Source organism: Mesorhizobium sp. CO1-1-8, from assembly GCF_020164875.1.
In the GTDB taxonomy this organism is placed as follows: Bacteria; Pseudomonadota; Alphaproteobacteria; order Rhizobiales; family Rhizobiaceae; genus Mesorhizobium.
On record NZ_JAIUGZ010000008.1, the window covers coordinates 54,664 to 111,366 of the forward strand.

The 56,703-nt window shown below is 62.1% G+C and carries 55 protein-coding genes, 1 tRNA gene and 1 pseudogene (2 of these 57 cut by a window edge); 36 read left to right on the plus strand and 21 right to left on the minus strand.

Features of this window, described 5'->3' with window-relative positions; all coding sequences use genetic code 11:
* The 6 genes and pseudogenes from LB558_RS17365 to LB558_RS17390 all read left to right on the plus strand — a co-directional run.
* Nucleotides 1-179, plus strand: the 3' end of a protein-coding gene (locus LB558_RS17365; protein ID WP_224698703.1) for a VOC family protein. Its footprint begins 229 nt before the window's first position; the window shows 179 of its 408 coding nt (coding positions 230-408); its start codon lies off the left edge, out of view; it ends in the stop codon at nt 177-179.
* 90 nt (nt 180-269) lie between these two features.
* Nucleotides 270-344 (plus strand) — tRNA-Glu (locus LB558_RS17370).
* 247 nt (nt 345-591) lie between these two features.
* On the plus strand, nt 592-768 hold the full coding sequence (locus tag LB558_RS17375) for a Flp family type IVb pilin (RefSeq protein ID WP_224698704.1): 177 nt from the start codon (nt 592-594) through the stop codon (nt 766-768).
* A gap of 272 nt (nt 769-1,040) precedes the next feature.
* Nucleotides 1,041-1,622 (plus strand): VOC family protein, encoded by a 582-nt coding sequence (locus LB558_RS17380; protein WP_224698705.1) that lies wholly within the window; start codon nt 1,041-1,043, stop codon nt 1,620-1,622.
* Between the two features lie 25 nt (nt 1,623-1,647).
* A complete protein-coding gene (locus LB558_RS17385) occupies nt 1,648-2,505 on the plus strand; it encodes a glutathione S-transferase family protein (protein ID WP_224698706.1) in 858 nt (285 codons plus the stop codon).
* 367 nt (nt 2,506-2,872) lie between these two features.
* A pseudogene (locus tag LB558_RS17390) lies at nt 2,873-3,240 on the plus strand (hypothetical protein).
* 14 nt (nt 3,241-3,254) lie between these two features.
* Here LB558_RS17390 and LB558_RS17395 read toward each other — a convergent pair.
* Nucleotides 3,255-3,467: a hypothetical protein gene (locus tag LB558_RS17395; RefSeq protein WP_127260450.1), complete on the minus strand. Its 213-nt coding sequence runs from the start codon at nt 3,465-3,467 to the stop codon at nt 3,255-3,257.
* Between the two features lie 299 nt (nt 3,468-3,766).
* Here LB558_RS17395 and LB558_RS17400 point away from each other — a divergent pair, with 299 nt between their 5' ends.
* Complete coding sequence (locus LB558_RS17400) at nt 3,767-4,681, plus strand: DUF2865 domain-containing protein (protein ID WP_224698707.1); 915 nt, start codon at nt 3,767-3,769, stop codon at nt 4,679-4,681.
* Nucleotides 4,682-4,804: 123 nt separating this feature from the next.
* Complete coding sequence (locus LB558_RS17405) at nt 4,805-5,041, plus strand: hypothetical protein (protein ID WP_013529265.1); 237 nt, start codon at nt 4,805-4,807, stop codon at nt 5,039-5,041.
* Between the two features lie 88 nt (nt 5,042-5,129).
* Here LB558_RS17405 and LB558_RS17410 read toward each other — a convergent pair whose 3' ends face one another.
* Nucleotides 5,130-5,480: a hypothetical protein gene (locus LB558_RS17410; RefSeq protein ID WP_224698708.1), complete on the minus strand. Its 351-nt coding sequence runs from the start codon at nt 5,478-5,480 to the stop codon at nt 5,130-5,132.
* A gap of 190 nt (nt 5,481-5,670) precedes the next feature.
* Here LB558_RS17410 and LB558_RS17415 point away from each other — a divergent pair, with 190 nt between their 5' ends.
* From LB558_RS17415 to phoB, 7 genes are all read left to right on the plus strand, one after another.
* Complete coding sequence (locus LB558_RS17415; protein ID WP_224698709.1) at nt 5,671-10,227, plus strand: PAS domain-containing protein; 4,557 nt, start codon at nt 5,671-5,673, stop codon at nt 10,225-10,227.
* Between the two features lie 509 nt (nt 10,228-10,736).
* A complete protein-coding gene (locus tag LB558_RS17420) occupies nt 10,737-11,765 on the plus strand; it encodes a PstS family phosphate ABC transporter substrate-binding protein (RefSeq protein WP_224698710.1) in 1,029 nt (342 codons plus the stop codon).
* Between the two features lie 94 nt (nt 11,766-11,859).
* Nucleotides 11,860-13,326, plus strand: a complete 1,467-nt coding sequence (pstC, locus tag LB558_RS17425) for a phosphate ABC transporter permease subunit PstC (RefSeq protein WP_224698711.1) — start codon at nt 11,860-11,862, stop codon at nt 13,324-13,326.
* The gene (pstA, locus tag LB558_RS17430; RefSeq protein ID WP_224698712.1) at nt 13,323-14,639 is read left to right on the plus strand and encodes a phosphate ABC transporter permease PstA; all 1,317 of its coding nucleotides are present in this window, start codon (nt 13,323-13,325) and stop codon (nt 14,637-14,639) included. The genes pstC and pstA overlap by 4 nt, the downstream gene beginning before the upstream one ends.
* 17 nt (nt 14,640-14,656) lie before the next feature.
* Nucleotides 14,657-15,475, plus strand: a complete 819-nt coding sequence (pstB, locus tag LB558_RS17435; protein ID WP_224698713.1) for a phosphate ABC transporter ATP-binding protein PstB — start codon at nt 14,657-14,659, stop codon at nt 15,473-15,475.
* 26 nt (nt 15,476-15,501) lie between these two features.
* Nucleotides 15,502-16,209, plus strand: a complete 708-nt coding sequence (gene phoU, locus LB558_RS17440) for a phosphate signaling complex protein PhoU (RefSeq protein ID WP_224698714.1) — start codon at nt 15,502-15,504, stop codon at nt 16,207-16,209.
* Between the two features lie 16 nt (nt 16,210-16,225).
* The gene (gene phoB / locus LB558_RS17445; protein WP_010911896.1) at nt 16,226-16,915 is read left to right on the plus strand and encodes a phosphate regulon transcriptional regulator PhoB; all 690 of its coding nucleotides are present in this window, start codon (nt 16,226-16,228) and stop codon (nt 16,913-16,915) included.
* 234 nt (nt 16,916-17,149) lie between these two features.
* On the opposite strand, the gene LB558_RS17450 is transcribed toward phoB, so the two are convergent.
* The 3 genes from LB558_RS17450 to LB558_RS17460 all read right to left on the minus strand — a co-directional run bounded on the left by LB558_RS17450 (nt 17,150) and on the right by LB558_RS17460 (nt 21,042).
* Entirely contained in the window at nt 17,150-17,824 is a 675-nt protein-coding gene (locus LB558_RS17450; protein ID WP_224698715.1) for an outer membrane protein, read from the minus strand.
* 552 nt (nt 17,825-18,376) lie between these two features.
* Nucleotides 18,377-19,429 (minus strand): AraC family transcriptional regulator, encoded by a 1,053-nt coding sequence (locus tag LB558_RS17455; protein ID WP_224698716.1) that lies wholly within the window; start codon nt 19,427-19,429, stop codon nt 18,377-18,379.
* Nucleotides 19,430-19,797: 368 nt separating this feature from the next.
* On the minus strand, nt 19,798-21,042 hold the full coding sequence (locus LB558_RS17460) for an ROK family protein (protein ID WP_224698717.1): 1,245 nt from the start codon (nt 21,040-21,042) through the stop codon (nt 19,798-19,800).
* A gap of 269 nt (nt 21,043-21,311) precedes the next feature.
* On the opposite strand from LB558_RS17460, the gene xylF reads away from it, so the two are divergent.
* The 4 genes from xylF (at nt 21,312) to LB558_RS17480 (ending at nt 26,415) form a co-directional block, all read left to right on the plus strand.
* Nucleotides 21,312-22,352, plus strand: a complete 1,041-nt coding sequence (gene xylF / locus LB558_RS17465; RefSeq protein ID WP_013529274.1) for a D-xylose ABC transporter substrate-binding protein — start codon at nt 21,312-21,314, stop codon at nt 22,350-22,352.
* Nucleotides 22,353-22,494: 142 nt separating this feature from the next.
* Nucleotides 22,495-23,847: a sugar ABC transporter permease gene (locus LB558_RS17470; protein ID WP_224698718.1), complete on the plus strand. Its 1,353-nt coding sequence runs from the start codon at nt 22,495-22,497 to the stop codon at nt 23,845-23,847.
* Between the two features lie 11 nt (nt 23,848-23,858).
* Nucleotides 23,859-24,659 carry an ATP-binding cassette domain-containing protein gene (locus LB558_RS17475; RefSeq protein WP_224698719.1) on the plus strand — a complete coding sequence of 267 codons (801 nt, stop codon included), beginning with the start codon at nt 23,859-23,861 and terminating at the stop codon, nt 24,657-24,659.
* Nucleotides 24,660-24,786: 127 nt separating this feature from the next.
* Nucleotides 24,787-26,415, plus strand: coding sequence for a CHASE domain-containing protein (locus tag LB558_RS17480; protein WP_224698720.1), 1,629 nt, complete (start codon nt 24,787-24,789; stop codon nt 26,413-26,415).
* 96 nt (nt 26,416-26,511) lie between these two features.
* Here LB558_RS17480 and LB558_RS17485 read toward each other — a convergent pair whose 3' ends face one another.
* From LB558_RS17485 to LB558_RS17510, 6 genes are all read right to left on the minus strand, one after another.
* Complete coding sequence (locus LB558_RS17485; RefSeq protein ID WP_027037064.1) at nt 26,512-26,757, minus strand: YMGG-like glycine zipper-containing protein; 246 nt, start codon at nt 26,755-26,757, stop codon at nt 26,512-26,514.
* An 85-nt stretch (nt 26,758-26,842) separates the two neighbouring features.
* Nucleotides 26,843-27,169, minus strand: a complete 327-nt coding sequence (locus LB558_RS17490; RefSeq protein ID WP_224698721.1) for a hypothetical protein — start codon at nt 27,167-27,169, stop codon at nt 26,843-26,845.
* A 113-nt stretch (nt 27,170-27,282) separates the two neighbouring features.
* On the minus strand, nt 27,283-27,462 hold the full coding sequence (locus LB558_RS17495) for a hypothetical protein (RefSeq protein WP_224698722.1): 180 nt from the start codon (nt 27,460-27,462) through the stop codon (nt 27,283-27,285).
* Between the two features lie 122 nt (nt 27,463-27,584).
* Nucleotides 27,585-28,616 carry a sensor histidine kinase gene (locus LB558_RS17500; protein WP_224698723.1) on the minus strand — a complete coding sequence of 344 codons (1,032 nt, stop codon included), beginning with the start codon at nt 28,614-28,616 and terminating at the stop codon, nt 27,585-27,587.
* Between the two features lie 179 nt (nt 28,617-28,795).
* The gene (locus LB558_RS17505; RefSeq protein ID WP_091578592.1) at nt 28,796-28,963 is read right to left on the minus strand and encodes a DUF1328 domain-containing protein; all 168 of its coding nucleotides are present in this window, start codon (nt 28,961-28,963) and stop codon (nt 28,796-28,798) included.
* Between the two features lie 235 nt (nt 28,964-29,198).
* Nucleotides 29,199-29,993, minus strand: coding sequence for a response regulator (locus LB558_RS17510; protein WP_023810997.1), 795 nt, complete (start codon nt 29,991-29,993; stop codon nt 29,199-29,201).
* Between the two features lie 212 nt (nt 29,994-30,205).
* Here LB558_RS17510 and LB558_RS17515 point away from each other — a divergent pair, with 212 nt between their 5' ends.
* Both LB558_RS17515 and LB558_RS17520 read left to right on the plus strand, forming a co-directional pair.
* A complete protein-coding gene (locus LB558_RS17515; protein ID WP_224698879.1) occupies nt 30,206-30,409 on the plus strand; it encodes a NepR family anti-sigma factor in 204 nt (67 codons plus the stop codon).
* Nucleotides 30,410-30,412: 3 nt separating this feature from the next.
* The gene (locus tag LB558_RS17520) at nt 30,413-30,964 is read left to right on the plus strand and encodes a sigma-70 family RNA polymerase sigma factor (protein ID WP_027037058.1); all 552 of its coding nucleotides are present in this window, start codon (nt 30,413-30,415) and stop codon (nt 30,962-30,964) included.
* A gap of 11 nt (nt 30,965-30,975) precedes the next feature.
* On the opposite strand, the gene LB558_RS17525 is transcribed toward LB558_RS17520, so the two are convergent.
* Nucleotides 30,976-31,287, minus strand: a complete 312-nt coding sequence (locus LB558_RS17525) for a response regulator (protein ID WP_164754445.1) — start codon at nt 31,285-31,287, stop codon at nt 30,976-30,978.
* A gap of 208 nt (nt 31,288-31,495) precedes the next feature.
* On the opposite strand from LB558_RS17525, the gene LB558_RS17530 reads away from it, so the two are divergent.
* From LB558_RS17530 to LB558_RS17540, 3 genes are all read left to right on the plus strand, one after another.
* Nucleotides 31,496-32,257, plus strand: a complete 762-nt coding sequence (locus tag LB558_RS17530; protein ID WP_224698725.1) for a Crp/Fnr family transcriptional regulator — start codon at nt 31,496-31,498, stop codon at nt 32,255-32,257.
* Nucleotides 32,258-32,386: 129 nt separating this feature from the next.
* Nucleotides 32,387-32,713, plus strand: coding sequence for a DUF883 family protein (locus LB558_RS17535; RefSeq protein ID WP_013529287.1), 327 nt, complete (start codon nt 32,387-32,389; stop codon nt 32,711-32,713).
* A 10-nt stretch (nt 32,714-32,723) separates the two neighbouring features.
* Nucleotides 32,724-33,182, plus strand: a complete 459-nt coding sequence (locus tag LB558_RS17540) for a hypothetical protein (RefSeq protein ID WP_224698726.1) — start codon at nt 32,724-32,726, stop codon at nt 33,180-33,182.
* Between the two features lie 13 nt (nt 33,183-33,195).
* On the opposite strand, the gene LB558_RS17545 is transcribed toward LB558_RS17540, so the two are convergent.
* Complete coding sequence (locus tag LB558_RS17545; RefSeq protein WP_224698727.1) at nt 33,196-34,728, minus strand: sensor histidine kinase; 1,533 nt, start codon at nt 34,726-34,728, stop codon at nt 33,196-33,198.
* A gap of 149 nt (nt 34,729-34,877) precedes the next feature.
* On the opposite strand from LB558_RS17545, the gene LB558_RS17550 reads away from it, so the two are divergent.
* The gene (locus tag LB558_RS17550) at nt 34,878-35,078 is read left to right on the plus strand and encodes a hypothetical protein (RefSeq protein WP_224698728.1); all 201 of its coding nucleotides are present in this window, start codon (nt 34,878-34,880) and stop codon (nt 35,076-35,078) included.
* Nucleotides 35,079-35,107: 29 nt separating this feature from the next.
* Here LB558_RS17550 and LB558_RS17555 read toward each other — a convergent pair whose 3' ends face one another.
* The gene (locus LB558_RS17555; protein WP_224698729.1) at nt 35,108-36,028 is read right to left on the minus strand and encodes a diacylglycerol/lipid kinase family protein; all 921 of its coding nucleotides are present in this window, start codon (nt 36,026-36,028) and stop codon (nt 35,108-35,110) included.
* Between the two features lie 223 nt (nt 36,029-36,251).
* Here LB558_RS17555 and LB558_RS17560 point away from each other — a divergent pair, with 223 nt between their 5' ends.
* Nucleotides 36,252-37,583, plus strand: coding sequence for a PRC-barrel domain-containing protein (locus tag LB558_RS17560; RefSeq protein ID WP_224698730.1), 1,332 nt, complete (start codon nt 36,252-36,254; stop codon nt 37,581-37,583).
* Between the two features lie 48 nt (nt 37,584-37,631).
* On the opposite strand, the gene LB558_RS17565 is transcribed toward LB558_RS17560, so the two are convergent.
* Nucleotides 37,632-39,206, minus strand: coding sequence for an alkaline phosphatase family protein (locus LB558_RS17565; RefSeq protein ID WP_224698731.1), 1,575 nt, complete (start codon nt 39,204-39,206; stop codon nt 37,632-37,634).
* A 225-nt stretch (nt 39,207-39,431) separates the two neighbouring features.
* On the opposite strand from LB558_RS17565, the gene LB558_RS17570 reads away from it, so the two are divergent.
* The 6 genes from LB558_RS17570 (at nt 39,432) to LB558_RS17595 (ending at nt 44,521) form a co-directional block, all read left to right on the plus strand.
* A complete protein-coding gene (locus LB558_RS17570; RefSeq protein ID WP_224698732.1) occupies nt 39,432-40,364 on the plus strand; it encodes a VOC family protein in 933 nt (310 codons plus the stop codon).
* A 4-nt stretch (nt 40,365-40,368) separates the two neighbouring features.
* On the plus strand, nt 40,369-40,989 hold the full coding sequence (locus tag LB558_RS17575) for an alpha/beta hydrolase (RefSeq protein WP_224698733.1): 621 nt from the start codon (nt 40,369-40,371) through the stop codon (nt 40,987-40,989).
* A 2-nt stretch (nt 40,990-40,991) separates the two neighbouring features.
* Complete coding sequence (locus LB558_RS17580) at nt 40,992-41,291, plus strand: GNAT family N-acetyltransferase (RefSeq protein ID WP_023811010.1); 300 nt, start codon at nt 40,992-40,994, stop codon at nt 41,289-41,291.
* Nucleotides 41,292-41,433: 142 nt separating this feature from the next.
* Entirely contained in the window at nt 41,434-42,492 is a 1,059-nt protein-coding gene (locus LB558_RS17585) for a dipeptidase (protein ID WP_224698734.1), read from the plus strand.
* A 98-nt stretch (nt 42,493-42,590) separates the two neighbouring features.
* Nucleotides 42,591-43,901 (plus strand): flavin monoamine oxidase family protein, encoded by a 1,311-nt coding sequence (locus LB558_RS17590; protein ID WP_224698735.1) that lies wholly within the window; start codon nt 42,591-42,593, stop codon nt 43,899-43,901.
* Nucleotides 43,902-44,110: 209 nt separating this feature from the next.
* Entirely contained in the window at nt 44,111-44,521 is a 411-nt protein-coding gene (locus LB558_RS17595; RefSeq protein ID WP_224698736.1) for a hypothetical protein, read from the plus strand.
* A 112-nt stretch (nt 44,522-44,633) separates the two neighbouring features.
* Here the strand turns inward: LB558_RS17595 and LB558_RS17600 are convergent, their stop codons facing one another.
* Together LB558_RS17600 and LB558_RS17605 are read right to left on the minus strand one after the other, a co-directional pair.
* Nucleotides 44,634-46,721, minus strand: coding sequence for an ATP-binding protein (locus LB558_RS17600; RefSeq protein WP_224698737.1), 2,088 nt, complete (start codon nt 46,719-46,721; stop codon nt 44,634-44,636).
* A gap of 79 nt (nt 46,722-46,800) precedes the next feature.
* Entirely contained in the window at nt 46,801-47,574 is a 774-nt protein-coding gene (locus LB558_RS17605) for a response regulator (RefSeq protein ID WP_224698880.1), read from the minus strand.
* A gap of 46 nt (nt 47,575-47,620) precedes the next feature.
* Between LB558_RS17605 and LB558_RS17610 the strand changes: the two genes are divergently transcribed.
* Nucleotides 47,621-48,322 (plus strand): response regulator transcription factor, encoded by a 702-nt coding sequence (locus LB558_RS17610; protein WP_224698738.1) that lies wholly within the window; start codon nt 47,621-47,623, stop codon nt 48,320-48,322.
* Between the two features lie 72 nt (nt 48,323-48,394).
* Here the strand turns inward: LB558_RS17610 and LB558_RS17615 are convergent, their stop codons facing one another.
* Nucleotides 48,395-48,562, minus strand: a complete 168-nt coding sequence (locus LB558_RS17615) for a hypothetical protein (RefSeq protein ID WP_023811016.1) — start codon at nt 48,560-48,562, stop codon at nt 48,395-48,397.
* Between the two features lie 55 nt (nt 48,563-48,617).
* On the minus strand, nt 48,618-49,073 hold the full coding sequence (locus LB558_RS17620; RefSeq protein WP_224698739.1) for a hypothetical protein: 456 nt from the start codon (nt 49,071-49,073) through the stop codon (nt 48,618-48,620).
* Between the two features lie 229 nt (nt 49,074-49,302).
* Between LB558_RS17620 and LB558_RS17625 the strand changes: the two genes are divergently transcribed.
* Nucleotides 49,303-49,764 (plus strand): L,D-transpeptidase, encoded by a 462-nt coding sequence (locus LB558_RS17625; protein WP_023811018.1) that lies wholly within the window; start codon nt 49,303-49,305, stop codon nt 49,762-49,764.
* A gap of 246 nt (nt 49,765-50,010) precedes the next feature.
* On the opposite strand, the gene LB558_RS17630 is transcribed toward LB558_RS17625, so the two are convergent.
* On the minus strand, nt 50,011-53,094 hold the full coding sequence (locus tag LB558_RS17630; RefSeq protein WP_224698740.1) for an efflux RND transporter permease subunit: 3,084 nt from the start codon (nt 53,092-53,094) through the stop codon (nt 50,011-50,013).
* Nucleotides 53,091-54,419, minus strand: a complete 1,329-nt coding sequence (locus LB558_RS17635) for an efflux RND transporter periplasmic adaptor subunit (protein WP_224698741.1) — start codon at nt 54,417-54,419, stop codon at nt 53,091-53,093. Before LB558_RS17635 ends, LB558_RS17630 begins: the two co-directional genes overlap by 4 nt.
* A 145-nt stretch (nt 54,420-54,564) precedes the next feature.
* On the opposite strand from LB558_RS17635, the gene LB558_RS17640 reads away from it, so the two are divergent.
* Nucleotides 54,565-55,098 (plus strand): TetR/AcrR family transcriptional regulator, encoded by a 534-nt coding sequence (locus LB558_RS17640; protein ID WP_224698742.1) that lies wholly within the window; start codon nt 54,565-54,567, stop codon nt 55,096-55,098.
* 125 nt (nt 55,099-55,223) lie between these two features.
* Nucleotides 55,224-56,703: the 5' portion of an inorganic phosphate transporter gene (locus LB558_RS17645; protein WP_224698743.1), read on the plus strand. The gene runs 122 nt beyond the window's last position; 1,480 of the gene's 1,602 nt are visible here — the first part of the coding sequence; the start codon lies at nt 55,224-55,226; the stop codon falls past the right edge of the window.

Below are 56,703 nucleotides of genomic sequence, written 5' to 3' on the forward strand. Positions count from 1 at the left end.
AGACCGGCGGGCGTGTCTTCCTGTTCCTGGAAACCGACGACTTTGCCCGCGACCACGCGGCGATGCTGGAGAAGGGCGTCGAATTCCGCGAAGCACCGCGCTTCGAGCCCTACGGCACGGTGGCAATTTTCGCCGACCTGCATGGCAATCTCTGGGATCTGATCGAACCGAAGCGATAGGTTGACGGCCGGCTTTTCCCTGGCAAGGGAAAGCGGCCTAACCCCAGTTGCTTTTTCCCAGCGCTCAGCCTATATCGCCGGTTCTTGAACGCGCCCATCGTCTAGCGGTCAGGACACCGCCCTCTCACGGCGGGAACAGGGGTTCGATTCCCCTTGGGCGTACCAGATTTTTCGACAAATTACAGGATGCCGTCGATTTCATTTCTGAAGTCGACGACCTTCGATACTGCGGCGTTCGGGAAACCCGCTCTGCACGGTAGCCGCAACCTTGAAGATTCCAGTGGCACCAACGACTCCGGCCTTCATTGCATTCGTCTGGCAAATGTTAACGGAGCCGAAACCGAGAACTTTAACGTCCCCGCAACTCACGGCGATATATTAGTTATCACTTTAGTAGCTGCGGGAGGTTGAAATGCAGAAAATAGCCTATCGTTTCGCTTGGGACGAGTCTGGCGCAACCGCGATCGAGTATGGCTTGATCGCGGCTCTTATCGCGCTGGCGATCATCACTGGCGCCGGGGCGCTGGGCAATTCGCTCAACGGGATGTTTACGAACGTCGGCACTACGATCAACAGCAGCGGCTCGTAAGTCGGTACATCAATTCGGTCGGCCATCGACCGGACTCGTCGACCTCAGCCTCCGAGAGCGTAGCGTGTACGTCCTTCCGATGCCGGGCATCGGAAGGACGTACGGCGCACTCTCAATCAGTCAGCTTTATCCGTTGCGTCGGCGCGTTCGTCTGGCGCCGCGGGGCCGTTTGCATTAGCATCACGTCACGGATCCTGAGGTACGGCTCCAGCGGCGCGCAGAACGCCGCGCTGTCCGGACGGCCAGTTTTGATGCCGTGGGGAGGAAGGCCAATGCAGAAGCTGCAATCGCAGGGGGTCCATCACATCACGCTGGTCGGCGCCGGGCGCCAGACCTCTATCGATTTCTGGGAAGGCGTGCTCGGCATGCCGTTCATCTTCGAGCAGCCCAATCTCGACAAGCCGAGGGAAAGCCACCTCTATTTCGATCCCGGTGACGGCCGGCTGATCACCATCTTTACCGACGAGAGCCGCACACCGGAGAGACGGCGCACGCCGACCGATCCGGGCTGTGTCCACCACATCGCCTTTTCGGTGTCGCGCGTCACCTTCCTGCAGGCGGTCCCCCGGCTCGACGAGCGCGGCATCAAGCACAGCGGCGTGAAGGATCGCGGTTTCATGGATTCGATCTATTTCGAGGATCCGCTCGGCCTGCTGATCGAGTTGGCGTCCTACCGCTTCGAGCCGCCGGCGGGCTTAACCCATGCCGATGTGCTGATGGAAGCGCACAAGATCCGGGTCGCGCGCGGCGACTACAACATCGCCGAAGTGCATCTCGCCGATGCGATCCAGGCGCTCGTCGAGCGTTCCCGCGCCACCTTGTCGGATGATCGGGCAGCGAAGAACCCATACTGAACACGCCAGAGGGAGGAACAACAAGATGGCCAAGACAGCGACGAAGACGGGCGCGAAATCCGCGGCCAAAGCTGCCGCCAAGCCGGCGGCGAAAGCCGCGGCAAAACCAAAAGCCAAGGCAGCCGCCAAGCCTGCGGCGACGGCGACGGCAAAAGCCGCGCCCAGGGCCAAGGCCAAGCCGGCCAAGAAGCCGGCGCTAAAGCTCAGCATGCTGAAGCCCAGCGTCAACAACATGACCGTGCGGGTGTTTGCACGCGCGGCCGGTTTCGACCATGCCGAGACCGATGCCTGGGGCCACACCCGTTCGCCGGAATTCATGGCGCGAAATCCCGCCCATTTGACACCGATGATCGAGGACAAGGGCCTCCCCAGAGGCGTGTTGTGGGAAAGCTGCGCCATCATGCAGTATCTCGCCAACAAGCACGGGCTGGAGAAATTCTATCCAAAGGCGCCGGCCAAGCGGGCGATGGTCGACAGTGCCATGTTCTACCTGATCGGTACGCTCTACCCCTATGTTGCGCGCGCCACCTATCCGGCGCTCGGCTTCCCGCACTATGCCGGCGAGGTCGGCCACAGCGACGCCCACCCCGACAAGAAGTCCGAAGCCCAGAAGGCGGCGATGGCGGCGATCGCCGAGCCGCTGGAGGTCTTCCATAGCTTCTTCAGGGACGGCAAGCCGTTCATCGGCGGCAAGAACCCGTCGATCGCCGATATCCGCCTGGCGGCCACGCTCGAATTCCTGGCCGTCATCGACTATGCCTTGCCCAAATGGGCTGATGACTATCTGGCGGCGATCGAGAAGAAGCTCGGCAAGGCCTATAGCGAGCCGGCCGGCGACGTGCGCGGCTACATCGCCCATGTGAAATCGCAGGCCAAGGCCTGAGGTTAGGGATTCGTTAACCAAAGCCCTGTCTACTGCAGGCAATTCGCTTTCGGCCCGCGACCACGGATGTACTGGCGCAGAACGTCGTAGCGATAGGAAAGGTCGGCGCAATGCCGGCCTTTTTGCTTTTCGAACGCCGTCTCTTTGTTCGACGCAGTTCCATGCGCTTTTCTCGGAAAACCGTTTCACACTTTCCATTACTCTATCGCCGGGCGTGATCGAGCAGCGATCAGGTCACGCAAGCCTCGGCCGCTGTCGCTTTTTTTGGCGTCAACTTTTGCGGAGAGATATTGTCATCGCCGGCGTTGGCCCTACCATCCATTTCGGCAGTCCGGCATGGATTGTCGGGGCGCGATGAGGGCTGGCGATGAAAAGCGTTGCGAGGCGGGTTGCGGTTGCGGGCGCGATGCTGGCGAGCGCCGTTCATCCTTCAAATGCGGCTGAACTGAACACCATGGACGACGTCGGGACCGCCATTCAGGCATGCTGGACACCGCCGGCGGATGCCGGAACCGCCAGCGTCACCTTGAGCTTCAGCTTCAAGCGGGACGGCACGCTGATCGGCCCACCGAGGCCGACAGCCATCAAGGTGGATGGCGATGCCAAAGCGAAAAAGTCATTTGTCGATACCGCAACAACGGCCTTGCAGAATTGCCTCCCCTGACGTTCTCGGCGAAGCTGGCGCAAGGGATCGCCGGCAACGTGTTCACGTTGCAATTCGCTTCTCCCAAGTAAGCCTCATCGTCGGCTCAGTGGTGACTGCGCCTTGCCTCGGCATGCCGGGCAAGATCGGGTGTCTCGAAGACGTAGTCGCTCCAGGCTGATTCCGGAACCTGGCCGGCCAGATAGCATTCCAGCAACAGGCTTTGCTCGGGATCGAGAGGCCTAGGCGCGCGCTGGTCCAGCCCCAGCGAGTGAAACAGGTTTCTTGTCAGGTCCGAGACGGTGAAGTGGATCGACATCTGCGTTCTCCCTTTGGTTCTTCAACGCGGAAGGCCGGGCAAAGGTTTCGCACGCCTGGCGATAATGGCGCATCGATCTCGGTCCGCTACGTTGCAGGCTTGCGCTTTCTTTCGAGGTTCGTCTCAATCTTGAAATAAAAATGTAATATCGAATTTACACGAGGTGACATAATACAATAGACAAAAGGTTATTCAGGTTGAAGCCCTTGAGATCATTAGAATTTACTCATGTAGCTGAAGCTTGGTGAATTGATGGACTGTAATTCCAGGTTCTCCGCAAAAAGGACCGAGTTGTCCCGATGATCCGTTTCTGGCCTTCCATGATGGTCGCATTGATTTCGCTGGCGTCGGTTTTGTTCGGTACGCTTTCGTCCTATGCGGACAGCTGCGGCGCGATCAGAAGCCAGTTGCTTTCGGCTGGCCGCAGCAACGGGGCGAGCCCGGAGCTTGCTCAACTGCGCCGGCAACTTGCAGCCATCCAGACTATCGAGAGACAGCGCCAGTGCACGGCGAAAAGTTCTCTTGGTGGTCTCTTCAACGCTTGCGCCGATCTCGCCAGGAGCCGCTCGGATGTGCAGCGCCGGATCGCTGCCGCCGGGAATCCAGGCCGCGACACAGCGGGCCTGCAGGCGCGCCTCGTGGCGCTTGGCTGCGCGCCTTCGGCAAAGCAACGGCCTGTGCGTGCCGCGCCCGGCACCCAATCGGCGAGCACCACGTTCGCCGGCAATGCGATGCTGTTTTGCGTGCGTCTGTCGGACGGGTATTTCTTCCCGGCGCCAAGGTCGCAATTCGCCGCCAGCGGCGATCTGAAGGAGACGGCCGATCAATGCCGTTACATCTGCGATGACCCCAGCGTCGACCTCTACACGTTGAGCGACGCCAGCCTCGAAACCGACCAGATGATCGCGCTCGACACGCGCAAACCCTATACCGAGCTGCCGGCAGCCTTCAGGTATCGCGATGATGCGAATTTCAAGGCATGCGACGTCAAGCGGTACTACCAGCGGGTCACCGAACTGCGAGCCAGGACCGTGACGCCCGCCAACATGCGCAATGCCATTATTCCGCTGCCGACGGCAAAGCCGGATCTCGGTACGGTTGCAGCTGTTCCTGGGATCGATGTCGAAGCCCCAGGTGCCGCCCAGCATCTTTCGATCGGGGCCGGCGAGCGGTCGGTGCGCGTGGTCGGCCCGGCGTTTTTCCCAGCCGAATAATCGCCGGCCTTGCTCGGTGGCGATCATCGGTTGCGGCGTGCCTGCTGCGGTGCGGTTGCGTGATCCGTCTGGAACAGAGGGGCGCTCACGGCGTTGTGATCGACATCAGCCGGGAGAAACGCCGTGGCTACGTTCAGGGAAATGCGGGTGCTGGAGATCGTCGAAGACGACTCGCTGACCACCGAACAGAAAATCGCCGAACTGCGCGAGATAGAATCCGAGGCGCGTGGGCTGCAGCGGGCTGCCTCGGAGGGTCCGATGGACGACGATGATGGCTGGCAGGAAGATCTGCGTCAGGTTCGTCTCGCACTCGACAAGCTCGGTGCGAAGGAGCCGAAAAAGGGCGCTGCTTCACTGTGATGGCAGGTTCACCGAGCTATCCGCGGATCGCGTCTTGTTCGATCGAATCCATCCTAAAAGCGGGTCCCGCTTAGGACCAAGCTTCAATCTAATCGCAGACCATGCGAGCTCTCTTGCCAGGCTCGCTGACGTTCCTGCAGGTCAGCGGTTTCGCCGGCGCCGATAGGGACGCAGATGCAGGCAACCTCGTCTGTTGCCGTCTCGGCGCGGCATGGCTGAGCTTGCGCTCGGAAAAACGCCGGGGTGGCTGCGGCGCCACCGGAAAGGCACCGTTTTCGACCTCGGCTTGCCCATAGTCGACATTCGCTGGCGGCCGGTCCCAGAAGCGCCGGACATCGAGCGGTCTCGGGATGACGACCGTGCCGTCATAACTGCGCGAGCAACCGCCGCCGAAAAGTAGCGCCAGCCCCATGAAAAAAGGCACAATCCGTCCAAGCATCAGCAATACCCCTGCCGTTGCTTATATAGCGGGTTCGACCCCGCCGACAACCGGCGGAATGAAGCAGACCGCGCCGCGCAATCGTGGCTAACCGACCGTTAAGGTTAGCGGATCCTTAATGCTTCTCGGGCACATTCCGCCGACGAACCGCGGAGGAGGGTTCGGCCTTGGTTTTCGGGGTGGGGACGGCATGGCGGAAGCGGACGAAACAATCGGCGCGCGCGGCAAGCGCGGGCCTCGCAGGTCCACAGCGCGTGGCGACGATGCATCATCGTCCGCCTCTTGCATGGATTCGAACGATGCGCTTCGCCAACTCGTCGAAGCCGGTTCCGACTGGGTCTGGGAGACGGACGCCGAACTGCGCTTCTCCTGGCTTTCGCAAAATTACCGGGCAGCCACCGGCATCGATCCGGCAAATGTGCTTGGCCGGTTCCGCTTCGACTTCCTCAACCAGGTCCTGAACAGTGGCGCCCCGCATCTGGAGGATCTGCAGGCGCACCGGCCTTTTCGCGACTTCGTCTACGAACTCAAGGGCGGCAACGCCGACTGCCGCTGGGTCTTGACGTCTGGCTTTCCAAAGTTCGACGACGAAGGAAGATTTGCCGGTTATCGCGGCATCGGCCGCAACGTCACGGCATTGGCCGGCGCCTTCAAAGGTCCGGGGCCGGAACCATCGGCCGACGGCGAGCCCGACCAGCATCTGGCCGACCTCGAGCGGACGATGGACGCCATGCATATGGGCGTCGTGCTTCTCGATGCCAGGCTCGACACCCTGATCGTCAACAAGGCCTATCGCGACCTCTCGAGAATTCCGGATGGCGCTGTTAGCGTCGGCGCTCCGTTCAGCCTGTTGATGGAGCTCAACCGCCGCAACGGCATCTATGGCGACATCGACGAACAGCAATGGCAGCGCTACCTCGCCACTCGCCTCGACGAGATTCGCGCCGGATCCGTCGCGCCGCGCGAATTTGTCCATGCCAACGGCAGGACGATGATGTTCTCGGTGACGGCGTTGTCCGGGGGCAAGCGGCTGCTGACCTATTATGAGGTCACCGAGATCAAGCAGCGCGATGCGGAGATCAAAAGCGCCAATGCCAAGATCGCAGAGACCTTCGTCAGTCTCCGCACTATGGTCGACCAGATGCCGATCGGTGTCCTCGTCCTCGACGCCGATATGCGCGCCGAGATCATCAACCGTGCTTTCTATGATTTCTGGCAGATCGACGCCCGACGCGCCGAGATTGGCTGCAGCTTCCGCGATCTGATGGACGCCAGCCGCGACATCGATCCGTTTGGTGCCGACGATGCGTCATGGCAGCGGCATGTCGCCGAGCGCGAGGCGGAAATCAGGGCCGGGATCGCCGCGGCGCGGCAGTTCCCGCGCAATGACGGCCGCACGCTGATATCGTCGATGGCGCCGCTGGCCGGCGGCAAGCGGCTGATCTCTTATGTCGACGTCACCGAAATGAAGGACCGGGAGGCCGAACTTGCCGACGCGCTGGAGAAAGCGCGGCTGGCGGAAGCGGTGATCAACGCCGTCAAGGATCCGATCTTCGTCAAGGACGACCATCTGCGTTTCGTCTTCGTCAACGAGGCGTTCGCGGCTCTGTTTGGCCAGACGCCGCAAGCCATGCTCGGCAAGCCCGGCGGCGATTTCCTTACCACAAAGGACACCGCGCTTTTCGAGCAGAGCGAACGTGACGTCCTTGCCACCGGGCGGCCGTACGAAGTGGAAGAGAATTTCGAGGCCGATGGCGCCAGCCGCTCGCGCATCGTCAGGAAGAGCCGCGTCGGCATGGCCAGCGGCCGCAACTACGTTGCCGGTTTCCTGTTCGACATTTCCGACATGAAGCGCCGCGAGATCGAGGCCGAGGACGCGCGCAAGCATCTCGCCAGCGTGCTGGAATCCTTGCCGGCCGCCGTGATCATCTACGATCGCGACGACAGGTTCGTGTTCGCCAACCGCAAGATCCAGGATACGCTGCCGGCCTTGAAGCCGGCATGGCAGCCCGGCTGTACATTCCGCGAAGCGCTCGTGCTGGGCCATGCGAACGGCTATTTCCGCAACAGCGGCGATCCGCAAATCGATCAGCTCTACGACAGCGATCATGACCGCTGGCTTGACGCGATCCTCGCCCGCTACCGCTTGCCCAATTCCTGCTACGAGCGTCATAACCCCGACGGCCGCTGGTACCAGGTCTACGACATGCGGACCGATGACGGCACCTTCATCGGTGTTCGCGTCGACATCTCCGAGATCAAGAGCCGCGAGGCGGCATTGCGCGATTCCATGCGCCAGATCGACCTGTTCCGGCACGTGATGGACGAGTTGCCGGTGGCCGCCTTCATCAAGGCGCAGGATCTGAGCATCGAATTCGTCAACAAGGCCTGGTGCGCGATCACCGGCTTGGCCAAGGAGGATGTCATCGGCCGCACCGACCGGCAGTTGTTCGGTACGCAGGACGCCGATGGCTACAGCCATGACGACACACAAGTCGCCGTGACGGGGATCGTCAAGGAGGTCGAGGAACCCGTCACCCATCGCGACGGCACGGTTCGGCAATTGATGACCCGCAAGAGCCGCCTGGTGGCATTGGACGGCTCGGTGCATCTGGTCGGTTCGAGCACCGACATCACCGACGTCAAGGCGCGCGAGCGTGCGCTGGAAGAAAGCATGCGCGAGAACGAGGTGTTCCGCAGCCTGATCGATAACGTGCCGGTATCGATCTACGCCAAGCGCTCCGATCTCAGGCAGTTCTATGTCAACAAGGGCTGGTGCGATCTCACCGGCTTCAGCAAGGAAGAGGCTATCGGCAAGACCGACATCGAGATTTTCGGGCCGGATGGCGAGGCCTTCGTCAATGGCGATCTCGCCGTGCTGCGCACCGGCGAAACCCAGGAGGTCGAGGAGACGGTGACGCTGGCCGACGGCAGCGTCAGGCATCAATTCGCCCGCAAGGGGGCGATGATCGCCTCCGACGGTTCGCTCTACCTGATTGGCTCGACCACCGACATCACCGAGCTGAAGATGCGAGAGGCCGAACTGCGTGAGGCGCGTCAGCGCGCCGTGCTCGCCGACCGCGCCAAGTCGGAATTCCTCGCCAATATGAGCCATGAGATACGCACGCCGATGAACGGCGTGCTCGGCATGGCCGAACTGCTGGCCAAATCGGACCTCGACCCGAAACAGAAGACGTTTACCGACATCATCGTGAAGTCGGGCAATGCGCTGCTCACCATCATCAACGACATACTGGACTTCTCAAAGATCGATGCCGGTCAGCTGGTGCTGGATCCGGCGCCCTTCAATCTTGCCGAGGCAATCGAGGACGTGGCGACGCTGGTGTCGACGCGCGCCAAGGAGAAGGACCTCGAGCTCATCGTGCGCGTCGAGCCTCGTCTCGAGAGCCTGTTCATAGGCGATGTCGGCCGTATCAGGCAGATCGTCACCAACCTGCTCGGCAACGCGGTGAAATTCACCGATGAAGGCCATGTGCTGGTCGACGTCACCGGCGAGAGGGTTCCAACCGGGACGAAGCTGACGATCTCGGTCACCGATACCGGTATTGGTATCCCCGAGGAGAAACTGAAACTGGTGTTCGAGAAATTCAGCCAGGTCGACACCTCGTCGACGCGGCGGCATGAGGGAACCGGCCTCGGTCTTGCCATCACCTCGCGGCTCGTCGAGCTGATGGGCGGGGACATCGGGGTCGAAAGCGCCGAAGGCAAGGGTTCGACGTTCTGGTTCTCGGTGACGCTGCCGAGAGCCGGACAGCAGAACGGACAACGCATCATGCCAATCGACGTGACCGGCGCGCGTGTGCTGATCGTCGACGACAATGCCGTCAACCGGGCGATCCTGACCGAGCAGATGACATCGTGGACGTTCGATTCCTGCGCGGCCGAAAGCGGCGCCGAAGGCCTCAAGGTGCTGATCGCCGCCGCCGCCTATGGCGTGCCGGTCGACTGCGTCGTGCTCGACTACCAGATGCCCGAAATGAGCGGGGCCGAAATGGCGCGGATCGTGCGCAACACAGCCGGTCTTGCCGGCACGCCGATCATCATGCTGACCTCGGTCGACCAGTCGCTCGCCAACACCAGCTATCGCGATCTTGGCATCGATGCACAGCTGATCAAGCCGGCGCGCTCTTCGGTGCTGCTGGAAACGCTGGTCGCCACCATCCAGCGGCATCGCCACAACGCTGGCGGCAGCGACGCGCAGCCGCTCGCTGCCGACACCGCTCCAGGCAAGTTTGCGCGGCCGCAGCCCTCGGCACCGTCCGAACAGCGTGCGCTGCTGCAGCCGCCTTCGATTCGCCCCCGGCCACCGGTGGCGGCTGGCGGCGACAGGCTGGACATCCTGGTGGCCGAGGACAATGAGGTGAACCAGATGGTGTTCACCCAGATCCTCGGCGAGACCGGTTATGGTTTCGAGATCGTCGGTAATGGCCGCAAGGCGCTCGACGCCTTCGGCCGGCTCAACCCGTGCATGATCCTGATGGATGTCTCGATGCCGGAGATGAACGGTCTCGAAGCGACCGCCGCCATTCGCCGGCTGGAGGAAGAAACCGGCACGCATGTGCCGATCGTAGGCGTCACCGCGCATGCGCTGAAGGGCGACCGCGAGCGCTGCCTGGAGGCAGGCATGGACGACTATCTGCCCAAGCCGATCAGCCCCCGGGCGTTGCTCGAGAAGGTCGAGCGCTGGGTCGGCGCCAGCCGGCAGGCTCAGCGCAACGCCGGGTAAGGCCGATTCTGCCCGAGTGCGGGAACGCGGCGAAGATTCGCGCCCCCCGCCAGCGCCAAGACTATGGCGCGATCGCACCATATCAAAGGCGGCATCCAGCCGAGACAATGGCCACATTCGAATTCCGCTCTTCCCAGTTACGGGCGGGAGCAGCGACCGCCGGCATGAGACAGCGTCAACCTACCCCAACGGACCTGTTTTCGGCGATGGCCCGGCCACGACATCGTCTTGGCTGAGAGCAACGCGCTCCCGTCCGGCTTTTCTTCATAGAGGCCGGCTGATCCCAAAATCGCCGGCCAGCCTCGGCCGAATCAAGCAAGTCCCTGATTCCGGTGACAAAGCCGGGCTGCGTCGGGAGTGCCGGCCATGCGGCATTCCGCTCATCCCGATGACGCGTTACCGGGGTGACATCAAACTGTCATGCGACTGTTATAATCGAAGGCTATTGGCCTCAGCGGGCGCCGACTGACGAGCGCCGAGAGACCATCTTCCGAACAGGAGCAGGCCACATGAAAAAATTCCTCTATACGGCGTCGGCCGCTGCGCTTGCGCTCGCCGCGTCGTCCGGCTTCGCCGCCGCGCGCGACCAAATCCAGGTCGCCGGATCATCGACCGTGTTACCTTATGCCAAGATCGTTGCCGAGCAGTTCGGCGAAACATTCACCAACTTCAAGACCCCAGTCGTCGAATCCGGCGGCAGCGGCGCCGGCATCAAGGAATTCTGCAAGGGCGTCGGCGAAGACACGATTGACATCGCCAACTCGTCGCGTCCGATCAAGGCGGACGAACTCAAGTCCTGCGCCGACGCCGGCGTGAAGGAAGTCCAGGAAGTCCGGATCGGTTATGACGGCATCGTCTTCGCCACCGACATCAAGGGCCCGGACTGGGCGCTGGTTCCCGCCGACATCTACAGGGCGCTCGCGGCCAAACTGGTCGTCGACGGCAAGCTGGTCGACAATCCGAACACCAAGTGGAGCCAGGTCAATCCGAAGCTGCCCGACTGGGACATCGCCGCCTACATTCCGGGCGAAAAGCACGGCACGCGCGAAGTGTTCGAGACCAAGCTCCTCGATGCCGGCTGTGACAAGGCTGCTCTCAAGGCCGCCGGCATTGCCGACGACAAGGAAATCGGCAAAACCTGTATCGCCATCCGCAAGGACGGTAAGGCCGTCGACATCGATGGCGACTATACCGAGACGCTCGCCCGCATCGACTCCAACAAGACCGGCGTCGGCGTGTTCGGCCTCGCCTTCTATGAGAACAATGCCGACAAGCTGAAGGTCGCCACCGTGGAAGGCATCGTGCCTTCGACCGAGACGATTGCCAGCGGCAAGTATCCCGTCTCGCGCCCGCTGTTCTTCTACGTCAAGAAGGCGCATCTGGGCGTCGTTCCCGGCCTTAAGGAATACGTCGAGTTCTTCCTCGACGACCAGATGGTTGGCCCGGAAAGCCCGCTCGCCGAATACGGCCTCGTTGCTGCCCCGGATGCCGAGCGTCAGGCCCAGCGTGACGCTTTCGCGACCGGAAAGTCGATGTAATCAAGTTGCCGAACCGGGGTGCGGGCCAATCCGCGCCCCGGTTTCACCGCAGGCCGCAATGGCGCTGCGTTAGAATTTCTCTTGGGGTGGGTCCATGTCGTCCTTGCTCGTACTGGCCATCGTCGTTGCCGTCGGCCTGGTTGCCTTTTTCATCGGCCGGCAGCGTGCCGCGGCCCAGGACAATGGCAAGGTCAAGCCGCATTCGCGCGCTCACTATCATGGCTGGTGGGCCTTCCTGCTCGCCGTCCTGCCTGCTCTTTTGCTGCTTGCCGTCTGGGCCGTCGGTTCTTCGGTCTATCTTGACCGACACATCCACACTGCGTTGCCCGAGCGCACCGTCGACAGCAAGGTTGCCAGCGAGGCACTGGATGTCAGCCTGGTAAAGAGCCTCGCCAAGGGCTTGCGCAAACTCGATGCGGGCACACTGGCCGCAATGCCTGCCAGCTTTGCCGAGTTGCAGCCGCTGCTCGCCGCCAAGGGCGTGGCACTGGCGAGCGACACACAGGATTACATGATCCCGATCGCCGTCGAGGCAAACAAGGTCCAGGACCGGCTCGGCCTGTTCGGCGCTATTGTCATTCTCGCTTGCTCGCTCGCCGGCGCCTTCTATGCACTCAGGCAGATAGCGCCGCGCGCCAGGGCGCGCAACAATGTCGAGAGGTTGATGCTGTGGGGGCTGCTTGCCGCCTCCACCATCGCCATCCTGACCACCGTCGGCATCGTGCTTTCGATGCTGTTCCAGACGATCACCTTCTTCGAGAGCGTCTCGCCGATGAGTTTCTTCTTCGGCACCGTCTGGGATCCGCGTTTCGCCGCTGCCGGTTCGGGCGGCAGCCAGGGCCAGTTCGGCCTGATTCCGCTTCTTTCCGGCACACTCTACATTGCCGCCGTCGCACTGCTGGTTGCGGTGCCGGTCGGGCTGATGTCGGCTGTCTACATGGCCGAATACGCAACGCCCAGGGTGCGCTCGGTGGTCAAGCCGGCGCTTGAACTGCTGGCCGGCATACCGACCATCGTCTACGGCATCTTCGCCGTCGTCACGCTTGGGCCGTTCCTGCGCGACCTGTCCGCGGCGCTGACCGGCGGCTCGCCCTTCATCCAGGGCCAGAGCATCTTCACCGCCGGCCTGGTGATGGGCGTCATGCTGATCCCTGTCGTGTCCTCTCTCTCAGATGACATCATAACCGCAGTGCCGCGCGCCATGCGCGATGGGTCGCTCGGCCTCGGCGCGACCCGCTCCGAGACGATCAAGCGGGTGATCCTGCCGGCTGCACTGCCCGGCATCGTCGGCGCCATCCTGCTGACTGCCTCGCGCGCCATCGGCGAAACGATGATTGTCGTGCTGGCGGCGGGCGTCGCCGCCAACCTGACCATCAACCCATTCGAGGCGATGACGACCATCACCGTCAAGATCGTCAACCAGCTCACCGGCGACCTCGAGTTCAATTCGCCGCAGACGCTGGTCGCTTTCGCGCTCGGCCTGACGCTGTTCGCGCTGACGCTGGTGATGAATATCGTCGCACTCTACATCGTGCGCAAATATCGGGAGCAGTACGAATGACCGACATTCCCATGGATACGATGGTCAGGGCGGCGGCCCATCCGCGCCGCGACATCGGCCTGAAGGCCCGTTACGCCGCCGAACGCCGTTTCCGCATCTATGGCGTCGTGGCGGTTTCCGTAGGCCTGGCGTTCCTGGCAATCATGCTGATCACCATCGTCTCGAAAGGCTACACCGCCTTCTGGCAGACGACAATATCACTGCCGATCTCGTTCGACGAGAAGGTGATCGATCCTTCCGGCAAACGCGCAACCGATCCGAGCGTCCTGATCAAGGCAAATTATCCCAAGCTCGCCGAAAACGCGCTGGTGGCCAAGCTCGGCATCTCTCCCGATGACAAGCCGGCGATCAAGCAGCTCAAGGGCTTCCTGTCGGAAGGCGCCCGCGTCCAGTTGCGCGACATCGTTGCCGCCGATCCGTCGGTCATCGGCACGACACGCAACGTCAACATCCTCGCCGCCGCCAATCTCGACTCGGCTTTCAAGGGCCAGATCGACCTCAGTGTCGAGGAAGCGCGACGCAAGGTCTCGGACCAGCAGATCACCTGGATGAACAAGCTCAAGGCCGAGGGCGCGATGGCCGAGCACTTCAACAGCGGCCTGTTCACCTACGGCGCCTCCAGCCGCCCGGAAACCTCGGGCATGGGCGTGGCGATCATCGGCTCGTTTTACATGATGGTGATCGTGTTGCTCCTGGCGCTGCCGATCGGCGTCGCCGCCTCCATCTATCTGGAGGAGTTCGCCAAGAAGAACCGGTTCACCGACCTTATCGAGGTCAACATCAACAATCTGGCCGCAGTGCCGTCAATCGTCTTCGGCTTGCTCGGCCTCGCGGTGTTCATCAATTTCCTGGGCATGCCGCGCTCCGCCGCTTTCGTCGGCGGCCTGGTGCTGACGCTGATGACGCTGCCGACGATCATCATCGCGACGCGCGCCGCGCTTGCCGCGGTGCCGCCGTCAATACGCTCGGCAGCCCTCGGTCTCGGCGCGTCCAAGATGCAGATGGTGTTCCAGCACATCCTGCCGCTTGCCGCGCCCGGCATCCTCACCGGCACCATCATCGGTCTTGCGCGTGCGCTCGGTGAAACCGCGCCTCTGCTGCTGATCGGCATGGTCGCCTTCGTCGCCGATCCACCGACGACGCCTTTCGATCCGGCCACCGCGCTGCCCGTGCAGATCTATATGTGGGCGAACGAGGCCGAACGCGCTTTCGTCGAGCGCATGTCGGGCGCCATCATCATCCTGCTCGTCTTCCTCATGGCCATGAACATCACCGCGATCGTGCTTCGGCGTCGGTTCGAGCGGCGCTGGTAGAAAAAAGGCATCTTGGTATGAACATCATGACCGAACAGTCTCTTGAAAACGCAGTGGGCGACAAGATGAAGTCGAACGAAGTGATCAAAATGCGCGGCGACAAGGTCGGCGTGTTCTACGGCGAGAAGCAGGCGCTGTTCGATGTCAATCTCGACGTCCGCCTGAATCAGGTGACGGCGCTGATCGGCCCCTCCGGCTGCGGCAAGTCCACCTTCCTGCGCTGCCTCAACCGCATGAACGACACCATCGATTCGGCACGGGTAACCGGCAAGATAACCCTCGACGAAGAAGACATCTACGACAAGAACATCGATGTCGTCGAACTCAGGGCGCGCGTCGGCATGGTGTTCCAGAAACCCAATCCGTTCCCAAAGTCGATCTACGAGAACGTCGCCTATGGTCCGCGCATCCATGGATTGGCCAAGCGCAAAGCCGACATGGATCAGATCGTCGAGTCGAGCTTGAAGAAGGCGGCAATCTGGAACGAGGTCAAGGACCGTTTGCAGGAACCTGGCACGGGTCTTTCCGGTGGCCAGCAGCAGCGTCTGTGCATTGCACGCGCCATCGCCGTGTCACCCGAGGTGATCCTGATGGACGAACCGTGTTCGGCACTCGACCCGATCGCCACCGCTCGCGTTGAGGAACTGATCGACGAACTGCGTCAGAACTATACGATCGTCATCGTCACCCATTCGATGCAGCAGGCGGCGCGCGTGTCGCAGCGCACCGCGATGTTCCATCTAGGCTATCTGGTCGAGGAGGGCGCCACCGACAAGATGTTCACCACCCCCGACGACAAACGCACCCAGGACTACATCACCGGCCGGTTCGGCTGAGCTCAGGCATATGAGGGACGAAGATCATGGGTGAACATACCGTCGCATCTTTCGATGAGGATCTGGAGCAGATTAGCCAGCTGATCCGCGACATGGGCGATCTCGCCCGCTCGATGGTCAGTGGCTCGACCAGGGCTTTGCTCAATTCGGACAATGCGCTGGCGCAGCGGGTGGTTTCCGACGACGCCATCATGGATGCACGCCAGCGCGAGCTGGACGATCGCGCCATCACGCTGATCGCCAAGCGCCAGCCAATGGCCAACGACCTGCGTGCGGTGGTCGGTTCGATCCGCATGGCCGGCGACCTCGAACGCATCGGTGATCTTGCCAAGAACATCGCCAAGCGAGTCGGCACTGTCGGGCTGAGCGTCACGCCGCACGACCTGTCGCATTCGATCGACGGGATGGCGCAGCTGGTGCTGATCCAGGTGCAGGGGGTCGTCGACGAGTATGCCGCCGCTGACCCGGCAGCGCTTGCCACGCTCAGAAACAATGACGAACGCATCGACGTCAAATACACCTCGGTGTTCCGCGAGCTGTTGACCTACATGATGGAAGATCCCCGCAATATCACGGCGTGCACGCACCTGTTGTTCTGCGCCAAGAACCTCGAGCGGATAGGCGATCACGTGACCAACATCGCCGAGAATGCCTATTATGTTTTGACCGGCACGCAGTTGCCAGCCAATCGTCCGAAGCAGGACGAGACGGCAATGTCCTCGCCAGCGGCATGACAGGGGTGACCAGCCGATGATCGCACCACGCATCATGGTGGTGGAGGATGAGGAGCCGCTAGGCGTGCTGCTCCGCTACAATCTTGAATCCGAAGGTTACCAGGTCGAGGTGGTGACGCGCGGCGACGAGGCCGAAATCCGGCTGCAGGAGAACGTTCCCGACCTTCTGGTGCTCGACTGGATGGTGCCGGCGGTTTCCGGCATCGAACTCTGCCGGCGCCTGCGAATGCGTCCCGAGACCGAGCGGCTGCCGATCATCATGCTGACCGCGCGAGGCGAGGAAAGCGACCGCGTGCGCGGCCTGTCGACCGGTGCCGACGATTATCTGGTCAAGCCTTTCTCGACGCCGGAATTCATGGCCAGGGTCAAGGCGCTGCTGCGCCGGGCCAAGCCGGAAGTGCTGTCCAGCGTGCTCAAGGTCGGCGACATCGTGCTCGATCGCGAGTCGCATCGTGTCTATCGCAAGAAGAGCGAGATCCGGCTCGGGCCGACGGAATTCCGCCTGCTTGAATTCATGATGCGCCATCCAGGCCGCGTGTTCTCGCGCAGCCAGCTGCTCGACAATGTCTGGGGCGAGACGATCTACATCGACGAGCGCACAGTCGATGTGCATGTCGGCCGGCTGCGCAAGGCGGTCAACAATGGCCGCATGCCGGACGTCATCCGCACGATCCGTGGGGCCGGATACGCGATCCGCGAGGATTAGAGCTAATTCCGCCCCGACATCATCGGGACCAGGTGAGAACTCCTTTGTGAAGGGTTCTCACCTGAGCGTTTCATCATCGTTTCACGGAAACGCAGAGCCGCCCTATCTCTTTGTTTTGATGCAACTCCGGAGGGAAAGCCGTTTCTCGCTTTTCCTAGAATTGCTCTGGGCAACAGCTCACGGTCAGGTCCTGCGATGGCCGGGAAGCCCAACGCAACTTCGGACAGGTGCCGATCAGAATTTGTAGGCGATGCCGATGCGAACCTCATGGGTCTTGAGTTCGATGTCCAATGGAGGTGCATCCTGCAGGTCGAATGTCTTGGATCCAAAATCGGCATGGCGGTACTCAGCCCGGAGGATCATGTTGTCGGTAAAGGCGTATTCCGTGCCGACGCCGAGCGTCCAGCCGGTATAAGTCGTGTCGAAATCGTCATCGGCTCCGACGAGCCTTTGATTTACGTCGGCGAAGGCGACACCACCGGCAATATAGGGCAGCCACCGGTCGGTTGCGTATCCGAGGCGCGCGCGGATCGCACCAGTCCGACTTATCTCCTGGACTACGGGGTAGTCGGCAGGCCAGGGAACCCCCGCCGAATTGTATACGAGAGCATCATCGTCAGCCCCACTCCAGGCTATGTCGGCATCGATGCCCAAGACGACGTTGTTGCCGAATTGGTGGTTCGCACCGACATACAAACCTCCCATGAGACCGGCAGGCTTGGGATTGGCATGATCGTCATCCCCGGTGAAGCGGCCGTCTCCCCAAGCATATCCTGCCAGGACGCCACCATATCCGCCTGTCCAGTTGAAACCGATCGGGGGAGCCGCCGGCATATCCGGAGAGGCTGCATGGGCGGGCCAGAACCCCGCTGATAGGACCAAGCCCGCCGAGATTGCAAAGATGCGCATAAGAAGTACCCGCCCGGCCAGCGCCACTAGCTATTGTTATGCCTCTTGGCATCCGTGCCTTTCCAGCCGCCGAGCATGTCGAATGCTTCCAGGCCGTCTGGCCGTGGGGTACGACGCGATGGTAAGCCGGTTAATGTAAGGCGCGCCCATGCCTTGCTGATTGCCCGTCCCAGATGCGATGAATTCGGGTGGCCCGGCTTGTCCGCTTCACCAATCTGCTGCATCTGAATTGCCTCGCCTGACATGTTGGGTGCCCTTTGCGGTGTGCGCTCCATTGCGCATTACTGGAAGCATGTCTGGCCGGCCTTCGTGGCCGGCAGTGCTTCAGCTCACACCTTGAAATATCTGTCCGCGAAGTCGATTGTGCTGTCACTGTCCCGGGCGAGGTTGGCGGGCACATTGGGACGCTCGGTCACCAAGATGAGACGCACAATCAAGGTGCGGGATCACCTTCGCTTCTTCTTGTTTCGAGGTCGGCTTCGCAGCTCACCGCCAGCCATAGCCAGAACCAATCCTTGCTGATTGCCGAGCGGAACGCCCTGCGCAACGGACTCAGGCGCGGACGGAGGCGAGCCAGCCTTCGACGACCGCTCCTCCGTTTCCGTTGCCCTGTTTCAGCAAGGTCTCATACGTTGCCATCCGCATTGAATCCTTGGCGAGAGCGCGGACAGAACTCGGGCTGATCTGATATCGCTTCTGGAAGGCGCGGCTGAAGTGCGCCTCGCTGCGAAACCCGTGGTTACGGGCAATGGCCGCTATCTTGTGATCTGGCGCTGATCGTAGAATGCTCTGCAAGCTCACTCTTAGCCGTTCAGCGAGCATCCAGCGTTGTACGCCACCATGCGGCTCGAACAAACGGAACAGGTTCGATCGGGAAACTCCCAGGACCGCCGCCAGCTCATTCGGGCCGAAGTCGGGATCGGACAGTTTTTGTCGTGCGGTCGACGATGCACGTTGGAAGAGGAAACGCTTGTCACGTCGCTGTCGCGTTGTGGGGGCGCCAAAGGCGGCGACGGCAAAGCGCAGGATGCCGTCGACTGTCACCTGACTCTGGTGAATGCTGAGGCCCTCGATATGCTTCACGAGTGCCTTGATCTGGGCTCCCAGCATGGCACCGGCGTCCTCGCTCGCCGTCAGCACAAGGCCGTGAGCGTTGTTCTGCAGCCCGGCCGGCGCACTGGCCTTGTCGAAAGTCAGCGCGATCCCTTCATAGCCCGAGGTCTGGCTTTCATAGGGCAACGAATAGTCGACGGCGACGATGTCGCCGGGAACATGCTCCTGGATCAATCCGTCGTAGTTGCTCGTGACCTGCCCTTCCAAGACCATATAGAGCACCATGTGCTGGGTCGGTCGGTCGTCGATGACCTGTTGCGTCCGCGACATCGCCATCGCCGATCCGCCGTTCACATGCACAAACGCACCCGGGAGTTGCCAACTGCAACCATGAAAGTCAAAAAGCGAGGGGTCGGCGTTCTCGGGTATGGAACAGTCGACCAGGAGAGAAAGCGCGCTTTTCCACGCAGCAAAACATTCTACGCCTCGCGGAAATGGCCATTCAACCCGCTGTGCCGTTGCCGTATCGAACGTGCTGTCGGGCTTGCGCATCCTGAACCGTGTTGAACTTCCGCTGCCCCTATGCATCGGCACTGCCCGATCGCACGACATGAGGGTCCATGATTATCGAAGTAGTCAATAGTTTGGGACGCTCGGTCAAGCAGTTGCGACGCTCGGTCATGGTGTCCGGCCCGAGAGGCGCACGCTACCAGGAGAGACGGGCCTCGGCTCCAAAATCAGGCAACACGGCAAGGCTGAAGAGCCGATGGAGCGCAAGGTCCGTCCGGAAAGGTCCAGATTGGGTTCTGAACCAGACTTCGACGGACAGCCGGCCGCGCCCAAAGCGAAGCGGCAGGGCGCACCCACGTTCGGACTGGTCAACCTCCGTCATTTCGGGATGACTGGGTTGACCCTGGTCCTCAGGCAACGTGCTTTCCGGCGCTTCCTCTCGCCTGCGCGCCGGGTGCGAAAATCTCCTGGTCGACGAAGGTCAGTGCGCGCATGGCGCAGCCTTCGCGGATCAGTGGCAGTTCGTTCGGCTCTGTGTCGAAGGAAATCGATTTTGAGTGCTGGCCGCCGGCGGTCTGGACAATCGCCTCGCGCAGTGCCGGCTCGATCAGGTCGAAGGCGGCCGCGCTGACGCCGACCATGGCAACGGGCGCCGGATCGATCAGCGCGAACAGGCTGCCGAGACCGTAGCCGAGCGCTTCGCCGGCCTTGCGATAGGCTTCCCGTTCGGGGCCATCCCTTTCGCGGGCCGCGGTCGCCAGCGCGCGCATGTCGGCGTCGCTGACATCGGCCACAGGTTCAGCGTCTTCGCCCAACTGCCTTGCATTGCGCCAGATAGCATAGTTGCCGGCGTAGGCCTCGACGCAGCCGCGCCGTCCGCAGCGGCAGAGGGCGCCGTTCGGCCGATGGATCATGTGGCCGAACTCGCCGCCCGAGGAATGGGTGCCGGTGAACAATTCGCCCTTCAGCACCAGGCCCATGCCGATGCCGTGCGACAAAAGGATGGCGATGAAGTCGTCGCGGTAGCGCTGCGGATCGCGCCAGCGCAACGCCACCGCCATCATGTTGCAGTCGTTCTCCATGGTGGCGGGGATGCCGAACGCGTCTTCGAGGATGTCGGCGAAGGCGATATCGGTGTGCGGCGTGATCGGCGACCACAGCATGGCGCGGGAACGGGTGTCGGTGATGCCCTGGATGGCCAGCGCGATGCGGGCGATGCTGCGCACGTCCAGGTCGGGATCTTCCAGGCGACGCCGCACGATTGCCGTGCATTCACCGATCAGCGACTCGCGCGCCATCGTCAGCGTGTCCAGCCGGCGCTGTTCCTCGGATATTACCTGGCCGGCATAGTCGATGACGGCGACAGAGAGGAAATTCAGCGACAGCACCACGGTCATTACCGCGGCCGCTTCCGGATTGAGGCTGAGGCCGACCTGCGGCCGGCCGCGTTTGAGCGAGCCGGCCTCGCTCGGCTTGCTTTCGGTCAGGATGCCTTCGACGATCAGGTCGGATGAGATCGCGGAGATGGTCGAATGGCTGAGGCTTGTGGTCGCGGCGATCTCGGTGCGCGACGGCTGTCCGGCGTGGCGCACCGCCGCGATCACCATCGCGCGGTTGCGGCGGCGCAAATCGTCGTGGCGGATTCCGACCGACATGCTTTTTCATATCCTCCCGGTCGCCGCGGTTCTTCCTGCCCATGGAACGCTGTCGGTGACGCAGGTAAATACTGGCAGAAGCCGCGCACCCTGTCATTTATTTATTCCGAGACTCGAAAAAAATTTGAAACGACATCAAAATCCATCAGAATCGATGTTGACAGCGTTCGGGCGTTGGCCCAGTATTTTTTCGAGGCTCGAAAAAATAGAGCTTCTGTGCCGGCCTTCGGGTCAGTTTGGTCGCGCCAACGCGGCGCAGGGAGGATAATATGAAAAGATTCACAGCCGCCATCCTGGCAGGTGCCGCCATGTCGCTGACGCTCGCGTCTGTCGCGCAGGCGAAGGACAAGGTCGTCGGCGTTTCGTGGTCCAACTTCCAGGAAGAGCGCTGGAAGACCGACGAGGCGGCCATGAAGACGGCGATCGAGGCCGCCGGCGATAAATACATCTCCGCCGATGCGCAGTCCAATCCCGGCAAGCAGCTTACCGATGTCGAAAGCCTGATCTCGCAGGGCGCCAATTCCCTGATCATCCTGGCGCAGGATGCTTCAGCCATCGGCCCGGCGGTGCAGAAGGCGCTGGACGAAGGCATTCCGGTCGTCGGTTATGACCGGCTGATCGAGAACAAGGACGTCTTCTATCTGACCTTCGACAACAAGGAAGTCGGCCGCATGCAGGCCCGCGAAGTGTTCAAGGTCAAGCCGGAAGGCAACTACGTCTTCATCAAGGGCTCCGGTGCCGATCCCAATGCCGACTTCCTGTTCTCGGGCTCGATGGAAGTGCTCAAGGAAGCTATCGACAGCGGCAAGATCAAGAATGTCGGCGAAGCCTACACGGATGGCTGGCTGCCCGCCAACGCCCAGAAGAACATGGAACAGTTCCTGACCGCCAACGACAACAAGGTCGACGCGGTGGTCGCGGCCAATGACGGCACTGCCGGTGGCGTCGTCGCGGCGCTCACGGCTCAAGGTTTGGCCGGCACCGTGCCGGTCTCGGGGCAGGACGGCGATCACGCCGCGCTGAACCGCATCGCCCTCGGCACGCAAACCGTGTCGGTGTGGAAGGATGCGCGTGAACTCGGCAAGAATGCCGCCGAGATCGCCTCGCAACTGGCCGACGGCAAGAAGACGAGCGACATCGCCGGCGCCAAGGACTTCACGACGCCTGGCGGCAACACCGTCAAATCTCTGTTCCTGACCCCGGTTGCCATCACCAAGGACAATCTCAACGTCGTCATCGACGCTGGCTGGATCAAGAAGGACGAAGTCTGCGCGGGTGTCGCCGCCGGCACCGTCGCGGCCTGTAACTGATCCGGACCACTTCGAAATATCTGAACGCCGCGGCCCACAAGCCGCGGCGTTTTCTCAAAGAATTGTTTTTCCGCATCATGCGGATAGCTTCTAGGCTGGGCTCCGGCACGCGCGTCAGACGGCCAGCCGGTGGGAGGAAACCATGACCGATACGACGTCCAACCCGCAGGCCGATACGGCGCGCGCGTCGGAACTCGGCGCCGTCGCCCGGTTCCTGAAGGCGACCGAGATCGACACCCGCATGCTCGGCATGATCGGCGCGCTGCTGGTCATCTGGATTGGGCTGCATGTCATTTCCAGCCTGCGCCTCGGCGTCAACCCGCTCGATTTCGACAGCCGAACCTTTCTCACGCCGCGCAATCTGTGGAACCTGTCGGTACAGACGTCCGCGGTTGCCATCATGGCCTGCGGCATGGTGCTGGTCATCGTCATGCGCAACATCGACCTGTCGGTCGGTTCCGCCGAGGGCCTGATCGGCATGGTGATGGGATTTGCCCAGGTGCATTTCCTGGTGCGCTTTGTCGGGCTCGAACTCGGCAATCCGTGGATCTGGGTCCTGGCGTTGGTCATCGGCCTGGCGCTCGGGCTGTTGATCGGCGCCTTTCAAGGCTTCGTCATCGCCTATCTCGAAGTGCCCGCCTTTATCGTGACGCTGGGCGGCCTGCTGGTCTGGCGCGGTGCCGCCTGGTGGGTCACATCGGGCCAGACCGTGGCGCCGCTTGACGCCACTTTTCAGCTGATGGGCGGCGGGCCTGCAGGATCGATCGGCGCGACCTGGAGCTGGGTCGTCGGGATCGTCGCCTGCCTCGCCGTGGTGTTTGGGCTGTTCAACGGGCGGGTGCAGCGCAAGCGTTTCCGGTTTCCGTTACGTCCGATCTGGGCCGAGACGCTGCTCGGTGTCGTCACCTGCGGCGCCATCATGGGTGCGGTCTGGCTCGCCAATTCCTATCCCTGGCCGATTGGCATCGTGAACAGATATGCGGCCGCCAACAACATCACCGTTCCCGAAGGCGGCCTGTTCATCGCCCACGGTATCGCCATACCGGTGCTGATGGCTGTCGCCGTCGGGCTGGTCATGACCTTCATCACCAACCGCACCCGTTTCGGCCGCTATGTCTTCGCCATCGGCGGCAATCCCGAGGCGGCCAATCTCGCCGGCATCAACACGCGCTGGATCACCATGAAGGTGTTCATGATCATGGGCGTGCTGGCCACGATCGCCGCGGCGATCTCCTCGGCCCGGCAGAATTCGGCCACCAACGTGCTTGGAACGCTCGACGAGCTGCTCGTCATTGCAGCCGCCGTGATCGGTGGCACGTCGCTAGCCGGCGGGTCGGGAACGATCATCGGCGCCATGCTCGGCGCCTTGCTGATGCAGTCGCTGCAGTCCGGCATGGTGCTGCTTGGTGTCGACTCGCCGCTGCAGAGCATCGTCGTCGGCGCCGTCCTGGTGATCGCCGTGTGGCTCGACACCGTCTATCGCAAGCGCGTCTAGGAGGGCATGCCATGACTGACAAGACTGCTCCTGCAGCCACCGCGCTGATCGACATGAGGAACATCTCCATCGCGTTTGGCGGCATCCGCGCCGTCGACGACGCCTCGATCGATCTTTTCCCCGGCGAGGTCGTGGCGCTGCTCGGCCACAATGGCGCCGGCAAGTCGACATTGATCAAGATCCTGTCCGGCGCCTACAAGCGCGATTCGGGCCAGATCTTCGTCAACGGCGAGGAGGCATCGATCTCCAATCCACGCGACGCCAAGAAATACGGCATCGAGACGATCTACCAGACCCTGGCCTTGGCCGACAATGTCGATGCCGCCGCCAATCTGTTTCTCGGCCGCGAGCTGATGACCGCCTGGGGCACGCTCGACGACGTTGCCATGGAGGCCGAGGCGCGCAAGGTGATGGGTCGGCTCAATCCCCGGTTCCAGCGTTTCAAGGAGCCGGTGATCAAGCTGTCGGGCGGCCAGCGGCAATCGGTGGCGATCGCGCGTGCGATCCTGTTCAACGCCCGCATCCTGATCATGGACGAGCCGACGGCGGCGCTCGGTCCGCAGGAAACGGCGCAGGTCGGCGAACTGGTCAAGCAACTCAAGTCCGACGGCATCGGCATCTTCCTGATCAGCCACGACATCCACGATGTGTTCGAGCTCGCCGACCGGGTCTGCGTCATGAAGAACGGCCAGGTCGTCGGCACCGCCCGCACCACTGATGTCACCCAGGAGGAGGTGCTGGGCATGATCATTCTGGGCAAATGCCCGCCAGGCGCCATTCCCGGACCGGGTGCGCTGAAGATCGCGGCCTGAGATCAACCCAGATCGCGGTTGCCGGACACGTGATATGCCAGCCGTAAGGATGCCTTGGCCTTGGCATTGTGTTGGCACGGCGACTTGCCCATAAAGGTCCGACATTGCTCAGGGACCGCACGATCCGTTGAAGAAGCTTTTCCCGATCATCGCCTTTATCGCCGTCGCGCTGATCAGCATGGTGATGGCAGGTTTTGCCTATTTCGCCACGCAGGAAGCCGCGCGTATCAAGTTCGAGGCGACTGCCGACGATGCGCTCAACCGGATCGAGAGCCGCATCGACCTGCATCTGTCGCTGCTGCGCTCGACGCAGGCCCTGTTCGACGCCCGCAATGGCGATATTTCTCGCAATGAGTTCAAGGCGTTCTTCACCGCACTCGATGTCGACAAGAATTTCGCCGGCTTGCGCGGTATCGGCTTCCTCAGGCTGGCAAAGGCGGGCGACGAGGCGACGGTCGAACGCGACATGCTGCACGATTATGGCGTCAGTCATCCAATCTATCCGGATACCACGCAACCCTGGCGCACCCCTATCGTGCTGTTCGAACCGCTGGATCCATCCAATCAAGCCGGCATCGGCTACGACATGTTCAGCGAACCGGTGCGGCGTGTGGCGATCGAAAAGGCGATGTCCGACGACCAGCAGCACGCCAGCGGGCTGGTGCAGCTGGGCCAAGACACGGGCGCTGCGCAGACGTTCACCGGCTTCTTCGTTTTCGTGCGGCTCAATGTCGAAACCGCTCCCGACGTCATCAATGCTTCGAGATCCTCGACGGCCGGTTTTCTCTATGCTGCCTTTCGGGCTCGCGATCTGTTCCAGACCGCGCTCAGCCGGTCGCCGCTGCTGCCGGTCAACACCGAAATCTATGATGGCGATGGTGCCGTGAACGGCGACAATCTGTTGTTCCGGTCGGAGACGCCGCCGGCTTCCACTTTCGGCGACAGGCTGCTGGTCACCCGAAAGATCATCGTGGCCGGACAGCCATGGACTGTCCTGTTCCGGCCGACAAGCGCCTTCTCGCAGCCGTCGTCGCGCGCTATTCCGGTGATGCTGGGGCTGTTCGGCCTGCTGTTGGCGGGTGCCATCGCGCTGGTGGCGCGCTATCAGGAGCGGGCCTATGAGGCAGCGTCGCGATTGCACGAAACGACGGAAAAGAGCCTGATCGAAAAAGACCTGATGCTGCAGGAGATGAAGCATCGCATCAAGAATTCGATCACCAGGGTGCTGGCTATCGCGCGCCAGACGGCATCGCGGGCTACCGACGTCAACGAGTTTTCCGCGTCCTTCTCGGCCAGGCTGCAGGCGATGGCAGCGTCCCAGGACATGCTGACGCGCTCGCGCTGGCAGAAGGCCGACCTTGGCGATCTCCTGCGCATCGAGCTGGGTCAGGTGTTCGGGAAGGAGCTACCCGATGAGCTGTTGTCGGGACCGCAGGTGCTGCTCGACGAAACCACGACGCAGGCGCTCGGCCTGACCTTCCACGAACTGGCGACGAATGCGCTGAAATACGGCGAAGCCGGCAATTCCGTTGGGGCGCTGAAGGTGGACTGGTCGGTCGAAGGACGCGGGCGCGACAGGATGCTGGCTCTCAACTGGCGCGAAAACGGGCAGAAGCAACTCAAAGCGCCCGCCAAAACCGGCTTCGGCACCAAGCTGATCGACCTCAACGTGACGCGCGAATTGCGCGGTACGATCAAACGCGATTACCAGTCCAATGGGTTGAACGTGGAAATCAAAATTCCACTCGCCAACTGAGCGCGACCTTCACCCGAAAAGGATCAAGCGTCCCTACATGAAAAATCCGAAGGCCAGCGGACCGGCCTTCGGATCGACGTGTCGATTATCGCCGAATTAGTTGCAGCGAGCCGTGTAGATCCGGCCGCGATGATCGCGATACTGGCAATAGCCATTGCGCAGGTTACGCACCAGCAGGCCGGATCCGGCACCGACGGCCGCGCCGATCAGCGCGCCCTTGCCGCCGCCGACCAAGCCGCCGACACCGGCACCGATCAAGCCGCCGCCAACCACGTCCTTCTCAGTCGAGGTGCAGCCACTGACCGCGACCACAGCAACCATGGCAATAAGTATCTTCCGCATAGAGTCACTCCTCACTTTGTGTCCTCACTTTTAATAAGCTCCAACCGCCATTTAGCATGAAATGGCGCCCGTTGCCCGCTCGAATTTATTGTTGGCTAAGATAGTCTTTTTCGGGGCGCGTCATATTTGACGCAACCACGGTATTTGAAATCTCCAGGGATGCGTCGATACTGCCGTCCCGGCCGACTTTCCACACCACCTGGTCGTAGTCGTCTTCGAGCGCCGGGTCGACCGCAAGGCATTTGGCGACGATGTGTTCGGCCTGCCCCTGCGCGTCGCCCATGGCGAACGGGCGTTCGGCGACACATTGGTCGGCGGTTTCGAAAACACTGACAGGGACATGAATCTCACGGCAATCGGCCATCGTGTTCGAGCAGCCGATGACCAGCAGCAATGCGGCGATGTGTTCCATGGCGAAAACGTCCTCTCGCCACAGTAACGGTCCACATTCCGCAAAGTTCCTGCACTACAAGACCCACCGCGAATTAACATGGGAGCGACCAAGGGCCGCAGGTGGCGCGGAAGTCAGTAAACCAGCTGGAAGAAGACGACCGCGACGATAACCGTGGCCAGACCCAGAGCGACAAGGCGCAACGTAGCAGGAGGAACAGGAGCCAGCGGTGGCGCGGAAGCCTCGGAGTCCTCAAACTCGCCCATGGAAATCCGGGCGGCTTGCTCCAGTCTGTTCATGTCGGCAACCGTCAAGGCATCCCTCCCGCACCATGCTGCGGAAATGTTCGAGGATGCAACAGGTTCCAGTGGTATCTGGGAAATAAAGCATCGGCTTTTATGGTGAACAGCCGGTTAAGGACCTGGTGCGGGTGCGCTCAATCCGTCTCGAAATTGCCGTGCGGAACGACGAGGCGGTACTCAAGGCGGCCAGCCGCGATTTCGAGCGTGGCCGTTCCGTTCAGTGAGGCCGGCACGACCCGTTCGAGTGCGACGCTGCCGAAGCGCTTCTCGCTAAGCCTCACATCACTGGCTCCGATTGCCTCCGCCCATGTCAGCGACAGGGAGGTTCCCGTGTCGGCGGCGGTCAGGTCGGCTGTAACATTGACGAATCCGCCGGGCCGCGACAAGGCGCCGTAACTCACCGAATTGACGGCGAGTTCATGCATCGCAAGGCCGATATGCAGGGCAGCGTTGGGATTGAGATAGGGGTTTGCCCCCTGAAACCTCAGGGTGCGAACCGGATCACCGCCATAGCGGCCAACCTGGCCCGATACGAGTTCGCGAAGCGCCGCACCCCGCCAGTTGGAAGAGGTCACGAGATCCTGGGACGAAGCCAGCGATTGGAGCCGGCCGCGAAAGCGTGTCAGGAAATCGCCGATGCTGTCGGAGTAGCGGCCGGTCTGGGTGGCTATGCTCTGGATGATCGCCAGCAGGTTTTTGGAGCGATGGCTCACCTCCCGCAATAGCGTCGTTAGCGTCTGCTCACGGCGTTTCTGCTCGGTCGTCTCGACCATCGTGGTGACGACGCCTTGCACAGCGCCGCCGTCGCCGTGGTCGGCATCGATCCAGACCTCGAACCAGCGGCTGCCATCCTCGACGGGAACGCTGATCTCGAGACGTTGCGGGTTGCCGGATGCAATGACGTCGCGCTTGGCTGTGCCGATGCGGTCGGCCTGCGCTTGGGGCAGGATGCCGATGCTGTCGGCGGTGTCCAAAACCCAGGGCGCACGCATGTTGCGCGCCCATACGGTTTTCATCTCGCGATCCTGATAGAGAACGGAAATGCCGGCATTGTGCAATGCGTGAAGAAGGGCACGGCCGAGCTGCATGCCGCTTTCAGCAGGATGGAGGGCGATGACTTCATCGCTTTGCACGGCATCCTTCCTGTTTTCGGTCCTGGAACCCATCGGCCAAACTGTCCACCCAATTCAGGCTGAACGGCTCACCGTTGAATGGGTTCCAAAGAGGTTTCCCGAAAACCCGCCGCCAAAAACGGTCCGCCGGACGGTGTCCTTTGAGGGACACCGCCCGGCGGTGGCTGGAAACCGTTTGAGGGGTGCGGCTTCCAGTGTTCGGCCGTTCGTCCTTACGAAGCCCGCTTGAACAGGCCCGCAAGAAGCGAAATGATCAGGAAAGCGAGGAAGATGAAAAACAATATCTGCGCTATGCCGGCAGATGTGCCGGCGATCCCGCCGAAACCAAGCGCGCCGGCGATGATTGCAACGACGAGAAATACGAGCGCCCAGTAAAGCATGATCCATCTCCTTCGAATGGTGCGATGAAAACGCGGGTGGTTGCGGTTTGTTCCCACCCTTTTGCCGAAAAAGACCGTGCTTGCAATTCGTTCGGCAGCCGGACGTCCAGGAATTTCCCCGTCGCCGGCGGCCACAAGCGAGGAATTGATGAATTGAGGATCTGGAGAGATTCGGCGAGCGAGCTATTCCCTAGGGTTCGTCAATCCTTCGATTCCTCCGCTCCCCAATTCCCAACTATGCAGCCGCCTTCGCTTGCCGGTCAAAGAACAGTGCCTGGCTGATCAGCGCCTTGACCATGTCGGGATTGAACGGCTTGGTGACCAGGAAGGCCGGTTCCGGCCTTTCACCAGTCAACAGGCGCTCGGGGAAGGCGGTGATGAAGATGACCGGCACCGATGTCGATGACAGGATTTCGTTCACGGCCTCAATGCCGGAACTGCCGTCGGCGAGTTGGATGTCGGCCAGCACCATCTTCGGCCGCGTCTTGCCGAACATCATCACTGCCTCGGCATGCGTGCGCGCCGTTCCAACGACGCGGTGCCCGAGGCTCTCGACCATTTCTTCGATATCCATGGCGATCAGCGGTTCATCCTCGATGATCAGGACGTCGGTTGCCACCTGACGCGATATCTCGTTGCTCGCCTGGGCAAGCAGCTCTGAAAACTCCTGGTCGCCGACGTCGAGGATCTCCGCCGCTTCGTCCTCGCTGAAGCCTTCGACCGCCACGAGCAGGAAGGCCTGACGGGGCCGCGGCGCAATCGCATTCAAATTGGCGGCGGTGCGCTGTTCCCACGCCGATTGCGCCTGCTCCTGTGGAACGCGGATGGCGACCGATGTGAACAGCTTGGCGAAAACCTTGTACAGGGCGATGCGGTCGCTCGATGCTTCGGGAAATATCTCGATATCGGCGATGATGGCTTCGAGCATCGCGGCTACCAGCGCATCACCACTCTCTTGTGACCCGGAAACAGCCCGCGAGAAGCGGCGCAGGAAGGGCAGATGTGGTGCGATGGTTGCGGATAAGCTCATGGTAAGACGTCTCCCTCAGAATGACGTGATTTCATAGCAAGCTGGATGCGAGCCCTGACGATAACGCGGATTTTTTGAAAAAGTTCCGCCTCGACGGAACAAATGCCGTGAAGGCGCGTTTGGGGTCGGGATGGGCAACCAGACGAGGGCGCCGCTTGCGTTGTGTCGAGTATAGTAAGAGCGGCTTTGAGCGCTGGGAATACAAGGGCAAAATGACGGATATGACGAAAGATATTCTGGCTGGCGCCGAGAGCAGGCGCCGGAACGGCTCCGGTGACGCTCTTGGGCCGAACTCCGAAATCGGACGCAAACTCAAACAATATTACGACGCGCTGGTCTCCGACGATGTGCCGGATCGCTTTTCCAAGTTGCTTAGCCAACTGGAACAGGCTGAACCCGCACAGAAGAAGGACTGAGGCATGGCCGCGGTCTCACAAGGCTTCAAGACTGATCTGCTTGGGGCAATCCCAAGTCTGCGCGCGTTCGCCGTGTCGCTGACGCAAAATGCCGACAAAGCCGACGACCTCGTCCAGGAAACGCTCGTCAAGGCTTGGGACAAGCATGAGAGCTTCCAGCCCGGCACCAATCTCAAGGCGTGGCTTTTCACCATCCTGCGCAACGAGTTCTATTCGCAGATGCGCAAGCGCGGGCGCGAAGTGCAGGACAGCGACGGTATCATGACGGCCAGGCTTGCCGTTCATCCGGCCCAGCACGGCCAGCTCGACCTGAAGGATTTTCGTGGGGCGCTGGAGCAATTGCCGGAGGACCAACGCGAAGCCATCATCCTCATCGGCGCATCTGGTTTCTCCTACGAGGAGGCTGCGGAGATCTGTGGCTGCGCGGTGGGGACGATCAAGAGCCGCGTCAGCCGAGCCCGTACGCGCTTGCAGGAGATCCTGAAAATATCAGGCGAGGACGAGTACGGTCCGGACGCGATTTCGGCCCAGGTAACGGGCTCGCCGGCGAGCTGACCGTTCGCGTCTCAAGCGCGTCCGCAGGCCGCGGCGACCGCTTGCACGAGGTCTTCACCCGAATAGGGTTTGCCAACCAGCGTGACGCCCGGAAACGATGCCTTGATTTCATCGGCATCCGAATAACCGGACGCAAACACGAAAGGTATGCCTGCCGCGCGTAGCCCGGAGGCGAAATCGATCGTCGAGGCGCCGCCCAGCATCAAGTCGACAATGGCTGCATCGAATCGTGTGGCGACCTCGCGGCCGTCGACCTCGGTCAGGTCACGCGCAATCACCACCTCATCGGCGCCATGGTCGCGGCAAAGCTGCTCGACATCCATGGCGATGAGAAATTCGTCCTCCAGGACAAGAATCCGCAATCCGTCAAGCAATGTGGGCACAGGCAAAGACTCCTTGAAACGCCGGAGTCATGATCGCTAATTGGCTTGCTGTCATTTAAAAAAGACATGTGGCCAGCGGGCGGAACCTCAATCCTTGCAACGCGTTGAAACGCGGCTCTCCAAGAGCGGCTTTCGAAGGGGGGTCGAAATGTCAGTCCAGAACAATAGCGCTTTTTCCAACCGCCAATATCCTTGCGAGAACTGCCCATTGCGGCCGTTGCCGGTTTTCCGCGACTTCGAAAAACAGGAACTGGCGTTCATCAGCAAATTCAAGAAGGGCGAACTCAACGTCGACAGGGGTGCCACGGTGCTGGTGGAGGGAAGCCATAGCGCCCATCTCTACACCGTGCTCTCCGGCTGGGCGTTTCGCTACAAGCTGCTGCAGGACGGCCGCCGCCAGATCCTCAACTATCTCATGCCCGGCGATCTGATCGGCCTGCAAGGCAGTGTGATGGGCGAGATGCAGCATTCCGTCGAGGCACTGTCACCGATGCTGCTGTGTGTTTTCGAGCGCGAATCTCTGCATGAGCTGTACCGCAATCATCCGGGGCTGGCCTACGACATCACCTGGATCGCATCGCGCGAAGAGCGGATGCTGGACGAGAATCTGCTCAGCCTCGGGCGCCGCAGTGCGATCGAGCGCGCTGCCTATCTCATCGCCTTCATCGGCAGCCGTGCCAAGGTCGTCGGACTGAATGGCAACCAATCCGTCCAGATACCGATCACGCAGCAGCATATTGCCGATACGCTCGGCCTGTCGCTGGTTCACACCAACAAGACGATCCGCAAGCTGATGGATCGCAAGCTGATCGTCTGGCGCGACGGCGGCTGCGCGGTTTCCGACAATGAAGGGCTCAAGCGGCTCGCCGGCTGGGAAGGGCTGGGTGAAGCGCGCCGGCCATTAATCTGAGGAAGCGCTTTTTTGCCGAAGCCCGCGGACCGGGTGCGCGCCGATGCGTTTTGGGCTACTTTGTCCCCAATGCCGGAACCTTGAAGCGTGCAGCGCGTTTGAAACTAAGCAATCACAAGGAGTTAAGCCATGGCCACTGCCGCAGGAAAGACCGCAACCGACGCCCGGGCAAATGCGGACCTGGAAGCCGATATCAGGCAGTTGAAGGCCGACATCGACAAGCTTACCAAACAACTGGCCAAGACCGGCGAGCATGGCTATGGCACCGCGCGCCGCGCAGCCACGGAAGGGGTCGAGCAGTTGCGTGCGCAGGGCGAAGCAGCCTTTGACAGCCTGCGCAGCAATGCCAAGGACATCGAAGCGCAGATGATGGCGAGCGTGCGGGAAAAGCCGGTGACGTCACTGGCGATCGCCGCCGGCGTCGGCTTCCTTTTCGCGCTCATCGCGCGTCGCTAGTCGACTCCAGATGGGAATGTTGGCAACCCTGATCTCGGGTCTCGCCTCGGGGGAAACCGCGGCCGCCATACGCCGGGCTCGCACGGCGGCACTCGTCTATGTGGTCGCCATGTCCGCCGCACTTTGCGGTCTCGGCTTTCTGGTCGGGGCCGCCTACATCTGGACGGCGATGCGCTACGGGTCGCTCGCCGCCGCGCTGGGATTTGGTGCCGGTTTCCTGGTGCTTGCCGGACTTATCGTGCTGATCTACCGGATATCCGCAGGTTCGCGCGCCCGGCGCCGGGTGCAGCGCCGCAATGCCGACATGAAGGCGATCGGCATCACCGCCGCACTCGCCGTGCTGCCGAGCCTGCTCAAGGGAAAAGGCGGTCTCGGCGTCATTCTGGGGCCGGCCGTGGCGCTCGCGGCCTACGCCATCTACCGCGAGAACGTGAAATCCGACGATCCGGATGAGAGCGAGCGGAGATAGAGCTGTCGGGAGGTCACTTCGACAGATCTTCCAAGGGCATCGATATTTCGGCAAACACACCTTCCGGCCGGAATTCGTGGGTCACTTCGCTGGAAATGACCTTGGCCAGGCTGCGGCGAATGAGGATCGAGCCGAAACCGTGCCGATCCGGCGGAGCGACTTGCGGGCCGCCGCTTTCGCGCCAGGTCAGCACAAGACGCCGGGCATCCCTCCTGCCTTGCGTCCTCCAGCCGAGGTCGACCCTGCCTGACGGCACCGACAGCGAGCCGTATTTCAGCGCGTTGCTGGCGAGTTCATGCAGGATCAGGCCAAGCCCGACGGCCTGGTCGGGCGACAGCAGCAGGTCGTCGCCGGAGATGGTCATGCGCGGCTGCTCGGCCGTTTCGAAAGGTTTGACCTCGATCTGGACGAGTTCACTGATGCCGATGCCACGCCACTCGCGGTCCGACAACAGATTGTGGGCGATGCCCAAGGCCTGAAGCCTGGCGCCGAAGGCCTCGAGGAACTGGCTTGGCTGGCGGGCATGACGCACGGTCTGGGTTGCCAGCGCCTGGACGGTCGCCAAAGTGTTCTTGACGCGATGGTTAAGCTCACGCAGCAGCAGCCGTTGCCGTTCGTCGCCGAGCTTGCGCTCGGAGATGTCGTAGTTGACGCCGAAGATCAATGTCGGCTTGCCGTCGCCGTCACGCTCGATGACACGGCCGCGCGTGGCGAGCCAGCGCGGCGGATGAAAGCCCTTTACCCGGTATTCGCCGAAATAGTCGTCGCTGCCGGTCAGAGCGTCGCGAAAGCGGGTTTCGGTCTGGTAGACGTCACGCGGATCGATGGCGGTGAGGATGTCGCGTGCGCGCAGCCGGTTGGAGCGCGGCAGGCTGAACAGCTCCGACATCAATGTGTCGCATTCGATGACATCGGTGCGAATATCCCATGCCCAGCTGGCGAGCGAGGCCGCATCGAGTGCGATGGCGCGTCGTTTTTCCTCGCGCACCAGTGCGGCCTCGGCGATCGCGCCGCTGCGGGTTGCGTCCTTGAGGGTAAACAGGCTGGCGGCGAGGCTAGCGAGCGCCTTCAACTGGTCGAGCTCGGCGCGGGATGGAAAACCATGCGGCTCGCGGTCGAACACGCACAGCGTGCCGATGCGGGCACCTGCCACGATTATCGGCGCGCCGGCATAGAAGCGGACATGGTGCTTTCCGGTGACCAGCGGGTTGGTCTTGAAACGGGGATCCGCCGTTGCGTCCACGACCACCATCGGCTCGTCGCCCGCGGCAATCGCATGGGCGCAGAACGAGACGTCCGTCGCGGTTTCGGTCTCGTCCAGGCCGAAGCAGGATTTGAACCACTGCCGTTCGAGGTCGACAAGTGTGACCAAGGCCATCGGCACCCGCATCACCGCCGCGGCAAGGCTGCTGACTCGATCGAAATCTGGGTCGGCCGCCGTATCCAGCATCTCCAATCCGTGCAGCACGGCCAGGCGGTCAACTTCCTTGACTGCGCGCGCAACTTCGGCCGGCAGATCGGGTGCTGTTTGCGTCTTGCCAGTCACCCCAATTGCCTCGTCCCGGTCTTCGCCGCCGCATGCTCGCACTGGTGCAAGGCCAGCGCGCTTTTCCGGAACCATCCTAGCGAGGAACCGTTACCCGACAATGATTCGCCAAGCGCGCCAGTTGGTGCAGAACGAGACAGGGATCGAGCATGGCCAAGATCATTCCAGAAAACAAGGCGCGGCAGGGGCGATGGGGCTGGCATGGATTTCGAATCCTGATTGCCGCATTGCTCCTGGTGTTTGCTGCGTGGGGCATTGCCGAGATCTATGGTGTGTTGATCAAGGCGCCAACCAGCGATGAACAGCATGTCCCTGCACCCAACACCACTCAGCAGGCTCCTGCTGGTTAAAGCCGGTTTGTTCGTTGCGCCGCACCGCATCAGGCGGCTCTCGATTGGGCCGCGCTCGCCGGTACCAGTACATTCAGCGCGCCAGGCTGGATTTCGATTACCGTTTCACGGTCCAGCCTGACCAGTTCACCGTCCATGACAGCGCGGAACTTGCGGCTGTCCGAATGGATTTTCAGCACCGTTCTGTTCGTCTGGTGGATTTCGACATGTTCGTTGTCGCGCCATTTGCCGCGCGCGATGTTGAAGAAGAACTTGACCAGTTCGGCGCGCTGCTTCGCCACCGTGACATAGACACCAAGCACGCCGCCCGCCGGATTGTCGGCGTAGGGCAAATGGCCTTCGCCGAACAAATTGTTGGTGATGCCGATGCCGGTGATGCGTGCCGCCATTTCGGCATCGCCGATGCTGAGCGTCACATTCATCGCAGGTGGATTGTTGATCGTCGCCCAAGCCGCCTTGGCCGAGGCGCGGATCTTTCCCAACCGCGAACCGAACTCCATCTTCTGGCGCAGTTGCACCATTTTCGCATGCATGCCGATCGAGAACTGGTGCACGAAAGGCTGGCCATTGGCCGTCGCCACGTCGACCGCGATGATTTCGCCGTCGGCGAAGGATTTCAGCGCCCCGTCGAGCGATTGCGGGATGCCCAGCCCGCGTGCGAACAGGTTCATGGTGCCGGCCGGTAATATGGCAAGCGCCTTCTTCGTCCCCATCAACCGGGCGGCTGCGGCGGAAATGGTCCCGTCGCCGCCACCCGCCAGCACGATATCGACCGAGCGACGCGAAGCCGCGCTGTCGAGCGTTTCCACCACGTCCTTGCCGGCAACAATCTCGATGCTGAGCGAGTGACCGGCCGTCTCCAGCGTCTGATGCATCCTGTCGGAGAAAGTGGCGAGGTCAGTGGTGCGCAAAGTGCCGCCATCCCGGTTTAGCACCGCCGCAAAATTCATGCCCCGCTCCCACCGTGTCAGCCCAAAGCGGCCGGGACATACCAGCCTACGGCTGAAACGCGGCGGCGACGGAAAGGTTCCCCTTGCCGCTTGGTGGCTGCCCGGCGGAGCGATCATTTTGTCGGAACAACAGACTGGTCACAACGTTGTGAACCTGTAGATGCCGCGTCCGATTTTCCAGCAAAGACGCGGCGCATGAGATCAGGCACGAGGAGAGACTATCATGATCCGCAATCTTTTAGCCACGACCGCACTCGCAACACTGATCGCGACCGGCGCATATGCGCAGAGCGCGACAAACCCGGCGCCCGCGAAGAGTCCGGCCGCTCAGGAGACAGGCGCCGCAACGGTCCGCGCAGAAGGCAGCATCGTCACCAACATCATCGGTGAGTCCGTCTACAACGGCACCGGCGATGATGCCGAGAACATCGGCAAGGTCAGCGACGTCGTCTTCGACAAGGATGGGCAGGCGAAATCCGTTGTCATCGACGTCGGCGGTTTTCTGGGCGTCGGTGCCAAGCGCGTTGCCTTCGACTACGCCAAGCTGCAGTGGGCCGAAAAGAATGGTGACCGTTGGCTGGTAGCCCCGGCCACCAAGGACGAGTTGACGGCGCAGGCTGAATTCGACAGCAAGCCCTACGCGCCGGCCCCGGCGCCTGCGGCATCGACTGACGCGACCGCACCGACGGCACCTGCTACGACGGATTCAGCCCAAAAGCCGGCCGACATGAACGCCGTACAGGCGGAACCGGTGAAGCGTGCGGACGGCAACCTTGCCACCAACATCCTCGGTGAAGACGTTTACAACGGGACCGGTGATGACGCGCAGAATATCGGCGACGTCAACGACATCGTTCTGACCAAGGAAGGCAAGGCCAAATCCCTGGTCATCGGCGTGGGCGGTTTCCTGGGCCTCGGCGCCAAGAACGTGACCTATGACTTCTCCAAGGCACAGTGGGCCGAGAAGAATGGCGACCGGTGGCTGGTCGCCCAGACCACCAAGGAAGAGCTGCAGGCACAGCCGGATTTCGACCGCAAGGCCTATGACCCGGCGCCGGCAACGACGGCTTCCAATGAGCCTGCGGCCACCGCTCCGGCAGCTGTGCCCTCCACGGCTCCTGCTGTCGCTCCGGCAGACAAGACCGCCGAAGCTCCGGCAGCGACAACCCCTGACGCTTCGGCTCCCGACCAGACACGGACTGCCGCCATCGACAAGTCGACGTTGACCGAGATGCCGGTCGGCGAGATCCGTGCCGATGACCTGAAGGGCACGACTGTCTACGGCGCCAACGACGCCAGGGTCGGCGAGATCGGCGATGTCGTGCTTGCGCCCGACAAGAAGGCCGATGCGGTGATCGTCGATGTCGGCGGCTTCCTCGGCATCGGCGAGAAGGAGGTCGCGGTCGGCATGGATAATCTCAAATTCATGACCGACAAGGACGGCAACAAATATCTTTACACGACCTTCACCAAGGAACAGCTTGAGGCACAAACCGCCTATGACAAGGGCAGCTATGCCGAGAAGCGCGATCAACAGCGGATGATCGTCAGGTAACTCCGCCGATTCAGATAAAGGCCCGCGCCGGCAACGACGCGGGCCTTTTCATGTGAGGTGTGGAGGCAGGCCAGCGGCATGGCCGGCGAGGCCGTTCTCTGTCAATTCGGCCAGTGCCAGAGACTGGTCGAGATGTTCGGCCCGCCAGGCGAGCAGCCTTTCGGCGAACTCCAGCCGCACGGCGACGTGGCTGGGGTTGGCCGCGAGGTTGTCCAGTTCGCCCGGATCGTTTTTCAGATCGAACAGCAGCGGCGGCAGGTTGCCGCCGAAATGCACATATTTGTAATGTTCCGTGCGGATCACGGCGAGATTGCATTGGCGTGAGGCGATGCCGAAATGGCGTTCGGCCTCGCCCTCGGCGATCGAACGGAAGTCGAACTCCCAATGCGCGGCATCGCGCCACGCGGCCGGGGGTTCTCCGTTCAGGAACGGTTTCAGCGAGGCTCCGTCGAGATGCGGCGCGGGCTCTTCGCCGAGCAGGTCGAGAAGCGTCGGCAAAATGTCGACCGCTTCGGTGAAACTGTCGACATTGCCGCCGGCTGCGTTGCCGTGGCGCGGATCGCGGATGATCAGCGGAATGTGGTAGCTGCCGTCGAAATAACCGCCCTTGCCCAGCATGAAATGGTCGCCCATCATCTCGGCATGGTCCGAGGTCAGCACGATGATGGTGTCGTCCCACGCGCCCGCGGCCTTAACCGCTTGCCAGACGCGGCCGAGTTGCGCGTCGACCTCGGAAATCATGCCGTAATAGATCGCGCGGATGCGGCGAAAATCGTCTTCGCTCCAGTCGTGCACCTTGCCTCTGGCATCGGGGCGGAATTTTATCTGTTTCTGCCGGCCGAGATCATAGGCAAGATAGGGATGGTTTTCCGCCTCTTCCTGCCAGCTTGCCGCGCGCCGGAAGGCCGGGCCGTCAGCCGGATTGTACATTGTGTTGTAGGGCTCCGGCACGACGAAGGGCGGGTGCGGGCTGATGAAGGAAAGATGCGCGAACCACGGCGCGGCGTGCTCCTGTTCGCCAAGCCAACGCGTGAATTCGCCGGCCAGGAAGGCCGCCGGGGTTTGTTGCCCGGAGTAGACGGGCGGCGCGTTGCTGACGGTAGCCCCGACCGCCGCGCCGTCGGCCACCGGCCGATGGATGTCGGGAGATCCGGCGCTGGCGTCGACCCCTCGCAGCTTCAGCCAGGATAGCCATTGCTTCTGATGCTCGGGCAGCAACTGGCGCACCGTAAAGCCCGGCAGCACCCCTTCATAGCTTTGCAGCCGCGGATCGCTCGGCGCCAGCTGGCGCGGATCGAGCGAGACGTCGGTGTAGCCGAACAGCGTCGGATCATAGCCCAGGGCGCGAGCCGAGAGCGCGATGTTGCCGTGGCGAGCGTCGAGCGGCGTGCCGTTGCGGCAGACGCGGTTGTTCATCTGGTAGAGGCCGGTGTAGAGGCAGGCCCGGGCGGGCGAGCAGGGCGCCGCGCCGCCATAGTGCCGCTTGAACAGCACACCCTCCGCGGCCAATGCGTCGGCATTCGGCGTCTTCACGACCGGATGACCGGCGGCGGACAGACAATCACCGCGCCACTGGTCGCATGTGATCAGGAGAATGTTAGGCCGCCTGGCTTTTCCAGTCACTCACGATACCTTTGTCGCGGATGTCGAACGCCGTTCATGGAACCGAATTCTGGCCACGGCGCAAGCCTGACCTGCAAGCCAATTGGTGAACGAACGTTGTTCCATCGTTCACTTTTACAATACAGTCCATTCTGTGTTTGCCGCCTTTGCGTAAACTGCTCTGGTCCTCATATTGACGTGGACAGCGGCGAGGGCCGCACATGCACCAACGGAAGGAGCAAGACAATGCTCGACCAGATCAAGGGCCTGCATCACGTCACGTCGATGGCCAGGGATGCCCGCCAGAACAACGATTTCTTCACCAAGAAACTCGGCCAGCGCCGGGTCAAAAAGACCGTCAATTTCGACGCGCCCGACGTCTACCATCTCTATTATGGTGACGAGACCGGCACGCCGGGTTCGGTGATGACCTATTTCCCTTTCCCCGACATCGGCAAGGGCCGGCATGGGGTCGGGGAAGTCGGAACCACCGTCTACTCGGTGCCGGAGGGCACGCTTGGCTATTGGGAAAAACGTTTTGCCGATGAGGGCGTCACCGGCCTGTCGCATGAAGAGACCTTCGGTGAGAAGCGTCTGGCCTTTGCCGGCCCCGATGGCGACGGTTTCGCGCTGGTCGAGAGCAAGAGCGACAGCAGAGCGCCATGGGCGAAAGGTGGTGTTCCCGCGGACGAGGCGATCCGCGGCTTCCACTCGGTGGCGCTCAGGCTGAAGGATGGCGGCGCCACTGAAGAACTGCTGAAGTTCATGGGCTATGAGGAAGTCGACAAGTCCGGCAATCTCAGGCGGCTGGCGGTGAAGAACGGCAACGGCGCCGATATCATCGACATCGAATCGCTGCCGAGCACGGCCTTCGCCGATCTCGGTGCCGGCTCCGTCCATCACGTCGCCTTCGCCGTCGAGAATCGCGCCAAGCAGCTCGAAGTGCGCAAGGCGTTGATGGATACCGGCTATGGCGTGACGCCGGTCATCGACCGCGACTATTTCTGGGCGATCTATTTCCGCACGCCGGGTGGCGTGCTGTTCGAAGTCGCCACCAACGAGCCGGGTTTCGACAGGGATGAGGATACCGCTCATCTCGGCGAAGCGCTGAAGCTGCCGACGCAGCACCAGCACCTGCGGCCCTATCTCGAACAGCATCTACAGAGACTGGAAGGCTGAGGTCATGAGCAAGGACGCTTACATCCACAAGCTGCTGCCCGGTTCGCCGGGCGGTCCATTGCTGTTCGTCTTCCATGGCACGGGAGCCGATGAGAACCAGCTTCTGTCGCTGGGGCGTGATCTCGCGCCCCAGGCAACCATCGTCTCGCCGCGTGGTGATGTATCGGAACAGGGTGCCGCGCGCTTCTTTCGCCGCACCGGCGAGGGCGTCTACGATATGGACGATCTGGCGCGGGCGACGGATAAGATGGCGGGCTTCGTCAAGGCCCATGTCGAAGCAGCGAAGCCGTCATCCGTGCTGGGTCTCGGCTATTCCAACGGCGCCAATGTCCTGGCCTCGGTGGTGTTCACGGTTCCAGCGCTGTTCGACGCGTTGGTGCTGATGCATCCGCTGATCCCGTTCGAGCCGCAGGTCAAGGGCAGCCTCGCCGGTCGCCAAATCCTGATGACCGCCGGCAAGCGCGATCCGATCTGCCCGCCAAACCTGACCACGCGGCTTGAGGCCTATTTGCGTGCCGACGGCGCCGATGTCACAGTGGAATGGCACGATGGCGGGCACGAGGTGCGGCCAAACGAGATCGAGGCGGCACGGCGGTTCTTTGCCGATGCTGCCCAAGGAGCATAGCGATGCCTGAACAACTGCCTGAGATCGAACTTGAGGATCGCGGTTCCAAGGGCCGTTATGTCCTGCGTGGACCCGATGGCGCCGAGGCCGAGATGACCTTCACCAAAATCGGTGAGCACCAGATCATCATCGACCACACCGAAGTGCCGGACGTCTTTCGCGGCCAGGGTGCCGGGCTTCGGCTCGTGACCCGCGCCGTCGAGGATGCGCGTGCGGCAGGCAAGAAGATCATCCCGCTCTGCCCGTTCGCCAACGCCCAGTTCCGCCGCCATCAGGAATGGGCGGACGTGCTGAAACGGTAGGGATTTCGTTGCTTGGAAACGGGACGGCAAGCGGCTGCCATCCTGCCGGGGCGGCTTTGGCATTTGCGCGGGTGGCGCATCCTGCCTAAGTAGATAGGATATATCTTAGCCCCTGCCGACAAACGAACCGAATGATCCCCCTATGACCGAAACCAATCTCGTTCCCGTCTTCGACGGCCACAACGATACGTTGCTCAGACTCCATCAGTCGAAAGACACGGATGTCGAACGGCTGTTCATCGAGGGGAAATCGGGCGGCCATATCGACCTGCCACGCGCGAGAGCCGGCGGCTTCGCCGGGGGCATGTTCGCCATCTTTCCGCCGCCTGTCGAAAAATCCAGGCGCGGCGCCGTACCACTGGCGCCGAGCGCCGCCGAACCGCTGCCGCCCGAGGTTCCGCGCAATGAGGCGTTGACCTCGACCATCGCGATGGCCTCGATCCTGTTCAGGCTGGAACGGGCCGGAGCGCTCACCGTCTGCCGCAGCGCCGGCGATGTGCGCAATGCCATGGCGCAAGGTTCGATCGCCGCGGTATTCCACATCGAAGGGGTCGAGGCGATCGATCCCGAGCTCACCATGCTCGACGTGCTGCATGAAGCCGGCCTGCGCTCGCTCGGCATCGTCTGGAGCCGTCCGAACGCCTTTGGCCACGGCGTGCCGTTCCGCTTCCCGTCTTCGCCCGACACCGGCCCCGGGCTGACCGATGCCGGCAAGGCGCTGGTCAAGGCCTGCAACCAGTTGAAGATCATGATCGACCTGTCGCATCTCAACGAGAAGGGCTTTCGCGATGTCGCGGCGCTCAGCGATGCGCCGCTGGTCGCGACCCATTCCAACGTGCACGCGATCTGTGGCCATTCGCGCAACTTGACCGACTGGCAGCTCGGCGCGATCCGCGAAACCGGCGGCATGGTCGGGCTGAACTTCGCAACCGGCTTCCTGCGCGAGGACGGTCGCATGAATGCCGACACCAGCGTCGACATCATGGTGCGGCATATCGATTCGCTGCTGCAGGCGCTGGGTGAGGACGGCGTTGGTCTTGGCTCCGATTTCGACGGCGCCATGATCCCGGCCGTCATCGGCGATGTCGCCGGCCTGCCGAAGCTGATCGATGCATTGGCGGCCCGTGGTTTCGGCCGCGCGCTGGTCGAAAAAATCGCCTATCGCAACTGGCTCAATATGCTCGAGAAAACGATAGGTTAGAGACAGCCTGCGGTATGGCGTGTGCGGCCCGCCGGCATATGTCGATAAGGACATACTTCGTCGGTGGAAGCCGGTTGCGATTGGGTGGATAGCCGGCAATGCCGAAGAGCTTCACGGATGAGGGCGGCGAATTCGAGCGAACCGATGTCGTCATCGTCGGTGCGGGTTTCACAGGCCTGTCGGCGGCGCTTGAGATGAAGAAGGCCGGCATCGATTTCATCCTGCTCGAAGCACGCGACCGCGTCGGCGGACGTGTCGAGTCCCGACTGAACGGACTTGGCGAACGGATCGATAGTGGCGGCCAGTTCCTGTGCGAGGACATGCCGGAATTGATGGCCCTGGTCGAGGCGCGCGGCAAGACGCTGGTTGAAACCTATGTCGATGGCGATTTCATCACCCAGCCGACAATGTCCGCACAACGAGCAGAGCGGATCTATCATGCGGCAATGGCAATCCGCGAGCGCATGAACGGGATCGATCCGGACGACGCCTCGATTGCCGGACTGACCGTTGCCGACTGGCTTGCCCGCCAGCGCGATTCGGCCGATGCCAGGGCCGCCTTCCGTTCGATGATCGAGGGTCTGTGGTGCATGGCGCTGGATCAGATTCCTCTGTGGTATCTGATCGACAATGACCGACGCGTCACCAACGAGGTGCCGGAGCTGCAATATTTCCTGCGCGAAACCATGCATTCGCTGGCCGACGATCTGGCCCGCGACCTTGAGGATCGGTTGCGGCTCAGCCAGCCGGTCACGCGCATCGAGCACCGTTCGCAAGATGTTCTTGTCGTTTCGGCCGGGGGTGCCATCGAGGCGCGCGCGGTTCTGGTTGCAGTCCCGCCTGCGACGGTGACGGGGCTCGCCTTTGCCCCCGCCTTGCCGGCCGGACTGCGGCGGGCGCTTGGCGCTTGGAAAAGCGGTGCGGCTATCAAGATCCTGGTGCGCTATGCCAAACCGTTTTGGCGCGGGCGGGATTTGAACGGTATGGTGATGTGGCTCGATCCGCCGGGGCTGTTTGCCTGCGACGCCGGCAAGGATGTGGAGCATGCCGCGCTCGTCGTGTTCGTCGGCGGGTCGCTCGCGCTGCGTTGGCGTGACCTCGGCGAGGCGGAACTGCGTGCGGAGGTGGCCGGCCGGTTGGAGGCAGCCCTTGGTCCGGATGCCGGTGATGTCATCGATTTCAGCTTGCGTGACTGGACAGAAGATCGCTGGAGCGGCGGCGCGTACAGCGATCTTGTTGTCGATGTTACAGCGACAGACGCCGAGCGAACGATCCTTGCCGGCGCACCGCCGGTGTATCTCGCCTGTTCAGAACTCTCGCCATCGTTTCCGGGGTATGTCGAGGGCGCCATCATTGCCGGGCGTATCGCCGCGCACAAGATCATTGCCGGGCTTCAAGCTTCGGGCTGAGCCTGATCTTTCGAAAAACTGTTTGGTAGATCGGGTCAGGTTGCGCCTCGGGGCCGCGCGCCGTCGAAGCTATGCCCGATTTTGCCCGACTTCGCCCGAAATGCTATTTCGAATTCGTTACAGTGCCAGTCCTTCGCCACCTCATCGCCGTTACAAAGTGCGGATAAGTTCATTTCACCGCCAAAAGAAACTCAGCGAAGGGGAAGGCAATGCATGCGAAAATCCAGACGATCCGCGGCGAGAGCCGCCTTCAGGCTCCAGAGCGCAATGACCGCCGTCCGAAACTGGCGCTGCGCCAGCGGGCCAGCGACCACCCCATGGCGATGTTCATGGTGCTGGCTGCTTGCGCCTTCGTCGGCATGGCGTTCACGCCCACAATCGGGCCGGCCTTCGCTTCGTTGAATCCGCCGTCCAATCTCATCGATGGCGCGCAGACGACGACCAGGACCGCGCGTCTGCCGGTGCCGGTGACCGACTTCGCCTGCAAGGGCCAAGCCTGGGGTGCCGAGAGTATCGATTGCCTGCGTGCCATCGCCGAACAGTCCGGAACACACAAGAGCCGCGCCATCCGCATGATCGCCAATGCCGCGCCCTTGGCCGATACGCCGAATATTTTCTGATTTTGTCGAAGCCTGATCCGAAACCGTTCCCGTTTTGGGATCATGCTCTGGACTCCCCGAGCGCTCCCTCCAGCGCGCTCTTCTTCGGCCCCCGCCCCCGGGGGCCTCTTTTTTATCCTTTCAAGGCTGCCTGTTCGGCAATGGCGGACAGCACACTGCGCACATCCAGCGTGCTGAAGGGCTTTTCCAGGATCTGCGGCCGCTGCTGTGCCGGCAGGGCCTCGATTTCGGCTTTCGCACCGATCAGGTCGCCTGTGACCAGCACGAAACGCCGCGCCAGGTCAGGCTTTTCGGCGAGCAACTCGCGATAGATCGATATGCCGCTGACGCCGGGCATGCGCAGGTCCGAAAAGACGATGTCCGGCGGCATGTGGCCGCTCAAAGTGGCGGCGGCCGATTCCCAGACAGGAACGATCCGCGACTTGATGCCCATCAGTTCGAGAATGTCGGAGAGCGAGCCGGCGACATCCGGCTCGTCGTCGATGATCAAGGCATGGCGCAGGCCACTCGATCGCGGCTGGTTGTCGCCAGTTGTGGCGAGGCCGGCCACGATGGCTGGCAACTGGACGACGAAACGCGCGCCTCTCGGGAGCACTTCCTCGAACCAGACATTGCCATTGTGCCGCTCGATGATCGATTTCGAGATCGACAGGCCGATGCCGGTGCCGACGCCGACCGGCTTGGTGGTGAAATAGGATTCGAAGATGCGGCCGCGGATCGCTTCCGGCACGCCGGGCCCATTGTCCTCGACCGAGAAGCAGGGATGACCCCGGTCGCTGCGGAACGTCCGCACCTTGATCAGCCGGTCGCCGGCAATGCCAGCCAAGGCGTGCTGGCTGTTGATGAGGAAATTCGCCGCCACCTGCGTCACATGGTCGGCGTCGGCCATGGCCAGCAGCGGGCCGGCGGCGAAATCGGTGTCGATGATGATGCCGCTTGAGCGCGCGCCATAGGCGGTCACTTCGAGTGCCGACCGGATCACCTGGTTCAGGTCGGTCTCGGCTTGTGCCGCGGGATGGAGGCGGACCATCGACAGGAAGCTCTTGACGATGCGACCGCAGCGCTCGGCCGCCGCACGGACTTTCTCGGCGCGCACCTTGGTCTGCGGATCAGAGGCGAATTCGTGCAGCAGCGTCGATTGCGCCACAACCACGGCCAGCGGGTTGTTGAGCTCGTGCGAGACGCCGGCCAGCAACGATCCCATCGCCGCCATCTTCTCGTTCTGGTGCAGCTTCTCGCGCTGCCGGCCGATCTCCTCCTCGGCGCGCAATTTATCGCGCAGGTCGCGGATGGAGCCGAAGATTAGGCGGCGGTCGGCGACCCGCATCTCGGTCGCCGTCAGCTCGATCGGGAACACTTCGCCGGCGGCATTCTGGGTCACCGTCTCAAGCCGCTGGCCGACCATCGGCGCACCGCGGCCGGACATGTATTCGGCCCCAGAAACATAGCCCTTGCGGTAGTAGATCGGCACGATCGTATCGAGCAGGTCCTTGCCGAGGATGTCGCTGCGCTGGAAGCCGAACATCTTCTCGGCGGCAGGATTGAATTCGATGATCGAGCCGGTCTCGTCGATGACGACGATGGCGTCGAGCGAGGCCTGCAGCATGGTGCGGCGAATGACCTCGCTGGCGTGGGCGTCGGAGGGCGAGCGCTCGATGGCGTCGCCGATGGCCAGCGCGATGATGTGCAGTGTCGCCTCTTCCTCGTCCGTCCATGCACGCTCGTCGACGCAGGCATTGACCGCCAGCGTGCCCCACAGATGCCCATGCGCGAAGACCGAGACCGAGAGGAACGACTTGATGTTCTGCTTCTCGAAATCGGTCCTCAGGAAGCCTTCGAGGTCGCGCGTATGGCCGGCGAAGATCTTGCCTTGCCGTTCATCCTCGGCAAGCCGCTCCAGCAGGGGGTCGGAATTGACGATCGATTGCATGATGACGGTCGGCGACGCCAGTTCGCCGCCGAAAAGAGGGTCGATCCAATAGGCGGCGACGGATTGGGCGAAGCCCTGGCCGGGCAGTTCGCGCAAGCGAAACAGGATGCCGCGCTGGCAATCCATGGCCCGGCACAGCGTTTCCAGTATGCCGTCCATCTCGCGCTGCCAGTCGCCGGCCTCGCGCAGCCGGCGAACGACACGCACGGCCGCCATCGCAGCGCCCTGCCTGAAACCCTGCATCTCCGTGCTTGCTGCTTCAGCGGTCATTGTCAGCCGTCATTCCAGAGGTCATGCCAATTCGATCGACCAGCAACGGCCCGAACCTGAAACCCTCTGGCCTCGCTGCTCAGTTGCCGTCGCCGGGCGGCAGGGAGAAGATATAGCCCTCGCCGCGCACCGTGCGCAGGAATTTCGGATTGGCCGGGTCGGCCTCGATCTTTTTGCGTAGCCGCATGATGCGAATGTCAACCGCGCGCGACGATTCCGGATCTTCGGTGAAACCGATCGCCTCGGAGATGGCGGCGCGGGTTAGCAGCCGGTTGGCGCGGGTGAGGAAAATCTCCAGCACGTCGAACTCACTCTTGGCCATGTCGATCACCGCGCCATTGGCGCCGGTGACCAGCCTGCCGTCGAGATCGGCCTGGAAGGGGCCGAAGGTAACGGAACGGCGATCCGTCCCGGCCTTCTTGTCCTGGAGCTCCTTCGGCTGGGGAACCCGGCGCAACACGCTGCGCACCCTGGCCAGCACTTCGCGCAATTCGTAGGGCTTGACGATGTAGTCGTCGGCACCGAGTTCCAGCCCGACGATGCGGTCGAGCGCGGTGCCGGCCGCGGTCGCATAGATGATGCCGATCGGCAGTTTCGAACGCAGCCAGCGGCCGAGCGAGAGGCCGTCCTCGCCGGGCATGGCGATGTCGAGAATGGCGAGATGGAACGACTGCGTCTCAACGAGGCTGCGCGCGGCGGCAGCACTTTCGGCGGTGACCACTTCATAGCCCGCGGCTTCGAGGTATTCGGCAACCGCATCCCTCAGATCGGGCTCGTCCTCGACGACAACAATTCTTGCCCGCACGATGCTTTCGCTCCCACTTTCAGTGGAAAGTAGATTGGGTATAAACATCATGTCCAGCACTCATATCCGGGTTGCCAGGGAACGGTTGGAAAATATGGCCGCACGATCTGTCATTGCGCTTGTTTCCGTTGCCGAAGTGGTGGCGACCGAACTCGCCGATCATCTTGAGCGGCGCGGCCACGACGTGCATCAGGCGCGCCAGCCCTGGGAGGCAGAATCGCTGCTGTCGGGAAAGGGAATCGACGTCGTCGTCGTCGGCGACAGCCTCAGCCAAGCGGAGGGGCGGGACCTGCTCAGACGTTATGGCGGCCAAGGAGGAGGCGGCGAGGGCAGACCGGATTTCATTCTGATCTGCCGCCCGGCCGATCTTGTCGACAAGGTGCTGGCGCTGGAACTTGGTGCGGCCGACGTCGTCGAGAGCCCGCTCAATGTCCGTGAACTGGCCGCCCGTGTCGGCGGCCTGCTTTCGCGCCGCGGCAGGGGCACCCAGGAACTGATCGTGCTGGAGAACGCGACCGTCGATCTGAGATCGGCCATGGTCATGCATCGCTCCGGTTCCGAGGAACAGCTTTCGCCCGGCCAAGTGGCGCTGCTCAGGTTGTTCCTGGCCAGTCCGCGCAAGGTGCTGACGCGTGACGATATCATCGCCGCGGCACCAGCCGAAAACGCCGATGCCTTCGATCGCTCGATCGATTCGCGCATCGTGCGGCTGCGCCGCAAGCTCGACACCGACACCATCACCACAATACGTGGCGCCGGCTACCGGTTCGATCCGCCGCGGCAATTCGCCGACTGACTGCTGGCTACTGGCGCAATCCCTTTTTTCGGGCATCGGATTTTCCAACTCTGGGCCCGATGATTTTGACCCTCAGCGTACCAGCAGAAGCGATGGCCCCACCGGCATGTCACTGCCCATGGTGAGTTCGCTTGCATGGGCGCGGTCCCTGAGAAGCATGGTGGCAAGGCCGGCAAAGCCGAGCAGGCCCTGGGCGTAAAGCAGTGCGGACAGCACCGAAGCAGCGAATTTCGTTTTCATCGTCGCAGTTCCCCAAAATGCCAATTCTTCAAAAATGAACCTGTTGCGGGTCGCTTCAGGATACCCCCGAAGCGCCCGCGCCGCCCACGGAGCCCCCCGTCGCGGCGCGGGCCTTCGGTCCTCTCGGCAGCAAGTTGCCGGAGGCGCCGCGCAAACCCGTCAGCCTAAGGCCGACCCGCCAGAGGGCCTTGAGCCGGGCGATGCGCAGGCTGGAAACAATCCAGACCGTGGCGAAAAACAGTGCGGCATGCAGCGTCGAAATCTCGCCCGAAGTCATCGCGCCGAGCTTTGCGGGGTGCCGGCAACCGTGCCGACGCCGCCGATGACCGCGGCCGCGATGCTGATCCTGAGAAGCCAGGACAGCGCGTTCGATTTCGTCCTCATGTTCGTTACCGGCTGTTTTCGTTGCGTCAACTTTGCTCGCGCCCCGTATCCGGATCATGCCGCTTGGAGCCACGCTTTGTTGCAGGTTGGTTTCGATGTCGGCGGTTGTTCTTTCACATGATGCCAATTCGCACTTTCGTTTGGAGGCGGATACTCATGTTCCCGACTCTTGGTCTTGGCTGGCCGCGCCTGCCGAGCCTGTTCCAACCAAGTTTATAAGGAGGCATTTGTTAACCGACAGAAACAGATTCGAAACATAAACGAGTGTTTTGCGAAATCTTCTCGAAACATGACGTTGGGATAAGCGGCCATCGAATTGGAGCCGGCCCAACCGGCAGAGAGAGGGGACTTCCATCATGCACACCGCCATTTCCGCCAAGCTCATCAACATCACCGCCGCTGCCTTGACTGGTGCAGCACTGCTGCTCGGCGCCGGCTCGGGCGCGGCGCACGCCGCCAACAAGATCGTGGCGCGTGTTTCGCTTTCGCAGCAGATCATGGAAGTTTCCGTCGATGGCCGGCCGACCTTCGCCTGGAAAGTCTCCACCGGCGACCGGGCCCATGTGACGCCGACCGGCTCGTTCAAGCCGACCCGCATGCATGAAATGTGGTATTCGAAGAAATACGACAACGCCCCGATGCCGCACTCGGTCTTCTTCAGCGGCGGCTATGCGGTGCACGCGACCTATGCGATCAAGCGCCTCGGCCAGCCGGCTTCGCATGGCTGCGTGCGGCTGCACCCTGACAACGCCGCCGATTTCTACCAGCTCGTCGAAACCTTCGGCGCGACCAACACCAGCATCGTCATCGTCAAGTAGCAGGCTGGAAACGATGGCGTGTCAGCATGCTGGCACGCCTTGAGGCTCCCGTCGGAAAACGCTGCGGTATCGAGCGCAGCTCGAACCGGGGTATCGAGCGCAGCTCGAACCGGATGTATTGAGTACAGCGCAAACCAGCGGTATCGAGCCCAGCCAAAAGAAAGAGGCCGGGAAATTCCCGGCCTCTTTTCTTTTACTTCCATCGATTTGCCCTGCGCATTTCCGGGCGGGACTCCCTCGACCGCCCTAGCTCGGCAGTGCCGGCATCAGCTTGGGATCCGGCTTCTCCGCCAAATGAGGCAGGTCCTTGCTGGCGATGAAGGTGTAGAACATGGGCACGACGAAGAGCGTGAACATGGTGCCGACCAGGATGCCGGTGAAGATGACCAGGCCCATCGAATAGCGGGCCGCCGCACCAGCGCCGCTGGACGTGATCAGCGGCACAACGCCAAGCGCCATCGCTGCTGTCGTCATCAGGATCGGCCGCAGGCGCACCTTGGCCGAAGCGATGATGGCGTCGCGCCGTCGCATGCCATGCTTTTCACGCTGCTGGTTGGCGAACTCGACCAACAGGATGCCGTGCTTGGTTATCAGACCGATCAGTGTGATCAGGCCGACCTGCGTGTAGATGTTGAGCGTGCCGAGGCCCAGATTGAGCGGCACGATCGCGCCGAAGATCGACAGCGGCACCGCCATCATGATGATCAGCGGATCGCGGAAGCTTTCAAACTGCGCCGCCAGCACCAGATAGATGACGACCACGGCGGCCGCGAAAGCGATCAGGATGGTGTTGCCCTGTTCCTTTTCCTGCCGCGATTGACCGGAATAGTCGAGGAAGAAAGTGTCGGGCAAGCTCTCCTTGGCGATGTCCTCCAGCGCCTTCAGCCCGTCGCCAGTGGTGACGCCGGGCAACGGAAGCGCCGAAATCGTCGACGAATTCAGCTGGTTGAACTGCTCGATTGCCGCCGGCGCCGCATTGGTCGAAATCTTGACCACCGCCGATAGCGGCACCATCTCGCCCGTCACGCTGCGCACGAAGTATTCGCCGAGCTTGTCGGGGTTGTCGCGAAACTCCTGCGGCACTTGCGGGATGATGTCGTAGCTGTTGGAGTCGCGGTCGAACTGCGCCACTTCGGCGCCGCCGACCAGCAAGGTCAGCGTGCGGCCGATATCGGCGATCGGCAGATTCAGCGCCGCGGCGCGGTCGCGGTCGATGGTCACCGTCACCTCCGGTGCGTCATAAGCCATCGAATTCTGCACGACGATGAAGCGGCCGGAGGCTTGCGCCTTGTTCTTGATCTGCTCGGCCACCTCGTACACTTCCGAGGAAGGGCCCGTCGAACGCACCACCATGGAAATGGGTAGGCCGCCGCCGGAGCCTGGCAACGTCGGCGGCGCAAAGACGAAAGCCTCGACACCGGCCACTTTGGCGATACGGGCCGTAATGTCGGCCTGCAGTTCCTTCGAATTGCGCTTGCGTTCCGCCCAGTCCTTGAAGGCATAGCCGACGAAGGCGCTGTTTGTCGTGCCGCCGAAGGCGACGGCCGAGAACTGCGCCCGTGTTTCGGGAATATCCCTCACCAGACCGAGGATCTGGTTGACATATGTCTCAGTGTAATCGGAGGTCGCATAACGTGGCGCCGTCACAATCGAGAGCAGAAAGCCCTGGTCCTCTTCCGGCGCCAGTTCGCTCGAGGTCTTGGTGAACATGAAGCCGGTGACACCGACAAGCGCAAGCACGATGATCAGCGTCAACGGGCGATAGTTGAGCGACCCGGTGACGGCCCGTTCATAGACATGCTCGACGCGCGCGAAGGTGCCGTCGACAATGCGCTGAAAACGGCCCGGCGTGCCGGACTTCAAGAGGCGTGCCGACATCATCGGGGTGATGGTGATGGCGATGACACCCGAGAGCACCACCGAGCCGGCGAGCGTGACCGCGAATTCACGGAACAGCGCGCCGGTGAGGCCGCCGGTGAAGGCCAGCGGCGCGAACACGGCGGCCAGCGTCATGGTCATGGCAACGATGGCAGACGCGATTTCGCGCATACCGCTGAACGCAGCCTGCATCGGCGACATGTGATCTTCTTCCATGTGCCGATGGATGTTCTCCACCACCACGATGGCGTCGTCGACGACCAGGCCGATCGCCAGCACCATGGCCAGCAGCGACAGGAGGTTGATCGAGTAGCCGACAGCAAACAAAAGGAAGCAGACACCGATCAGCGACAACGGGATGGTGATGATCGGCATCATCACCGACCGGAAGGAGCCAAGGAACAGAAGGATGACGACGATGACGATGGCAACCGCCTCGGCGATGGTCTTGAACACCTCTTCGATGGAAGCGCTGATCTGCCCGGTCGCGTCGTAGACGACCTCGATCGTCATGCCTTTCGGCAGCGTCTCCTGAATCTGCGGCACCAGCTTGGTGAGCGCAGCCGCCGTGGTCAGCGGATTGGCCGCCGGCGTTGGGAAGATGGCGAGGAAGGTGCCTGGCTTGCCGTTGAACGAGACCCTGGTGTCGGTGTTCTCGGCGGCGAGTTCGACGCGAGCCACGTCCCGCAACCGCACTACATTGCCGTCGGTAGAGCGCAGCGGCAACTCGGCGAATGCCTCCGGCGTCTGCAATGTCGAGCGCACGGTGATCGAGGAAACGACATACTCGTTCTGGGTGTTGCCGGGCGCCGACAGGAAGTTGGAATTGTTGATCGCCGTCAGCAGTTCGGAGGCCGTCACGCCGCGCGCGGCAAGCTTGACCGGATCGATCCAGACGCGCATCGAGTATTCCTGGGCGCCGAAGATCTGCACGTCGGCGACGCCTTCGACCGTCGACATGCGCGGTCTGATGACGCGCTCGATATACTCCGTCAGCTGCTCCTTCGTCATGTTCGGATTCTGCATCGAGATGTACATCATCGCGAACTGCTGGCCGGTGCCCTTGACGATGACAGGGTCCTTCGATGCGTCCGGCAAGGTGCCGCGCACGCCCTGGACCTTGGACAGAACTTCGGTCAGCGCGACGTCGGGGTTCGAGCCGAGCTTCATCTGCACCGTCACGGTGCTGGAGGACGGGCGGCTGGACGAGGTGACGTAGTCGATGTTTTCGGTCGAGGCGACAGCGCGAGCGATCGGGGCGGAAATGAAGCCCTGGATCAGATCGGCGCTGGCGCCCGGGTAGGCCGTGGTGATGGTGATCGCCGTTTCATCGACCTTCGGATACTGCCGGATCGACAGGTTGAAGATGCCCTGGAAACCCAGGAGCAGGATCATGCAGGCAAGGACCGTCGAAAGAACAGGCCGGCGAATGAAGAGATCTGAAAAGCTCATTGCTGGTCGGCCTGCTTGTTTGCCGATTTGGTCGGGTCGATGGTGTTGTCCACAACGACGGACATGCCGTTGAAGAGGCGGTTCTGACCGGCGGTGACGACCACGTCGCCGGCCTTCAGCCCCTCGACGATCTCGACCATGCCTTGATTGCGGCGGCCGGGCTTGACGAACACCTGCGACAGCACGAGCGCGGGCTTGTCACCTTCCGCCGCCGGCTTGGCCGCATCGGCAGCCTTGTCGGTTGGCTTCGCCGCGGCGGCAGGCTTGGCCGCATCAGCCGCCGGCTTCATGGCATCGGCCGGCTTGGTGTCCGCAGGCTTGGCATCAGCCGATTTATCGGCTGCCGGCGCCGCGGGTTTTTCATCCGGCTTGGCAGCTGGCGCCGCCTCGGCGGGCTTGGCCGGCTGCACCACGAAGATGTAGTCGCCATAGAGACTTGTCGTCAGCGCCGTCTGCGGCAAGGTCAGCACGTTCTGCTCTTCGGGCAGTTCGACACGCACCTGCACGAACTGGCCGGGGGTCAGCTTGCCATCGGGATTGGCGACTTCCGCGCGGATGTTCACCAGCCGGCTGGACGAGTCGATCTTCGGGTCGATGCCGCGAATGGCGCCTGCGAATGGCCTGTCCTCACCGCCAAAGCCCAATCGAACCGTCTGGCCTATCTTGAGCAAGGCGAGCTGCTGTTCGGGAACCGAGAAATCGACCCGCATCGTGTCGAGGTCCTGCAATGTCACCACGGCGGTGCCGGGCGCCAGATACTGGCCGATATCGATCTTCGGAATGCCCACCGTGCCGCCGAAAGGCGCCGTCAACTGCTTTTGCTCGAGCACGGCCTGCAGCTTGGTGACTTGGGAGGCCGAGGCCGAGGCCGCCGCACGCGCCGTGTCCAGCGTCGAGTCGGAGCCGACACCACGCTTGGTCAGTTCGATGGCGCGGGCAAGCGACGTCTGGTCGAGCGCGGCCTGCGCCTTCTGTGCGTCGAGGTCGGCGCGCTCGACGGCGTCATCGAGTTGCAGCAGAACCGCATTGTCCGCCACCTTCTGGTTGGCATGGAAAAGGATGTCCTTGACGATACCGGTGGTCTCGACTGTCAGGTCGACACCACGCACGGCCTTGACCGTGCCGATCGCCTCGACGCCCGGCGTCCAGGCCGAAGGCTTGGCGATGGTCGTCGACACGGTTGCCGCCGGCGGCTTCATCGATGCGAAGTACTGCTTGATGCCGTTGTCGCGCAGGAAGTTGAACCCGACGATCCCGCCGACCACGACGACGAGCAGGGCCAGAACCAGAACAATGATAAAGATACGGAGTATGCGCTTGAACAAAGAAGTCCCCTCAGTCGAAATCCGGCGCGAAGCGCGGATATCGGGACACATATCGACTGCGGGTCCCGATTTCAAATTATGGCGGTCTTACTGTACCGTCTGGACGGTCTTGTCAATTGGGCCTAAGCTTGCGATGGGAGGCACCATGAGAGCCCAAAGACCGAATTCGCGCGAGAAGATTCTCGCTGCGGCGGCTGATGTTGCCCGGGAATCCGGACCAGGCAGCCTGTCGCTGGATGCCGTCGCCAGTCGTGCCGGCGTGTCGAAGGGAGGGCTCCTTTACAACTTCCCGACCAAGGCCAAATTGATGCAAGGTCTGGTCGAAGGCTATCTGCGTGAGTTCGAGCAAGCGCTGGAAGCCGCCCGCACAAATGACAAGGACGAAAATCCCTTGGCCGTCTACATCAGGCTGTCGGCCAATGATTGCGAGGAAAAGCAGCCGTCGGCGTCCTGGATCTTCTCGGCCATCGCCGAGGATCCCGATTTCATGATGCCGATAAAGACCTTCAAGCGGCAGCTTTTCGAGCGGCTGAAGGGCGAGACGCCGGATCTCAAATCGCTGTTGATCTGCTATCTTGCCATCGAGGGATTGCGCAGCATGAACCTCTTCGATTCGGATGTCCTGTCGAAAGACGAGCGCGAGCTGCTGGTATCGTCCCTGCTCGAGATTGCCAAATAGGCGTCGCCCACCTGCTTTTCGGCAGGCCTGTTCATGAACGCGGCGTTCGCCGGCGTCACACAGGGTTCATCGTGCGGACATAGCGTCTTCCCAGGTTCTTTGCTGCAATGCATCTGGAGTGGGACATGGTGGATATAGTTTCTAGCGAGGCGGGCATTCCAAGACCGGATCATCCGCTGGATCAATCGGGCAGCGCGAAGTGGTTCCTGCCCGCCTTCGGCGTGCTGGTGCTCGTCGGCATCGTCTATGTCGGCTACGCGCTCAGCCAGGATCTTGCGGTGGCCAAGACCGTGCCGTGGATCCTGCTCGGCATCGCCTTGCTGATCGCGCTCGGCTTCGAGTTCGTCAACGGCTTCCATGATACCGCCAATGCGGTGGCGACGGTTATCTACACGCGCTCGATGCCGGCCGAATTCGCCGTCATGTGGTCGGGCGCCTTCAATTTCCTCGGGGTTCTCACCTCCAGCGGGGCGGTCGCCTTCGGCATCTTGTCGCTGCTGCCGGTGGAACTGATCCTGCAGGTCGGCTCGTCCTCGGGCTTCGCCATGGTGTTCGCGCTGCTTGTGGCGGCGATCCTGTGGAATCTCGGCACCTGGTTCCTCGGCCTGCCGGCGTCGAGTTCGCACACCATGGTCGGCTCGATCATCGGCGTCGGCCTTGCCAACCAGTTCATGGCACCAGCCGGCAGCGCCACCAGCGGCGTCGACTGGTCGCAGGCGACCAATGTCGGCGTCACCCTGCTGGTGTCGCCGATCATCGGCTTCTTCGCCGCGGCGATCCTGCTTTATGCGATGAAGCTGCTGGTGCGCAATCCGGCGCTCTACGAGGCGCCGAAGGGCAACACGCCGCCGCCATGGTGGATCCGTGGCCTGCTGATCTTCACCTGCACCGGCGTCAGCTTCGCGCACGGCTCCAATGACGGACAGAAAGGCATGGGCCTGATCATGCTGATCCTGATCGGCGTCGTGCCGACGGCCTATGCGCTGAACCGCACCCCCGACATCAACTATCTCGAAGCCTACAAGTCTGCCTCGGTCAGCGTCGAAACGGCCTTGGGCAAATATGTCAAGCCCGGTGTCGTTGTTGCCGATGCCAAGGCAGCCGTCCAGGAAGCCGTGCGCACCAGGACCTGGAATGACCAGACGACGGTTGCTCTGCAGACCTACATCCACAACACGACGGCTGGCCTGCAGCCCTATGCCTCGGTCGAAACGGTGCCGACCGATCTGGTCAGCAACGCCCGCAACGACATCTATCTGATCGGCGAGGCGCTCAAGCTGATCGACAAGAAGCAGCTGCTGCCGATGGAGGCGGCCGATCTGAAAGCGGTCACCGACTATCACAAGGCCGTCGACAACGCGACGAAGTTCATTCCGATCTGGGTCAAGGTCGCCGTCGCGCTGGCGCTCGGCCTCGGCACCATGGTCGGCTGGAAACGCATCGTCGTCACGGTGGGCGAGAAGATCGGCAAGAGCCATCTGACCTACGGCCAAGGTGCGGCGGCCGAACTCGTGGCGATGGTGACCATCGGTATGGCCGACCGGCTGGGGCTGCCGGTGTCGACAACGCATGTGCTGTCGTCGGGCGTTGCCGGAACGATGGCGG

Coding starts and splice junctions, on each gene's coding strand:
- LB558_RS17375 (WP_224698704.1), top strand. CDS start 592: ATGCAGAAAATAGCCTATCGTTTCGCTTGGGACGAGTCTGGCGCAACC.
- LB558_RS17380 (WP_224698705.1), top strand. CDS start 1,041: ATGCAGAAGCTGCAATCGCAGGGGGTCCATCACATCACGCTGGTCGGC.
- LB558_RS17385 (WP_224698706.1), top strand. CDS start 1,648: ATGGCCAAGACAGCGACGAAGACGGGCGCGAAATCCGCGGCCAAAGCT.
- LB558_RS17395 (WP_127260450.1), bottom strand. CDS start 3,467: ATGTCGATCCACTTCACCGTCTCGGACCTGACAAGAAACCTGTTTCAC.
- LB558_RS17400 (WP_224698707.1), top strand. CDS start 3,767: ATGATCCGTTTCTGGCCTTCCATGATGGTCGCATTGATTTCGCTGGCG.
- LB558_RS17410 (WP_224698708.1), bottom strand. CDS start 5,480: ATGCTTGGACGGATTGTGCCTTTTTTCATGGGGCTGGCGCTACTTTTC.
- LB558_RS17415 (WP_224698709.1), top strand. CDS start 5,671: ATGGCGGAAGCGGACGAAACAATCGGCGCGCGCGGCAAGCGCGGGCCT.
- LB558_RS17420 (WP_224698710.1), top strand. CDS start 10,737: ATGAAAAAATTCCTCTATACGGCGTCGGCCGCTGCGCTTGCGCTCGCC.
- pstC (WP_224698711.1), top strand. CDS start 11,860: ATGTCGTCCTTGCTCGTACTGGCCATCGTCGTTGCCGTCGGCCTGGTT.
- pstA (WP_224698712.1), top strand. CDS start 13,323: ATGACCGACATTCCCATGGATACGATGGTCAGGGCGGCGGCCCATCCG.
- pstB (WP_224698713.1), top strand. CDS start 14,657: ATGAACATCATGACCGAACAGTCTCTTGAAAACGCAGTGGGCGACAAG.
- phoU (WP_224698714.1), top strand. CDS start 15,502: ATGGGTGAACATACCGTCGCATCTTTCGATGAGGATCTGGAGCAGATT.
- phoB (WP_010911896.1), top strand. CDS start 16,226: ATGATCGCACCACGCATCATGGTGGTGGAGGATGAGGAGCCGCTAGGC.
- LB558_RS17450 (WP_224698715.1), bottom strand. CDS start 17,824: ATGCGCATCTTTGCAATCTCGGCGGGCTTGGTCCTATCAGCGGGGTTC.
- LB558_RS17455 (WP_224698716.1), bottom strand. CDS start 19,429: ATGCGCAAGCCCGACAGCACGTTCGATACGGCAACGGCACAGCGGGTT.
- LB558_RS17460 (WP_224698717.1), bottom strand. CDS start 21,042: ATGTCGGTCGGAATCCGCCACGACGATTTGCGCCGCCGCAACCGCGCG.
- xylF (WP_013529274.1), top strand. CDS start 21,312: ATGAAAAGATTCACAGCCGCCATCCTGGCAGGTGCCGCCATGTCGCTG.
- LB558_RS17470 (WP_224698718.1), top strand. CDS start 22,495: ATGACCGATACGACGTCCAACCCGCAGGCCGATACGGCGCGCGCGTCG.
- LB558_RS17475 (WP_224698719.1), top strand. CDS start 23,859: ATGACTGACAAGACTGCTCCTGCAGCCACCGCGCTGATCGACATGAGG.
- LB558_RS17485 (WP_027037064.1), bottom strand. CDS start 26,757: ATGCGGAAGATACTTATTGCCATGGTTGCTGTGGTCGCGGTCAGTGGC.
- LB558_RS17490 (WP_224698721.1), bottom strand. CDS start 27,169: ATGGAACACATCGCCGCATTGCTGCTGGTCATCGGCTGCTCGAACACG.
- LB558_RS17500 (WP_224698723.1), bottom strand. CDS start 28,616: ATGGGTTCCAGGACCGAAAACAGGAAGGATGCCGTGCAAAGCGATGAA.
- LB558_RS17505 (WP_091578592.1), bottom strand. CDS start 28,963: ATGCTTTACTGGGCGCTCGTATTTCTCGTCGTTGCAATCATCGCCGGC.
- LB558_RS17510 (WP_023810997.1), bottom strand. CDS start 29,993: ATGAGCTTATCCGCAACCATCGCACCACATCTGCCCTTCCTGCGCCGC.
- LB558_RS17515 (WP_224698879.1), top strand. CDS start 30,206: ATGACGGATATGACGAAAGATATTCTGGCTGGCGCCGAGAGCAGGCGC.
- LB558_RS17520 (WP_027037058.1), top strand. CDS start 30,413: ATGGCCGCGGTCTCACAAGGCTTCAAGACTGATCTGCTTGGGGCAATC.
- LB558_RS17525 (WP_164754445.1), bottom strand. CDS start 31,287: ATGGATGTCGAGCAGCTTTGCCGCGACCATGGCGCCGATGAGGTGGTG.
- LB558_RS17530 (WP_224698725.1), top strand. CDS start 31,496: ATGTCAGTCCAGAACAATAGCGCTTTTTCCAACCGCCAATATCCTTGC.
- LB558_RS17535 (WP_013529287.1), top strand. CDS start 32,387: ATGGCCACTGCCGCAGGAAAGACCGCAACCGACGCCCGGGCAAATGCG.
- LB558_RS17540 (WP_224698726.1), top strand. CDS start 32,724: ATGGGAATGTTGGCAACCCTGATCTCGGGTCTCGCCTCGGGGGAAACC.
- LB558_RS17550 (WP_224698728.1), top strand. CDS start 34,878: ATGGCCAAGATCATTCCAGAAAACAAGGCGCGGCAGGGGCGATGGGGC.
- LB558_RS17555 (WP_224698729.1), bottom strand. CDS start 36,028: ATGAATTTTGCGGCGGTGCTAAACCGGGATGGCGGCACTTTGCGCACC.
- LB558_RS17560 (WP_224698730.1), top strand. CDS start 36,252: ATGATCCGCAATCTTTTAGCCACGACCGCACTCGCAACACTGATCGCG.
- LB558_RS17570 (WP_224698732.1), top strand. CDS start 39,432: ATGCTCGACCAGATCAAGGGCCTGCATCACGTCACGTCGATGGCCAGG.
- LB558_RS17575 (WP_224698733.1), top strand. CDS start 40,369: ATGAGCAAGGACGCTTACATCCACAAGCTGCTGCCCGGTTCGCCGGGC.
- LB558_RS17580 (WP_023811010.1), top strand. CDS start 40,992: ATGCCTGAACAACTGCCTGAGATCGAACTTGAGGATCGCGGTTCCAAG.
- LB558_RS17585 (WP_224698734.1), top strand. CDS start 41,434: ATGACCGAAACCAATCTCGTTCCCGTCTTCGACGGCCACAACGATACG.
- LB558_RS17590 (WP_224698735.1), top strand. CDS start 42,591: ATGCCGAAGAGCTTCACGGATGAGGGCGGCGAATTCGAGCGAACCGAT.
- LB558_RS17595 (WP_224698736.1), top strand. CDS start 44,111: ATGCATGCGAAAATCCAGACGATCCGCGGCGAGAGCCGCCTTCAGGCT.
- LB558_RS17600 (WP_224698737.1), bottom strand. CDS start 46,721: ATGACCGCTGAAGCAGCAAGCACGGAGATGCAGGGTTTCAGGCAGGGC.
- LB558_RS17605 (WP_224698880.1), bottom strand. CDS start 47,574: ATGTTTATACCCAATCTACTTTCCACTGAAAGTGGGAGCGAAAGCATC.
- LB558_RS17610 (WP_224698738.1), top strand. CDS start 47,621: ATGGCCGCACGATCTGTCATTGCGCTTGTTTCCGTTGCCGAAGTGGTG.
- LB558_RS17615 (WP_023811016.1), bottom strand. CDS start 48,562: ATGAAAACGAAATTCGCTGCTTCGGTGCTGTCCGCACTGCTTTACGCC.
- LB558_RS17625 (WP_023811018.1), top strand. CDS start 49,303: ATGCACACCGCCATTTCCGCCAAGCTCATCAACATCACCGCCGCTGCC.
- LB558_RS17630 (WP_224698740.1), bottom strand. CDS start 53,094: ATGAGCTTTTCAGATCTCTTCATTCGCCGGCCTGTTCTTTCGACGGTC.
- LB558_RS17640 (WP_224698742.1), top strand. CDS start 54,565: ATGAGAGCCCAAAGACCGAATTCGCGCGAGAAGATTCTCGCTGCGGCG.